Origin of the sequence: Streptomyces sp. col6 (genome assembly GCF_008042035.1) — a bacterium.
Classification (GTDB): Bacteria; Actinomycetota; Actinomycetes; order Streptomycetales; family Streptomycetaceae; genus Streptomyces.
On record NZ_RDBL01000009.1, the window covers coordinates 335,179 to 392,849 of the forward strand.

44 protein-coding genes and 4 pseudogenes are annotated in these 57,671 nt (G+C 70.9%); 18 read left to right on the top strand and 30 right to left on the bottom strand.

Going from position 1 to position 57,671, the window contains the following annotated elements:
* Positions 1–230: hypothetical protein (locus EAO73_RS35945; protein ID WP_191134064.1), on the top strand; the 230-nt coding region annotated here is incomplete at its 5' end.
* Positions 231–293: 63 nt separating this feature from the next.
* On the opposite strand, the pseudogene EAO73_RS14605 reads toward EAO73_RS35945, so the two are convergent.
* From EAO73_RS14605 to EAO73_RS14615, 3 genes and pseudogenes are all read right to left on the bottom strand, one after another.
* Positions 294–869: pseudogene (locus EAO73_RS14605) on the bottom strand (SAM-dependent methyltransferase); the annotation flags it as partial.
* Positions 870–1,559: 690 nt separating this feature from the next.
* On the bottom strand, positions 1,560–1,832 hold the full coding sequence (locus tag EAO73_RS14610) for a DUF3253 domain-containing protein (RefSeq protein ID WP_147971946.1): 273 nt from the start codon (positions 1,830–1,832) through the stop codon (positions 1,560–1,562).
* Between the two features lie 594 nt (positions 1,833–2,426).
* Complete coding sequence (locus EAO73_RS14615; RefSeq protein ID WP_224756302.1) at positions 2,427–2,783, bottom strand: hypothetical protein; 357 nt, start codon at positions 2,781–2,783, stop codon at positions 2,427–2,429.
* Positions 2,784–3,062: 279 nt separating this feature from the next.
* Between EAO73_RS14615 and EAO73_RS14620 the strand changes: the two genes are divergently transcribed.
* The 3 genes from EAO73_RS14620 to EAO73_RS37320 are packed head-to-tail and all read left to right on the top strand — an operon-like array spanning position 3,063 to position 5,803.
* Positions 3,063–4,214: a sensor histidine kinase gene (locus EAO73_RS14620; RefSeq protein WP_147971947.1), complete on the top strand. Its 1,152-nt coding sequence runs from the start codon at positions 3,063–3,065 to the stop codon at positions 4,212–4,214.
* Entirely contained in the window at positions 4,211–4,867 is a 657-nt protein-coding gene (locus tag EAO73_RS14625; RefSeq protein ID WP_147971948.1) for a response regulator, read from the top strand. Before EAO73_RS14620 ends, EAO73_RS14625 begins: the two co-directional genes overlap by 4 nt.
* Before the next feature lie 6 nt (positions 4,868–4,873).
* A complete protein-coding gene (locus EAO73_RS37320) occupies positions 4,874–5,803 on the top strand; it encodes a transposase (protein WP_191134065.1) in 930 nt (309 codons plus the stop codon).
* On the opposite strand, the gene EAO73_RS14635 is transcribed toward EAO73_RS37320, so the two are convergent.
* Positions 5,746–6,084 carry an STAS domain-containing protein gene (locus EAO73_RS14635; RefSeq protein ID WP_147971949.1) on the bottom strand — a complete coding sequence of 113 codons (339 nt, stop codon included), beginning with the start codon at positions 6,082–6,084 and terminating at the stop codon, positions 5,746–5,748. The genes EAO73_RS37320 and EAO73_RS14635 overlap by 58 nt on opposite strands.
* Positions 6,085–6,383: 299 nt before the next feature.
* Between EAO73_RS14635 and EAO73_RS35950 the strand changes: the two genes are divergently transcribed.
* On the top strand, positions 6,384–6,917 hold the full coding sequence (locus EAO73_RS35950; protein WP_191134066.1) for a hypothetical protein: 534 nt from the start codon (positions 6,384–6,386) through the stop codon (positions 6,915–6,917).
* Here the strand turns inward: EAO73_RS35950 and EAO73_RS14645 are convergent.
* From EAO73_RS14645 to EAO73_RS14660, 4 genes are read right to left on the bottom strand one after another with little or no spacing between them, the layout of a single operon-like run.
* Positions 6,860–7,330, bottom strand: coding sequence for a GNAT family N-acetyltransferase (locus EAO73_RS14645; protein WP_147971950.1), 471 nt, complete (start codon positions 7,328–7,330; stop codon positions 6,860–6,862). The genes EAO73_RS35950 and EAO73_RS14645 overlap by 58 nt on opposite strands.
* 29 nt (positions 7,331–7,359) lie before the next feature.
* Positions 7,360–7,779, bottom strand: coding sequence for an arsenate reductase ArsC (locus tag EAO73_RS14650; RefSeq protein WP_147971951.1), 420 nt, complete (start codon positions 7,777–7,779; stop codon positions 7,360–7,362).
* Complete coding sequence (arsB, locus tag EAO73_RS14655) at positions 7,772–8,863, bottom strand: ACR3 family arsenite efflux transporter (RefSeq protein WP_147971952.1); 1,092 nt, start codon at positions 8,861–8,863, stop codon at positions 7,772–7,774. Before arsB ends, EAO73_RS14650 begins: the two co-directional genes overlap by 8 nt.
* Positions 8,860–9,258 (bottom strand): ArsR/SmtB family transcription factor, encoded by a 399-nt coding sequence (locus EAO73_RS14660; protein WP_147971953.1) that lies wholly within the window; start codon positions 9,256–9,258, stop codon positions 8,860–8,862. The genes arsB and EAO73_RS14660 overlap by 4 nt, the downstream gene beginning before the upstream one ends.
* Positions 9,259–9,335: 77 nt before the next feature.
* Here EAO73_RS14660 and EAO73_RS14665 point away from each other — a divergent pair, with 77 nt between their 5' ends.
* Complete coding sequence (locus EAO73_RS14665) at positions 9,336–9,809, top strand: ArsI/CadI family heavy metal resistance metalloenzyme (RefSeq protein ID WP_147971954.1); 474 nt, start codon at positions 9,336–9,338, stop codon at positions 9,807–9,809.
* A 582-nt stretch (positions 9,810–10,391) separates the two neighbouring features.
* Here EAO73_RS14665 and EAO73_RS14670 read toward each other — a convergent pair.
* Together EAO73_RS14670 and EAO73_RS14675 are read right to left on the bottom strand one after the other, a co-directional pair.
* Positions 10,392–10,733: a PRC-barrel domain-containing protein gene (locus EAO73_RS14670; protein WP_224756303.1), complete on the bottom strand. Its 342-nt coding sequence runs from the start codon at positions 10,731–10,733 to the stop codon at positions 10,392–10,394.
* Positions 10,734–11,111: 378 nt separating this feature from the next.
* A complete protein-coding gene (locus EAO73_RS14675; RefSeq protein ID WP_147971956.1) occupies positions 11,112–11,279 on the bottom strand; it encodes a hydrophobic protein in 168 nt (55 codons plus the stop codon).
* 205 nt (positions 11,280–11,484) lie between these two features.
* Here EAO73_RS14675 and EAO73_RS14680 point away from each other — a divergent pair, with 205 nt between their 5' ends.
* Entirely contained in the window at positions 11,485–11,880 is a 396-nt protein-coding gene (locus EAO73_RS14680; protein ID WP_147971957.1) for a hypothetical protein, read from the top strand.
* A 118-nt stretch (positions 11,881–11,998) separates the two neighbouring features.
* On the opposite strand, the gene EAO73_RS14685 is transcribed toward EAO73_RS14680, so the two are convergent.
* Positions 11,999–14,284: a SpoIIE family protein phosphatase gene (locus EAO73_RS14685; RefSeq protein WP_147971958.1), complete on the bottom strand. Its 2,286-nt coding sequence runs from the start codon at positions 14,282–14,284 to the stop codon at positions 11,999–12,001.
* A 249-nt stretch (positions 14,285–14,533) separates the two neighbouring features.
* On the opposite strand from EAO73_RS14685, the gene EAO73_RS35955 reads away from it, so the two are divergent.
* On the top strand, positions 14,534–14,803 hold the full coding sequence (locus EAO73_RS35955; RefSeq protein WP_191134067.1) for a hypothetical protein: 270 nt from the start codon (positions 14,534–14,536) through the stop codon (positions 14,801–14,803).
* Positions 14,804–15,296: 493 nt separating this feature from the next.
* A complete protein-coding gene (locus EAO73_RS14695) occupies positions 15,297–15,827 on the top strand; it encodes an EF-hand domain-containing protein (protein WP_147971959.1) in 531 nt (176 codons plus the stop codon).
* A 178-nt stretch (positions 15,828–16,005) separates the two neighbouring features.
* Here EAO73_RS14695 and EAO73_RS14700 read toward each other — a convergent pair whose 3' ends face one another.
* The gene (locus tag EAO73_RS14700) at positions 16,006–16,926 is read right to left on the bottom strand and encodes a Ku protein (RefSeq protein ID WP_147971960.1); all 921 of its coding nucleotides are present in this window, start codon (positions 16,924–16,926) and stop codon (positions 16,006–16,008) included.
* A 289-nt stretch (positions 16,927–17,215) separates the two neighbouring features.
* Between EAO73_RS14700 and EAO73_RS14705 the strand changes: the two genes are divergently transcribed.
* From EAO73_RS14705 to EAO73_RS14715, 3 genes are all read left to right on the top strand, one after another.
* The gene (locus EAO73_RS14705; RefSeq protein WP_147971961.1) at positions 17,216–17,560 is read left to right on the top strand and encodes a hypothetical protein; all 345 of its coding nucleotides are present in this window, start codon (positions 17,216–17,218) and stop codon (positions 17,558–17,560) included.
* A 103-nt stretch (positions 17,561–17,663) separates the two neighbouring features.
* A complete protein-coding gene (locus tag EAO73_RS14710) occupies positions 17,664–18,389 on the top strand; it encodes an IclR family transcriptional regulator (protein WP_147971962.1) in 726 nt (241 codons plus the stop codon).
* A 155-nt stretch (positions 18,390–18,544) separates the two neighbouring features.
* Complete coding sequence (locus tag EAO73_RS14715) at positions 18,545–19,012, top strand: hypothetical protein (protein ID WP_147971963.1); 468 nt, start codon at positions 18,545–18,547, stop codon at positions 19,010–19,012.
* A 295-nt stretch (positions 19,013–19,307) separates the two neighbouring features.
* Here EAO73_RS14715 and EAO73_RS35960 read toward each other — a convergent pair whose 3' ends face one another.
* From EAO73_RS35960 to EAO73_RS14740, 5 genes and pseudogenes are all read right to left on the bottom strand, one after another.
* Positions 19,308–19,694 (bottom strand): hypothetical protein, encoded by a 387-nt coding sequence (locus tag EAO73_RS35960; RefSeq protein ID WP_224756304.1) that lies wholly within the window; start codon positions 19,692–19,694, stop codon positions 19,308–19,310.
* A gap of 571 nt (positions 19,695–20,265) precedes the next feature.
* Positions 20,266–20,439, bottom strand: a complete 174-nt coding sequence (locus tag EAO73_RS35965; RefSeq protein WP_191134080.1) for a hypothetical protein — start codon at positions 20,437–20,439, stop codon at positions 20,266–20,268.
* Between the two features lie 262 nt (positions 20,440–20,701).
* Positions 20,702–20,949: pseudogene (locus EAO73_RS37325) on the bottom strand (transposase); the annotation flags it as partial.
* Positions 20,950–21,138: 189 nt separating this feature from the next.
* Positions 21,139–21,771, bottom strand: coding sequence for a hypothetical protein (locus EAO73_RS14730; protein WP_191134068.1), 633 nt, complete (start codon positions 21,769–21,771; stop codon positions 21,139–21,141).
* Between the two features lie 380 nt (positions 21,772–22,151).
* Complete coding sequence (locus EAO73_RS14740; RefSeq protein WP_147971966.1) at positions 22,152–22,697, bottom strand: hypothetical protein; 546 nt, start codon at positions 22,695–22,697, stop codon at positions 22,152–22,154.
* 150 nt (positions 22,698–22,847) lie between these two features.
* Between EAO73_RS14740 and EAO73_RS14745 the strand changes: the two genes are divergently transcribed.
* A complete protein-coding gene (locus EAO73_RS14745) occupies positions 22,848–23,270 on the top strand; it encodes a hypothetical protein (protein WP_147971967.1) in 423 nt (140 codons plus the stop codon).
* A gap of 114 nt (positions 23,271–23,384) precedes the next feature.
* Here the strand turns inward: EAO73_RS14745 and EAO73_RS35975 are convergent, their stop codons facing one another.
* The 4 genes from EAO73_RS35975 to EAO73_RS14765 form a co-directional block, all read right to left on the bottom strand.
* Positions 23,385–23,873: a hypothetical protein gene (locus tag EAO73_RS35975; RefSeq protein WP_191134069.1), complete on the bottom strand. Its 489-nt coding sequence runs from the start codon at positions 23,871–23,873 to the stop codon at positions 23,385–23,387.
* A gap of 39 nt (positions 23,874–23,912) precedes the next feature.
* Positions 23,913–24,065: a hypothetical protein gene (locus EAO73_RS35980; RefSeq protein ID WP_191134070.1), complete on the bottom strand. Its 153-nt coding sequence runs from the start codon at positions 24,063–24,065 to the stop codon at positions 23,913–23,915.
* Between the two features lie 49 nt (positions 24,066–24,114).
* Complete coding sequence (locus EAO73_RS14755) at positions 24,115–24,924, bottom strand: ArsR/SmtB family transcription factor (protein ID WP_147971968.1); 810 nt, start codon at positions 24,922–24,924, stop codon at positions 24,115–24,117.
* 312 nt (positions 24,925–25,236) lie between these two features.
* Entirely contained in the window at positions 25,237–25,722 is a 486-nt protein-coding gene (locus EAO73_RS14765; RefSeq protein WP_263576303.1) for an SDR family oxidoreductase, read from the bottom strand.
* Between EAO73_RS14765 and EAO73_RS14770 the strand changes: the two genes are divergently transcribed.
* On the top strand, positions 25,655–26,326 hold the full coding sequence (locus EAO73_RS14770; protein ID WP_224756324.1) for a hypothetical protein: 672 nt from the start codon (positions 25,655–25,657) through the stop codon (positions 26,324–26,326). The two genes, EAO73_RS14765 and EAO73_RS14770, sit on opposite strands and share 68 nt — an antisense overlap.
* Before the next feature lie 419 nt (positions 26,327–26,745).
* Here EAO73_RS14770 and EAO73_RS14775 read toward each other — a convergent pair whose 3' ends face one another.
* Positions 26,746–27,387: a TetR/AcrR family transcriptional regulator gene (locus tag EAO73_RS14775; RefSeq protein ID WP_224756305.1), complete on the bottom strand. Its 642-nt coding sequence runs from the start codon at positions 27,385–27,387 to the stop codon at positions 26,746–26,748.
* A gap of 117 nt (positions 27,388–27,504) precedes the next feature.
* Here EAO73_RS14775 and EAO73_RS14780 point away from each other — a divergent pair, with 117 nt between their 5' ends.
* Together EAO73_RS14780 and EAO73_RS14785 are read left to right on the top strand one after the other, a co-directional pair.
* Positions 27,505–28,137, top strand: a complete 633-nt coding sequence (locus EAO73_RS14780; RefSeq protein WP_147971970.1) for an FMN-dependent NADH-azoreductase — start codon at positions 27,505–27,507, stop codon at positions 28,135–28,137.
* Between the two features lie 148 nt (positions 28,138–28,285).
* Positions 28,286–28,600: a glycosyltransferase gene (locus EAO73_RS14785; RefSeq protein WP_147971971.1), complete on the top strand. Its 315-nt coding sequence runs from the start codon at positions 28,286–28,288 to the stop codon at positions 28,598–28,600.
* Between the two features lie 44 nt (positions 28,601–28,644).
* Here EAO73_RS14785 and EAO73_RS14790 read toward each other — a convergent pair whose 3' ends face one another.
* The 5 genes and pseudogenes from EAO73_RS14790 to ccrA form a co-directional block, all read right to left on the bottom strand.
* The gene (locus EAO73_RS14790; RefSeq protein WP_147971972.1) at positions 28,645–30,111 is read right to left on the bottom strand and encodes an FAD-dependent monooxygenase; all 1,467 of its coding nucleotides are present in this window, start codon (positions 30,109–30,111) and stop codon (positions 28,645–28,647) included.
* Positions 30,108–34,121 (bottom strand): annotated as a pseudogene (locus tag EAO73_RS14795) (type I polyketide synthase); the annotation flags it as partial. The gene EAO73_RS14790 and the pseudogene EAO73_RS14795, both read right to left, overlap by 4 nt.
* Before the next feature lie 289 nt (positions 34,122–34,410).
* Positions 34,411–42,598, bottom strand: a pseudogene (locus EAO73_RS35985) (type I polyketide synthase); the annotation flags it as partial.
* A gap of 53 nt (positions 42,599–42,651) precedes the next feature.
* Positions 42,652–50,853 (bottom strand): type I polyketide synthase, encoded by an 8,202-nt coding sequence (locus EAO73_RS14835; RefSeq protein WP_147971974.1) that lies wholly within the window; start codon positions 50,851–50,853, stop codon positions 42,652–42,654.
* Between the two features lie 55 nt (positions 50,854–50,908).
* A complete protein-coding gene (gene ccrA / locus EAO73_RS14840) occupies positions 50,909–52,252 on the bottom strand; it encodes a crotonyl-CoA carboxylase/reductase (RefSeq protein ID WP_147971975.1) in 1,344 nt (447 codons plus the stop codon).
* A 319-nt stretch (positions 52,253–52,571) separates the two neighbouring features.
* On the opposite strand from ccrA, the gene EAO73_RS14845 reads away from it, so the two are divergent.
* Positions 52,572–53,537 (top strand): aminoglycoside phosphotransferase family protein, encoded by a 966-nt coding sequence (locus EAO73_RS14845; RefSeq protein WP_412074595.1) that lies wholly within the window; start codon positions 52,572–52,574, stop codon positions 53,535–53,537.
* Positions 53,538–53,779: 242 nt separating this feature from the next.
* Here the strand turns inward: EAO73_RS14845 and EAO73_RS14850 are convergent, their stop codons facing one another.
* Both EAO73_RS14850 and EAO73_RS14855 read right to left on the bottom strand, forming a co-directional pair.
* Positions 53,780–54,175 carry a cupin gene (locus EAO73_RS14850; protein ID WP_147971976.1) on the bottom strand — a complete coding sequence of 132 codons (396 nt, stop codon included), beginning with the start codon at positions 54,173–54,175 and terminating at the stop codon, positions 53,780–53,782.
* On the bottom strand, positions 54,172–55,620 hold the full coding sequence (locus EAO73_RS14855) for an MFS transporter (protein ID WP_191134072.1): 1,449 nt from the start codon (positions 55,618–55,620) through the stop codon (positions 54,172–54,174). Before EAO73_RS14855 ends, EAO73_RS14850 begins: the two co-directional genes overlap by 4 nt.
* Positions 55,621–55,677: 57 nt before the next feature.
* Between EAO73_RS14855 and EAO73_RS14860 the strand changes: the two genes are divergently transcribed.
* The gene (locus tag EAO73_RS14860; protein ID WP_147971977.1) at positions 55,678–56,346 is read left to right on the top strand and encodes a TetR/AcrR family transcriptional regulator; all 669 of its coding nucleotides are present in this window, start codon (positions 55,678–55,680) and stop codon (positions 56,344–56,346) included.
* 351 nt (positions 56,347–56,697) lie between these two features.
* Here EAO73_RS14860 and EAO73_RS14865 read toward each other — a convergent pair whose 3' ends face one another.
* On the bottom strand, positions 56,698–57,045 hold the full coding sequence (locus EAO73_RS14865) for a hypothetical protein (RefSeq protein WP_147972036.1): 348 nt from the start codon (positions 57,043–57,045) through the stop codon (positions 56,698–56,700).
* Between the last annotated feature and the right edge of the window lie 626 nt (positions 57,046–57,671).

Genomic DNA, 57,671 nt, shown 5'->3' on the forward strand with positions numbered 1-57,671 from the left:
GCCTGCGGGAGGAGGCGGTCCGCGAACTCAGGGACGCCCCGGAGCGGTTCGACGAGGTCTACGACCGGGCATGGCGGGAGCTGCCCGGACAACCGCTGTTGCACCTCGCGACCTTCAACATGGAGTCGCTCCAGTACGACTGGATGGACGGCGACATCAGCTGGTTGATCAGCCGCGACGACCTTCACGCCAGACGGTTCGACAAGGTCGAGCACTACTGGTTGGGCTGACCCCTGCGGTTCGGCCGGTCCCGGGGGCCTCACGAGCACCGCGTGATCACGACATCACACAGCCCCTAGCCAACTGCCCGCCGTCGACAGCGCGCCCATCCGAGCCATCAGCAGCTCCACCGCGTCCTGGGGCAGATAGATCAGCAGTCCTTCGGCGATCCACACGGTCCGCGCCGCCGGGTCGTGCCCTGCGGCGGCCAGCGCGGCCGCCCAGTCCTCACGCAGATCCACCGCGACGGTGATCCGCTCGCACCGTGCGACCGCCCGCTCCTGGCGCAGCACCGATGCCTTGAAGTCCAGTGGCGCGGCGGTGTCGACCTCGAACAGGCGGGTGCCCTCGGGCCAACTCATCCGAAAGGCCCGGCTGTCCATGCCTGCGCCGAGCAGGACGACCTGCCGGACCCCGGACGCGGAAGCCTGCTGCAACAGCTCGTCGAGGAACTTCGTCCTGATGACGATGGAGAACGACACCGCGAGCCGACGGCGGCGCGCGGCCTCGTCACCAGCCAGGGGCGGCGGGGAGGGCCACAGGCCGCCGGCGGTGGCGAAAGCCCGTGCCAGCGGGTCGCGGAACAGCGGGTTCTCCCGCCCGGACTCCAGCGCCCGTACCCTGGCCACCCCCACTGCCGTTGCCCACACCCCCGACGGCTGCACCCGCTCCTGCTCATCAGTCACCACACCAGCCTAGAAGAAGACAGTTGCGCCTCCCGTGCAGGTATGACATTTGCCAGCAGCTCCGTGAGCACGTCCGGCGTTGCCGCAGGCCCCGGCCTCCTGTCTCCGACCCACGGTGCAAAGTGGTCCGCTACAGCCCGAAGTTCCGCGTCGCCCGGGTGACCCGTGGTCCGGGAAACACCGGGCCGTCCCCATCAGTCAGGCATGCCCAATCTCAGCCACAAGGTCCTGGTGGCGGCGTAACGCTTTCCGTGGGCCGTGGCCGCGTCGGTGCGTGCCGGGGCGCTCCAGTGGCCGGACGCATCGGACTTCCCGGACGCTGCACTGAGCGCGGTGGGCAACGAGAAACGCACGGAGTGCATCGAGCGCCTGGAGGCGTGTACCGAGGAGCACCACGCCGGGCCGGAGGAGCTGCTGCGCGTACCGGCCGGGCGGCATGGCCCTCCTCGGCCGGTTACGCCACCCCGGTCCAGCTCCTGAGCGACCGGCGCGGCTCCCCGGGCTGGAAGTGCAGGGCCCGAAGGGGGCGGTCTCTGCAGGGCGTACACCTGATACGGCACGGTGGTTCCGCCCGCGGCGAAGGCCAATGGCACCCGGCGGCTACAACGCCCACGAGAAGGCCGGAGAGATGGCCCAGGAGGAGGACGAGATAGGTCAGCGGGCGCGCCGGATGCGGATCGGACCATGGGCTTCTGCCGGTTTGACGGGGTGGCCGCCCTGAGTGATCTCCACCTGGCCTGCTTCGGCCAGCCGCTGAGCCGCGCGGCGGGCTGGTTCCATCAGGGAACGCCAGCCGTCATCGTCACCCTGGTGCACTTTGCGTGCGGCTTCGGAAGGGCAGATGCTGGCAGTCGGGCTGCGGTGCTCGAGGAGGGCCAGGATGGCCTGCTCCAAGCGCCTGTCGGTCTGCTGCTCGCTTTTAGTCACGTCGTCAGCATGGCATCGGCGGTCGGCGTACGGACCCGGGCCGATACCGGCCCCGGAGCGGTCTGATCGGACGGGTTCTGACTCAGGGCGCTGGTCACACGGTCCGGTGAGGGCGTGGTGGGAGACAAAGGCGCGTGGCGGTCGAAGGAGAGGCCCTGACCCTTCGCCACCGACCATGCCCCCGAGATTCGCCGAGCGATTGCTGAGAACCCCGCCGTCCCGCTCGACCTGCTCACCGCCCTCGTTGCCAACGAACGGATGCCCGGCGAACCCGTACCTCGCGTCGAGTCCGCCGCCGAGCTCGAACTCCACACACTGGCCTCGAGTCGAGGGGCGCAGGCGAGGCGCTCGCTGTGCTGGGCACGCCCTTATCGTGGCCGCAGCACATGGGCGGTCTGTTGGAAACGTCGAGAGCACAAAAGGCCCTCCGCCGCCGCGTCTGCGGCAGCGGAAGGCAGATCGTCAACGCGGCTTCTCGATTCCGATCTGCACTCCGGGCGGTCCGCAGGTCGGAGGGCGGACCTGATCCGAGTGCGCCCGGTCACGTGGGCGTCGCTGGGGGCGGGCCACCACGGCCCACCCCCAGCGAGGCACTCAGCACTGGTAGAAGGTGATCTGTCCGTCGCCGTTCTCGTCCACCGAGTTTCCCAGGAGATTGGCGTCCGACGTCCAGCCCTCCAGCTGGGTTTCCGCATACCGGACGTGCCACCACACGTTGCCGTACGAGTTGACTGTCCAGCAGTGGAGGTAGACCGTGCCGCCAGCAGGCACCCACCCCCAGGTACCGCACCCGGACTGGTACGGGCCGTCGGTGAGGTAAACCCCCCGCTTCAGCGTCGCACGCCCCTCGCCGTTGGCGGTGGGGGTCCAGCACTCCACCTGCGCGGTGGCGTGCGCGGCCGGCGCGATCGCGACGCCGGCACCGAACAGCATGACGGCCGCCAGAAGCACGTTCGCAAGGGACCGAATCGGGCCACGATTCAAAACAGCTCTCGACACAGCACAGCTCCTTCTCTCCGGGCAGGACAGGGGTCCTGAAGACCGCGAAAGCGGTCGATGGACGCCCCTACTCAGTGATCCCAGAACGTATGGTCTGCGGTGAACTGCCGCATCCCACACAGGGTTCAGATCCTGCCCAGACCGCTGCGGTAGCTGACCGGCCTACGTAAACTTCCGTGGTACCGCGGAAGGTTGACGCACATCAGGCATGGCAGGCCTTACGCTGCGGCGATGCGGATCCGCCCCATCACTGTCGACACGCTGATCGTGACGGCGTTGACTGCCGTGGCCCTGCTGCTGGGGCCGGAAGCTTCGCGCCAGGGACAGGATCCGCTTGACGGCACCGCCTACGCGTTGGTTGTCCTGGTCCATCTGCCGCTCATCTTCCGTAACCGGGCGCCCGTCGTGGTCTGCTGCGTCGTACACGCCACCTGGCTGGTGTACATCACCGCCGGTCATTGGCCCGTGGTGTGCAGCTTCGGCCCCATGCTCGCCGTCTACACCGCCGCCTCGCTGCAAGCGCCGCGCGTCTCCATCCCCTGCGCCGCACTGTTGGGCGGAGTATGGATCTACGCGGGTGCGGTGAGCCACCCCGCTTCCTGGGCATCCATTGCTGGACAGGCCGTGGTCTACCCGGCGATCCTGTGGCGGTTCGGCGTTCTCGCCCGTCGCTCGACCGAGTTGGCACGACAACTCCACCGGGAGCAGGCCGATCGGGCCCAGCGTGAGGTGGCCGAAGAGCGGGGCCGGATCGCCCGCGAGCTGCACGACGTGGTCGCACACCACATGTCCGTGATCTCCGTGCAGACCGGTCTCGCTCGCTTCGTCTTCGACACCGACCCCCGGACCACGCGCACCGCGCTCGACACGATAGAAGTCACCGGCAAGGAGGCCCTGCAGGAACTGCGCCGCATGCTCATGCTGCTGCGCTCCTCGGACAACGGCGCCCCCACCGGCCCGATGCCGAGCCTGGCGCGCCTCGGCGAGATGACCGAACGCGTCCGGGCCGGCGGGACCCAGGTGGCCCTGACGGTCGAGGGCGTGGAGCGCCCTCTGGCCCCCGGCCTGGAGCTTTGCGCCTACCGAGTGGCGCAGGAAGCGCTCACCAACGTCCTCAAGCACGCACCTGGAGCAAGTGCCCAGGTGCGGCTGACGTATGAGCCGCACCAGGTGACGGTTTCGGTCACGGACGACGGTGAGGGGGTGATTTCAGACAGAGTCCATGCCTCCGGCGGACACGGCTTGCTTGGCATGCGGGAGCGGGCCAAGCTCTACGGCGGGCAGATCAGCATCGGCCCGCAGGGCCGAGGCGGCTTCGCTGTGCGGTTGATCCTGCCGACGCCCGCGAGGGCCGCACAGCAGGGGGACGACGCCACCACATGACCACAGTGCTCGTCGTTGACGACCAGTTCCTCATCCGGGCCGGCCTGGTCGGGCTTTTGCGTGCCGCGCCCGGCATCGAAGTGGTCGGGGAGGCCAGCGACGGTGCGGAGGGCGTGTTCCTGGCCGCCCGAACCGCCCCCGAGGTGATCCTCATGGATGTCCGCATGCCCAACATGAACGGCATCGAGGCCACCGAACGCATACTCGCCGGGGCCGGCGACCCCCCGCCCCGGATCCTGATGCTGACCACATTCGACCTCGATGAGTACGTGCACGGGGCGCTGCGCGCCGGAGCCTGTGGGTTCCTCCTCAAGGACTCCGGACCGGAACGGCTACTCGCCGCCGTGGCAGCGATCGCCGGCGGCGACGCACTGTTCGCGCCAAGTGTCACCCGCCGTCTGGTGGAGGCGTACGCCCGACAGACCGCTTGCGAACAGCCTCCCGATCTGGCCGCGCTGACGTCCCGCGAAGTGGAGGTCCTGAAACTGGTCGCACGCGGCCTGTCGAACCCGGAGATCGCCGAGCGTCTGTACATCAGCGAGGCTACGGTGAAGACCCACCTCAACCGCACGATGACCAAACTTGACCTGGGCAGCAGGGCACAGGCCGTGGTGGTGGCGTACGAATCGGGCCTGGTGATCCCGGGCGGCTGAAGCATCGTGTGCGCATGCACGAGCTCGTCGGCAGCGGCCGGGTGGGTAGCAGACATTTCCCGGCGAGGCCGGTGCGCGGCGTTCACGTCCTGGCCGGTCTGCGACCGCTCCTGCCGCCGGCATCGGAAAGGAGCAGCTGAACTCCAGGGGATCGACGCGATCGCCTTCACGTTCCGGACCGGCATCCAGTGCGTCCGCCTGCCGGAGGAGTACGGCGACTGGCGAAGCATCTGTCGTCGGCTACGGATGTGGGGCCTTGACGGTACCTGGGAGCGGGTGTTCACCGAGCTGATGGCAAAGGCCGGTGCCGAGGAGGACCTGACCTGGGTCATGTCGGTGGACTCACAATCGACATGCGGCCGGGGCCCGCGAAAGGGGGCCCCGGCCGACGAACCGGCAGACCACGCCATCGGCCGCTCCGGCGGCGGACTGACTACCAGGAGTCATCTCGCAGCCGACGACCGCCGCCGGCCCCTTGTCTTCGTTCTGACCGCCGGCAAGGCGGGTGTGGCGCACCCGCCTTCGCGGACGTCATGGCCCGTCTGCGCGTACCCGACCGCGCGGACGACCGCGCACCCGACCGGACGTAGTCCTCGCCGACAAGGCCCATTCCTCATGCGCCGTCCGCGAGCGCCTACGCAGAAGCGACATCCGAGCGGTGATCCCCGTCCCTGCGGACCAGCAGGGCCGTCGGCTCCAGCGAGGCCGCCGGGGACCGAGCCGGGACCGTCGAGCCGGCGGGGGCCGAAGCCGTCGAGGGCCCGGCCGTCCTGTACACCCACGCCTACGTCTCCGGACCGGTCGGCCATGGGCTCCCTCAAGGGAGGTACGGCCCTGGCACCGCAGGCAAACCGCCTGCGGTGCCAGGGCCGCTCTGATCATGAGGCGGCTGCCTGCGGTCGCCCGTTCGGAAGCAGGGAAGAGAGCTCGAGGTAGGGAAAGAGTTCCTCGGCTGTGCGGAACAGTTCCTGCGGCTGCGGTCCCAGGCCGGTGACCCTGGTGCGTCGCTGCGGGGTGCCTGCTGGCGACGGGTCGGTGAGGAGGTGAAGGCCGGCGGAGTCGAGGAAGGGGGTGTCGTTGAGGTCCCAGACGAGCTCGGTCACGTCCCGGGGCAGTGCGTCGATCACGGCACGGAGCTTGGGCATGGCGGTGTGGTCGATGTCGCCGTGCGGGATGATCCGGGCGGTTGTCGCATCGATCATCGTGGTGACGTCCATGGCGGGCACGCCCCCTTCCGGGGGTTGTGAGCCCAAAGGCGCAGCCCCTCGTGGGGAGGGGTGACGACGATGGCGGGAACTGGGAGCCCGTGGAGGGGGCAACACCCGGAACCCGAAAGTCCGGTGCCCCAAGAGGGCGCCGGACGGTCTCGCGTCCCCTCACCGTGACACATCCCCACCCCACCTGGCCACCCCCACCCACGCGGATCGGCTCAGTGGAACCCCGGGAGCCATCGACGGCCGCCCGGGAAAAGTCCGAGGAACTCCCGCACGAGTCGCGGACCCGGGCTATGTCACCCATGACCACCTCGCACGAGGCGCTGTCCCGCATGACAACGGTGTCGAGCCCCGCCGAGGAAGACCTCGCCAGCCACGAACCCGACGTCTCCCCGCACATCCTCCTGGACCACTGCGGACGCGACCCCGGACGGTGGGAGGCACTCGCCGCCGCCATGACGTTCATCTACACCGACGAGCGGTTTACCTCTGGCCAACTCCTGGACTCCCTGAACCCCGTCCCGGCCCCGGCCCCGGCCCCGGCCCGACGCAACCGGCCCTGGGACGCTGACCGCACCACCGCTCAGGAGGCAGGGCGCTTCTTCGCCGTCGCCCTGAGCGCTGCGGTGTTCTTCCAGGCCGACGGCTTCTTCGCGAGGCTCTTATTGCAGGGGCGGCGTGACGGCCGGGCCCGCATTCGGCAAACGCTTCCAGGTGTCTCATCTCTTTGGGGCGGCCTGCGCCTGACCGGGCGGATGACAGTCGGCTCGGGCTTCAGTCACAGTTCGGTGCTGCGGTGCTCGATGAGGATGACATCGCGCCATCGGCCGCGGTGACGGCCAATACGTTCGCGGGTGCCGACGACGCGGAATCCGGCTCGGAGGTGAAGCGCGAGACTGGCAGTGTTCTCCGGGAAGATGCCGGACTGCACCGTCCAGATCCCGGCGGCCTCGGTGGAAGCGAGCAACACGCGCAGAAGCGCCGCGCCGATGCCTTGGCCGCGGGCATCGGGGTGGACGTACACCGAGTGCTCGACGACGCCGGCATACGCGCAACGGTCCGACACAGTCACGGCCGCGACCCACCCAAGCACCCTGCCCCTGCCGTCGACGGCGGCCGAGCGGTGCGCGGGCAGCTTGGCGGCGTCGAACTGCTCCCACGTCGGTGCCGCGGTCTCGAACGTCGCGTTCCCCTCGTCGATGCCGAGCTGGTGGATCGCGAGGACCTGCTCGGCGTGCTCGGCCCTCATGGGCACGATGCGAACGGCCTCGTCCCCGCTCACGGCTGGCTCGCGGGGGCGATCTCGCCGATCAGTATCCGGACGCGCTGCTCGATCTCGTCACGGATGGGGCGCACGGCCTCGAGGCCCTGCCCGGCCGGGTCGGTCAACTGCCAGTCGAGGTAACGCCTTCCGGGGAAGACGAGGCACGTGTCGCCGCAGCCCATCGTGACCACTACGTCGGATGCCTGTACGGCGTCGGTGGTGAGCAGCCGGGGCACCTCGGCCGAGACGTCGATGCCTACCTCGGCCATCGCGGCGACGACGGAGGGGTTCACGGTGTGGGCGGGAGCAGAGCCTGCGGAGCGGACCTGCACGCGGTCGCCCGCCAGGTGAGTGAGGAAAGCGGCGGCCATCTGGGAGCGGCCGGCGTTGTGGACGCAGACGAACAGCACGGACGGCAGGGCCGTGTCAGACATGGGCTGGGTCTTCCTCGGTGAAGTGCGCGGGAGTGTTGAAGAAGCGGCGGGTATACAGGGCGACGTAGACGAGACCGATCAGTACTGGCACCTCGATGAGCGGTCCGACCACCCCCGCGAGGGCCTGTCCGGATGTGGCGCCGAACGTCGCGATGGCGACCGCGATGGCCAACTCGAAGTTGTTGCCCGCGGCGGTGAACGCGAGCGTCGTCGCCCGCGGGTAGCCGAGGCCCACTGCGCGGCCGACGGCCATGGAGCCGGCCCACATGAGCGCGAAGTACACGAGCAGCGGCAGCGCGATACGGACGACGTCGAGCGGCTGTGAAGTGATTGCGTCGCCCTGCAGCGCGAAGAGCACCACGATCGTGAACAGCAGTCCGTACAGGGCGAACGGGCCGATCCGTGGGATCAGCTTCGCCTCGTACCACGTGCGGCCCTTGGCCCCCTCGCAGATCCGGCGAGTGAGGTAGCCGGCGACGAGCGGGATGCCGAGGAACGTCAGCACGCTGCGGGCGATCTCCCACACGGACACGTCCAGGCCTGCCTGCTCCAGGCCGAGCCGGCCGGGCAGTAGCGACAGGTAGAACCAGCCGAGGGCCGAGAACGCGATCACCTGGAAACCCGAGTTCAGGGCGACCAGGACTGTGGCGGCTTCGCGGTCGCCACAGGCCAAGTCGTTCCAGATGACCACCATGGCAATGCAGCGCGCCAGACCCACGATGATCAGGCCCGTGCGGTACTCGGGCAGGTCGGGCAGGAACAGCCACGCCAGCGCGAACATGAGCGCCGGGCCGACAATCCAGTTCAGCAGCAGCGAGGGCAGGAGTAGGCGGCGGTCGCGGGTGACGGCATCGAGCCGGTCGTAACGCACCTTGGCAAGGACCGGGTACATCATCACGAGCAGGCCGAGCGCGATCGGCAGCGATACGCCGGTCACGGTGACCTTGGCGAGTGCGTCCCCCAGGCCGGGGACGATGCGGCCGAGGCCGAGGCCGACCGCCATCGCGGCGAGAATCCACACGGCGAGATATCGGTCGAGGAACGACAAGCTGCCGGCGACTTCCTGCTCGGACGTGGCGCTCACGCGGTCACTTCGGCGGGGACGGGCACGGGCTCGCCCGCGGGGCGGGTCAGGATTCCGGCGAGGCGGTCCGTCATCTCGGGCAGCAGCCAGTAATAGACCCACGTACCGCGCCGCTCGCAGTCGATCAGGCCGGCCTGCCGGAGCAGCTTGAGGTGATGCGAGATCGTCGGCTGAGACAGGTCAAAGGCGGGGGTCAGGTCGCAGACGCAGACCTCGCCGCCGGCGCGCGAGGCGATGATCGAGAGCAGGCGCAGACGTACCGGGTCGCCCAGCGCCTTGAACACCTTGGCCAGATCTTCGGCCTGCCCCTCGTCGAGAGGGGCGGTCAGCAGTCCGGGGCAGCAGGCGCCGGTTTCCTCAGCCCGACCGAGCACCATACGCTCTTGTTTCGACATACTTCTATATTGACAGTCATCTATAAAAGATGCAACCTTGAATCGACGGACATCGATACAACGATCGGAACACCGCCATGTCTCGTGCACAGCTCGCCCTGCGCGTCAGCGACCTTGAAGCGTCGGTCACCTTCTACTCGAAGCTGTTCGGCGCTGAACCGGCCAAGCGACGCGAGGGGTACGCCAATTTCGCCATCTCCGAGCCGCCGCTCAAGCTCGTGCTGATCGAGGGCGAGCCTGGACAGGAAACCCGCCTGGACCACCTCGGCATAGAGGTGGAAGCCACCGAGCAGGTGACCGCCGCGACCACGCGACTCAAGGACGCCGGCCTCGCCACCTTCGAGGAGAACGACACCTCGTGCTGCTACGCCCTCCAGGACAAGGTCTGGGTGCACGGCCCCGGCAAGGAGCCGTGGGAGGTCTACGTCGTCAAGGCCGACGCCGACACCCTCGGTAAGAGCGCGGAGCCCAGCCCGGGCGGTGACGCCTGCTGCACCGGCCAGGTCACCGAGGCGGCGCCGGGAACGGCCGGCTGCGAGTGCGGCAGCTGACTCGCCGCGCCGCACAACGAATGCGCGGCGTCCCATGAACGACGCGAAGTATGGAGAACGGCCTTTACCGGGCTTGCTGTTCGGGGAACAGCTCGTGGTGCAGTCGCATCACGGCACGATGCTGCAGTCCCACTTCTCACGCTCGTTGCCACGGCCGACCAGCTGCCCCCCGGCGTGATTCTCGACGGCGGGCCCGCTTCTGCCGTGACGCGCTATCAGAACCTGGCAACGCCTCTCAGGCATGGGGGTGGCGGTCGTCGTGCGGAGCGCATGGAGGGCGTGCAGTCGAGACGGACACGCAAGGCCGTCTCCGCGATGCGCCGCGACCTCGGCCGCTTCCGCCAAAAGGCCTGCGGGTGCGCCGTCGCACTCGACGAGCATGCGCGGACCCGCCATCCCGACGTCACCGTGGCTTTTGCCTGCCGTCGCGACGGGCGCGTTCAGGGCGGCCATCGGGTCCATAGCCGGGCTCCCCCGCCCCGTCGCCCGCGGCCGGCCCCAGCCGCGCCGGTCGCGGAGTGGCACAAGGCGGTGGGGGCGCCCAATGCTGGGCGCCCCCACCGCCGGGAGATTGCTCCGTCGTTACGGACGTCGGTGGCTGTGGTAGTAGCCGCCGATCTGCTCGTGGTAGGCGGCGTCGCCGACGTGCTTGCCCTTGTCGAACTCCGGGGAGCCCTTGATCTGGTCCTTGGTGAGGTCGACGAAGATCTTCCGCTCTGTGGCGTCAATGCTGCGTACGGTGCCGGCGGGCAGCAGCATGTGCTTGCCGAAGTTCCAGACACCCGTGTCGACGACCAGGTAGGAGGAGTCGACGTCGTCCGAGTGCTTGTCGACCTTGCCGATGCTGCCGTCGGTGGCTTCGACCTTGTATCCGATCAGGACGTTTCCGGTGGTGTGTCCGGCGGTCGGCTGGTAGTCCGACATGTTGTCACTCGTAAACGACTCCCTCATTCGACAGCTGTCGCTCCCCCGGCTTCAACGGCGAACGGGGGCGACATCTCCGGAAAACCGAGAAGATCTCTCAGGGCCTCCTGGGCCCGGGATCATGATCCTCATTCATATCCATCTCCTGCGATCACAGAATGCAGGAGGGACCGGGGATCCCATCACTGGAGGTCATGGTTCCTGATGGAATCCCCGGCCGAACTCTCCGGGTGCCCGGCAACGTGTCGCCCATGCCGGACATCTCGTCAGACTCATCCGTCCCTCGGGGCCGGGTATACGTCTGACGTGCGGGTGGGCCACAACGCTTTCGTCGTTGTGGCCCACCCGCACGTCGAGGGTCTGCTCATTCGGTGGTTGTCACCAGCGGTACCAGCGACCACGCTTGCCATTTGCTGTCGGCCGCACCACGAACCCCAGCAGCCAGACCACCAGCACGATAATGGCGATCCACCACAGCGCCTTCAGCGCGAAACCCGCGCCGAAGAGGATCAGGGCGAGCAGAAGAACGAGAAGAATGGGAACCATGATTATCAACCTCCGAGACAACCAGTGCCCCCAAAGCCTTCCCGCACTCCCCCGGCCTTACATAAATCTTACTGGAAGTCGCTCCGGCGTGCCGCCGTCGAGAAACGGTCAGCACCGGCGCCCGAGTACGCCGGTCGCTCTGTCCTTGCGAGACTCCCCGCCAGGTGTCCATGCCGAAGGTGCCCTTGATGTCGGAGGCGATCGTGTGCGCGTTGACGTTGGCTACGAGCCGGAAGACGGTGGCCTTGCTCGGCCCTCTGACGGACAGGCGTACGGGGTTCTCGCCGGGGTGAGCCTGCATGATCCGTTTCAGTTCGGTGATCAGTTGTTGTTGGATGCGGTGGTACGGCAGCCACAGGAGGACGGGCGCTGCTCCGGGACTTTCGGCCGAAGCGACGTCGAGGACCTGGGCCCCCTGACCGAAGGTGCTGATCGCGCCGTCGCGGTCGGCGAGCTTGATCAGAGCCCAGGCATTCCCCTGTTTGGTGATCTTGTTCTGGACGCCGGTGATGAGTCCGGACAGACGGACGACACCTTCGGCGCGGCCGCACAACAGGTTGCCGTGGGCGTCCGCGTCGCTCTTGTGGGCGTAGCTCCGTAACTGTCGGCTGCATCCGGCATGCATATGCGGCGGGCGCGGCCCTGACATTGACCTGCGGTGCCGCGCACCACGATGTTGATGGGGGACATATCTTTCAGCAGTCGTCGAGCCGCCGAATTCACGGTGGTGGGACGGAGGCATGGCGTGGGCTGAGAGTGATGAGTGCGATGTCGTCGGTGAGGCGGTGGGTCCATTGGGTCGCATCGGATACGAGATGGCGGACCAAGCGTGCGGGGTCGGCCGGAGCATGGCGGAGGCGCTCGTCGAGGGGGTAGAAGGCGCCGGAGGCGTCTCGGGCTTCGCTCAGACCGTCGGTGTACAGCAGAAGGACAGTTCCAGGAGCTAGAGGGACGGTCGAGGGCGCGGGATCGTGCGCCGGATCGAGCACCCCGAAACCGAGCGGCAGGAGAGCCGGCAGGGCAAGAGTTTCAGCCCGCCCCGGACCCAGCAGTAACGGAGGAAGGTGCCCGCAGTTGAGGATGCGAACTTCGCCGCTGCCGTCCTCGTGCTCGATGAGGATCGCTGTAGCGAACAGTTCGGTGTCCTCATGGGCTGAGGCAGTTCGGGCCAGGTGCTGGTCGAGGTGAGTGGCAAGATCGGCAAGGCCTTGCGTGTCGTGTGTTCTGCTGCGGAAGCATCCCAGGACGTCATTGACGATCTGCAGGGCCTCCAGCCCTTTACCGCGGACGTCACCGAGCAGGATGCGGCTCCTTCCCGCGGTGTGCGAGACGTCGTAGAAGTCACCGCCGATGCCGCTCTCAGTTGCGGCCGGCCGGTACAGCCCCTCCAGGTCGAGAGTTCCGAGGTGCCGAGGGATGGGGCGAAGTACGGCTCGCTGGAGAGCGGTGGCACCCGCTTGAGTACGGGCGAGCCGCGCGCTCTGGCGACCGCTGATCCATACGGCGATCCCGACGATGACTCCAGTCAGGACGAATACGACCATCGCAAGTGGGCGCTGCGCGTACCGGATCGAACTCAAGGTTGTCACCAGGACGTATTGCACCGCGGCAGCGCCGGCGACGGCGAGAGACACGGCTGACCGGCTCAGAACGACGGCGGCCAGAGCCAGACCGGTGACGGTGATCCACAAGAGTTGGCTGATCGTGTCGGTACGCGCTTCCTGCGCCAGCACAGTCTCGTAGGGGGTGGCGCTGACAGCCGCTCCGCCCAGGATCACGGCAGCCGGGTACACCGAGGCTGCGACCCCGCGTTGAGACACGGGCAGATCGCTCAGATACTCGGTGACCCAGGCGATCTGCGCCAGGATGATGCCGAAACCGATCGCCACCGAAAGGCCGGTGGCCATAGCAGTAGCCGCAACAGGCCGCTGCTGCGAAAGCGTCGAAAGCAGGGCCACGCTGACGGCTGCGAGGGTCAGCCCCAGCGCTGACGCCGCCCGAGGAGACACCCGCTGACGCAGGCAGGTGAAGCCGGCAACCGCACTTCCCACACCGAATCCGGTCCAGGCGACCAGGCTCGCGGCCTGGCCGGCGCCTACGCCGCTGAGTGACACGAGGAGAATGGTGGCCAGCGCCGACTGCCCGAAACCCCAAATGCCTCCGGCTACAACAGTTGCCGCCCTGTGCCGGCCTCCCCTGCCGAGACGTTCTCTGTTGCGCCGGCGTCTCATGAGCTGCCCCGGCCGCTCTCCGCCCGCGACCGCGTGCAACGCGATCAACGACAGGGCCAGCAAGGTCATGACCTCGGCGTCGAGCCAGTTGCGGAGCGGTGCCGCCTGCAGCCCTGCCCCCAGCACCACGACCAGCGCGGCACGCGAAGCGAAGCCCTCCACGGAAGCCTGGCGTACTGCCGGAGGGCCCTTCAGCACTCGCAGTCTGCGTGCGCCGGGATACAGGATCAGACACATCAGCGCGGGCACCGCCTCCACAGCGCGCCAGCCTCCCAGACGACCGGCTGCCAGCGCCAGCATGACCCCGGCGATCAGAGCCAGGGCGAAGGCGGCAAAAGCTGCCGCGACCGCATGCCTGATCCGGCCGGTGAGATGTGCCGTGGGCACCGCGGCGACACAGCCGAGAACCACGCCCATAATGGCGGCGCTCTCTACCGCCAGCCCTGCCCAGTACATCCACGCACAGGGGGCCGCCAACAGGACGGCACCGCCCGCCCCGCCGACGGGAAGGCACCACAGAACCACTCTGCGGGTCCCCCACATGTCAACGGCCCGCCCCGCCAGCAGCACGCCGGCCAGTGACGCGGCAACCACGAGGACCTGCGTCGCCGCCCGGGCCGTGAACCCCATATCCAGCGACGAGCCCGCGCGTACCAGCGTGGCACTGTGCAGAGTCGGAGCAAGCAGGCCCAGCGCCGCCCCCGCCACGAGCAGCGCCCGTCCAAAGAACCCGAACTCTCCCGTGCTATGCCGCTCACGCAGGGAAGGAACCACAGTCACCCCCTTGATCGACTTGGAGAAATTACGTCATGAAGCTGACATAAGGTATCTTCCGCCCGGCTTCCTTGACGGCATGTCAGCCCCATGGCACGACTCGGCCCTGCCAATTACCTGAATTCGAGCCTCCGGCAGGACATCCAGGGCGAGGGCCGGGCCGATCTCGACGCGCACGGAAGGAGCAGCTGATGTCCTGTCCTCCAAAAGCCATCGCTGCACGACGGTGGGAATGTTCCGGACGCTGACGTGACCGAGGCGAACGGAGCGGAAGCGGAACGTCGTTCCTTCCTGGCGTACGTACGGGACGTGGCTCGTCTTCCGGGATTCGAAGGCATCGCGTCGGGGTTCGGCGCAGCGCACGTCGCGCATGCGGTGCGCAGGCCGCTGCTCGAACGTGCGTATCTGCCCGAGGAGCTGTTCGCCCCGTTGACGGCTGCAGCCGTACGCGACCCTGATCCGAGCTTCTGCCGCTGGTTCGCCGAGCCTGCGGTCTGGCGTTCGGACGCCGCCGGGTGACGGCCGCGTGGGTCGACTGTCTCCGCCATGGCATGGATGAAGAGCGGGCCGGTGCGGTGCAGGCCTGTTGCTGCCTCTGTACGCGGATGGGTCTCCAGCGCATGGGCCCGGCGGCGTTCGTGATTTCGCTCCGGACGAGTCCTCAGACATCGGGGAGGCTTGGCTGACGGCGGGGCGGCGCCTTACCGCCATAAGCATCACTGAACGTGACGGATGGCCTTGCGCAGCGTTCGGCCGCGCCAGCCGCGCCGAGGTGCTCACACACCGGAGAGGATGGCGCCGGGATCCAAAAGCGCGCCCACGCACCCCTTCCCAAGGGCGGCCGGCCTTCGCGACAACCCGCACGTCGAGCGATGCAGAGCGGTAGGTCTGACGCCCGCAAAGCCGGTGCGGGCCACTCCTTCGCATGAACGCCTTCCATTACACCCAGGGCGGGAGATACCCCTCCTAGAGTGCACAGTGCAACATTTGAACCGGAAGAAGTGAGATGTCCATGCGGGAAGAAGCGATCGCACGGGTCCAACTGGTGTTCACGTTGTTCGATGCCGATGGGAACGGAGTGATCGAGGCAGACGACTTCGAGCTCATGGCGCAAAGGGTCGTAGCGGCAGTCCCGGACGCAGGCGCAGACAGGCACGAAACAATGGTGAATGCCTTCCGGGCCTACTGGCAGACCCTGGCCGAAGAACTCGACACCAACCGCGACGGCCGCGTCGACTACGCGGAGTTCCAGGACATCGTCCTCACGCCGGAGCGGTTCTCCGAAGCGGTTACCGGATTCGCCGACGCCCTCACTGCGATCGCGGACCCGGACGGGGACGGAATGGTCGAACGACCCACGTTCGTAGCTGTCATGAGGGCCATCGGCTTCGCTCCGCACAATATCCACGCCCTCTTCGACGCCCTGGAACCAGCCGGCGCGAAGCAGGCTTCGGTCCCGGCTTGGACCGAGGCCATCAAGGACTACTACAGGCCGGACGCGACAGGCATCGCGGACCACCTGGTCACAGCACCCGCCGGCTGACCCACCCACGCCGGCGCGCCCGCTGCCTCCCCCGGAGAAGACCTACGGGTCACCACTGCACAGATGCTTGAATGGATGGTAAGGAGCTCAGGAAAGCACTGCCCTGCCGTCGGCCCCGCTCTGCACGGACGGCGGCAGGGCTTTCCGGAGCCCGGCTCCGCCGCCCGCCGGTGACCGTTCAGGACGCAGAGCGCTTCTTCGCGGGTTTCGACGCCCTGGACTTCTTCGTCGCGGTCTTCTTGGCCGCCGGCTTCTTCGCGGTGCTCTTCTTGCGGGGCCGGATGTCATGGACGGTGGCGTCCTCGCCGCTCTCGCCGCGCTTCTCCTTCGCCGCGGTGACGGAGGCGTTCAGGGCGGCCATCAGGTCCATGACCTGACCGCCCTCCCCCGCACCGCCCCTCTCGGCCGGCTCGGGCCGCTCCTTGCCCTCGGACTTCGCCTCGATCAGCTCTTCCAGGGCGTCGCGGTAGTGGTCCCGGAACTGGGTGATGTCGTCGGTGGTCATGGACTCGGCAAGCTGGACGGCCTGCTCGATCTCCGACTCCTCCAGCTCCACCGGCCGCGGCGCCAGGGACTCGGGGCTGCGGACCTCGTCGGGCCAGTGCATCGCGTGCAGCACGATCGCACCCTCGCGCACCTGCAAGAGCCCCAGCCGCTCACGGCCGTGCCACGCCCATTTCGCGATGGCGACCTTGTCGGAGCGTTCCAGGGCCTTGCGCAGAAGGGTGTAGGGCTTGGCGGCGACCTGGCCGTCGGCCCCGAGGTAATAGCTCTCGCCGATCCGGACCGGGTCGATGCTGCCGGCGTCGACGAACGCGACGATCTCAATCGCCTTCGCCGTCGGCAGCGGCATCTCCTGCAGCTCCCGGTCGGTCACCGGGACGACCTCGCCCTTGGAGACCTCGTAGCCCTTGCCGATCTCCTCCTGCGACAGCTCCTTCTCATCGAGCTCGCAGACCTTCCGCGTACGGACGCGGCCCATGTCCTCCAGATGCACCCGCCGGAAGTGGATCGAGTGGTCCTCCGTCGCACTGATGATCTTGGTGGGGATCGTGACGAGCCCGAAGCTGATCGCCCCTGACCACAGCGGCCGCGGCATACGCACACACCTCCAGACCCCCCTGAGGACAGAGACGGAGGCAAGCCGCGCCGGGCGGCTCATCGCCGCGGCCCGGCCGCCGCCCCATCTCGATCCTCGCGCCTCGCACGGACCACCGCACCCCGAGTCCGAGCATCCCCATGAGCGCGCAGGCTCACCGCCAGAGCTTCCGCAGGCGCCGCCTCAGGCAGTGCCCTTCCGCTCCTCCTCCAGCTTTTTGAGGGCATCGTCCAAGGTGTGGCGCCGTGCCCCGCGCCACACATGCCACGCCCGCCTCGTACACCTCGCGATGTTCCGCGACTACGCGCCGCAGAGGCATCGGCCGGCTCAGGGTCTCCCGGCCGTTGGTCAGCGTCACACGCAGCTGGAACGCCGTCACGGCGGTGCACCAATCCTGCGGATTCGGTTCTCGACTGATCAGGTCCGCCAGAATCCGCCTGGCCCCGCCATGAGCGGGTACGCCTATGTGATCTTCTCCCTCAAGGAAGGTGACATCGAAGAACTGCGCGACCACCGGGTCGTCCGCAGTCCGTCCAGTGACGCCGAGCAACTGCCCGTCCAGCGGCTAGCCATCTCTTCATCCAACGCCCACAAGGCCCCCCACACACAAGCAGCTGCCGCCGGTGTGCTGTGAGTCACGTTCGCGCGCGGCGGGGTACACCCCTGGTACGCAAGTTGGGCATTCTCTCTGGCGGCCGTGCAACGGGGTACGGCGCGCCGACCGACTGGGGGGACCAATGTCGCGATACACGGGCGGGGAGCAGGAGCGAAGAACGGGCCGCGGGCGAGGGGTGATCGAGGGGGCGTTCGCGCTCCTGGATGCGTTGCGCAGGTGCGGCGGGGAGGCAGGGCTCACCGAGATCGCTGCGGCCTGCTCCCTGCCCAAGGGGAGCGCTCACCGGCTGCTGGAGCAGTTGCTGCTGGTGGGCGCCGTGGAGCGGCGAGGCAGCCGCTACCGCGTCGGATCGCAGCTCTACCGTCTCGGACAGGTCTGGGAGCCGCACCCGGGCTTACGGGTGGCGGCTCGTCATCCGCTGCACCGGCTGCGGGCGGTCACCGGGGCGAGTGCCCTGCTGACCGTCCTGCACGAGGGCCGGGCCCTGACTGTGGCGTCCGTGCCGGGCGAGGCGGAGCCTCTGGTGCCGGTACAGAACGGGATGAGCTTCCTGTTGGACACGGCGGCCGGCCAGGTACTGAGCGGTGGGGGCAGGGCCGGTTCCGGGGGTCGACCGGCGGGGACGGTGATGGAGTGCGAGGAGGTGATGAACGGGGTGTGCTGCGCGGCGCTTCCGGTGCGCGGGCGCGACGGGCGGGCCGTCGCCGCGATCGCCGTCATGACGTTGTCCGCGCAAGGACTGCAGCGGGCGGCCCACGAAGCGGCGCTGGCGGCCACGGCCGTCACAGCGGCCCTCGCCCGTACAGACGTGCCCCTGCCCTGTCTGCCCCCGGTAATGCACTACTGACTCACCGTCAGGTATGGGCTCGTGAGGTGACTGCTTGTCCTCCGCGCCCCGGTTCCGCTCAGTGGAACGCGCGTAGAACGACGGGCCGCGGCTCAGGCAGTCTGTTCATCGAGCCGGTCGGGGGACCGGCGAAGACCTGAAACCAGGGGGACAACATGAGCATCCGACGACTGACCACCTTCGCCCTCGCAGGCGCACTGGGCCTCGGTTCGCTGGTGGGCGCCGCCGGCGCCGCGCAGGCCGATCCGGTCGACTACGTGCAGATCCGTCTCGTCGACCTGTACTGCGGCGACGAGAGCGAAGGCGACCACGACGAGGCCTACCTCAACATCGCAGCGAACGGCGGCAAGGCCGTGAAGCTCTGGCCCGCCAAGGCGTCGTACCAGACCATGGGAACCGGCTACCGCCGCGCCCTGGACGAGAGCAACGGCAACGCGCTGCTGGTCCTGGGCAAGACCGAGTCACGCACGCTTTCGCTGTGGGACTACGACAGCACCAGCAGCGACGACCGGCTCGGCTCGGTGACCGTCACCGGCAACGAGGCAGGCGCGGAGACGCAGTACCGAGTCCTGGAAGGCTCCGGTGGCGTCTACACCATCGCCTACCAGGTCATCGACATCTGATCCGCCCCTTCCGGCCGGACCCAACCGGTCCGGCCGGACCGCGGCAGAGCACAAAACGCGAGAGCGACCGGCACAGAACCACACGCCGTCGACTGCGCGTCGGGCCACAGCAAACCTCCGCCCGCGCCCGGCACCGCCACCCGTCGGGAGACCATCTACCGCAGCCGGCCGGCCCCGGTGCCCCCGGAGGGACGAGTGACCGCGCCGCACGACAGTTCACCAGCATGAGCGCTCGAGGCAATGCCAGGACCTGGGTCTGCCCATCCCGCAGTCCAGACGCGGAGGTGGTTGTGGTTCAGAGGTCGATGACGGCCCAGAGGCGACGCCCGTCCGGGCCTGTGTCCATGCCGCACTCCGTAACCGGACGGTGCGCCGTGATCCGGTGCAGCACATCCGAGCCGGCCTCGTCGTCCAGGTCAGCGAGCCCAGAGTGGTGGGACAGAGCAAGGATGCAGGCCTGCCCGTCCTGGTCGGACAGATGGACGGACACCCGATTCCCCTGGTCCGCGACCGTTGTCTCGACGAGGAGCACCGTGACCGCCTCGACCGCGTCCAACACGGTCTGACCGGGCCAAAGATCCCACGCCCCGAGCTGGGCAAGGACCGCGTTCTTGGCTTTGCCGGCCGCCCACCGGTTCGCCGCATACACCCAGTTCCCGCCACGCCGGTTCCGCATCACCACGCCGCACCGTGCCGACCTGGCAAGCCCGCCTGGGCCACCGTCCGCAGTCTCGGGGCGGGGCGGAGAGACCGGCCTCTTCGGCGGCGGAGGCGTCTTCGGTGGGTACGACGGCGGGGTCGGCTGCTCGATCGGCGCTGCTGGCATGGGACCTCCCGGCATGGACAGGCGCAGAGAAATACGCCCTGTGATCAGAGTAGGGCGGACAGCCATGCGGCCGGGGGGATTGCCCGGAAGACCCCCCATCGCCGGGGAGCCGAGCGACGGCCCGTTCGGCAGCCTCGCTCACGTGATGCCAGAGGCGCCAGCGGTCCGCGACCTGGACCGCCTGTGGAGTACCGACGGTCCCGCCTTCGGCGAAGGACGGCGCCCGGCCACGACAGATTCACCTCAACGCCCGGCCGGCGCGGCGAGCCCGGCCGCAGGGCTGGAGGCCTCCCGGTCGGGCAGCACGTCGAACAGCGCATGGTCGGCGAACAGGACAGCGTGGGGACGGGTTGACGGGGCATTGCGACGGTGGGCGGCGCAGCGCGAGAGCAGCCGACGAGGCCCCGGCAGGTGCCATGGCCGGGTGCTACGGCCCGCGCCGGTCCACGGGGTGACCCAGGACTTCCGACATGGCGCGGGTCGAGCGCAGGAGCTCGGCCGAGAGGCGTGTCAGATCGTGCTCCGTGATGCCCCGCGCGGGCATCACCAGCGTGACGACGAGCGGGAAGGACTCGCCCGCCGTGAAGACGGGGGCCGCCACCGAAGTGATGCCGGGGATGCCCCCCCGACGGTGGAGGCCACGCCGTCCCGTAGTGCCTCGGCCTTGATCCGGTCGACGCGGTCCAGGGTGGCCGTGTCCAGGGTCTCCAGTTCCATCCCCTTTTGAGGAGCCGCGACCGCCGGCGCTTTCCGCGCGCCGGCGGCGTGCTGGTGGGCCCGCGCAGCTGTCGAGTCCACCGAGACGTCCCAGTCGATCCGGCCCACGGCGTCCTCGGCCGCCTGGATCCGCGACAGCAGCATCGTCCATGTTCCATCCGCTGACCAGCGGCGATGACGTTTGTAAACGGTCTCCCACGACCCGAACCGCTCCGGCAGGTCCCTCCACTGCACGCCCGTCCGGACCCGTTAGAGCACCCCATTGACCACCCGACGGTGGTCACTCCACCGGCCCCGCGCGCCCCACCAGGAGGCAAGAACGACTCCAGCGGTCCCACTCCGCATTCGTCAGATCACCACGACCCTTACAAACAGCCCGACCCCAACACCCCACGTTCGTCAGGAGATCCGAGAAACAGTGCCCAGGAAGCTGACGCCGGTTCCCGCGAGCCCGGCAAGGGCAGACGATGGACACTGCACTGACTGAAGTAGGTCAACACCCCGTCTAGCGGCCAAAGACGACGGGTGCCAGAGAGAATCAGTTCATGGCGGTCGAGACCGGCTCCGTGGCAGCCCGTCATAGTCAGCCATCCCGGTTCATCGCCCTGCGTGCGCCGGCGCGGACGAGCCGCGGGAGATTCGAGGCCAGGGCCAGGCCGCCGAAAAAGATATAGGCGAGCACGGGGTGACCGTGGGGCGTGATGCCACCCATACCCACGCCACCGACGAAATAGATCGCGCCCTCAACGGAGTTCACCGCGAGCGATACGAGACTCAACCCTGTCGTGGTAGGGCTCTTCATCCCTCGATACAGGGCAGGAAGGGAGTAGCAGGCCGAGGCGATGACGAGAGCGGACCCGAGCGCAGGCTCCATGTACCCGGCGCCGAGGCCAACGATCGTGACCAGGCCGATGGCCGCGAAGCTGAAGAGAGTCGCCGCCACGATGGTCTTGTTCATCGCATGTTCGGCTTTGGCCACTTCGCGCCAGAGCAAACCGTGGAACACCAGCCACACCATGCCAGCCACGGCAGCAGCCACCGACTGCGCGAGAACGGCTACGGCTATCCACCCCGGACCCGTGCCGGCCAGCACACCCATACTCACCGGGCTGATGCCGTGCCCGGACCTCGTCCGCTTCACGCGCAGCCACGCCGGCACCGACCGCGCGACCTCGATCGCCACGAGCGCGGTGCCCGATACCAGCGCGCCATTCACATGCATCGAAGACCGATCGCGGCGAGCCTGCCAGCGCCAAAACTGATGCTCTTGATCACAGTCCTCTGTCCCTTGTCTCCGCGGTCACCTTGCATGATGCACAGAGGGAACGGTAGCGGCCGCAGCGCTTGGGACAGCGGCTAGGCACCGTCGTCAAATGTCACGCCCACATCGGGAAGGATGCGGGGGTGACGGCGGCTTCGTAGGACTCGGCTCCTGCGGGCTGCCGAAGCGGCCGGGGTGAACGATCCGGCACCCGACGACTACGGCGTTCCCACCTCGGCGGTCGATCCTCTGCCCCTGTGACCACTCGGCATCGTGGCGGGAACGGGATGGCCGTGCGCCCGGGAAGCGGCACCGGTGCGTGTCCGGGTTCGAGGTCAGGAACGCCGGCCGCTGCGCCGGGGGCGTCGCAGCGGAGCCGCATCCACGGTCCCCAGTGCGGCAGGCGAGGAGAAACCGCCCGCAACGACCGGGCGCACAGGGGCTGCTAGCTGCGCAGTGGTGCGGTCGGGGTTGCGGCGCGGGCGCTCGGCGCGGGCCAGGACCGTGACGTTCGGGATCAGTGGCGCGCAGGCTTCGCAGACTTCTTCGACGCTCCAGACACGGCGCATGACCGGGTCGTGGCGCAGGATCAGCAACACGGCACCCGTGCACGGGGTCTTGGAGTCGGGGTGGGCTTCGCAACTCTGCACGCCGCAGCGGCATCGGGCGTTGGGACGGAGGGTTGCCGCTTTCGCGTGGGCGGCGGCGTGCCGGGCGGCGAACGCCCGTAGCGCGGGAAGGTCTTCGGAGCGGGGCGGCATCCGGCAGGCTGTCGTGCTGCAGGTGACGGACGCGGATGTTCGGCCGTGGCCGATGATCCGGACGGTCCAGGCCCGGCCGGGAACCCGCTCGGTGGATGTTTCGGTGTGCACGGTCGTCACGGCCGCATGCTCCAGAGTGCTCAGCAGATCGAATTGAGATGGCTCCACTATGTGCTACCCCCTATGGCAGGGGGCAACAGCTTCGGCCGGGCAGTTCTCTCCGCCTGGCCCCCGGGCCCGACTGCAGGGCGCCGCGCTTCCTGGTCGCGCGTGCCGGTCCCGTACGACGGGATCAACGGCGAACTCATCGACCTGGAGGCCCGCGGCGCCCACAACATCTGGGCAGCAGGCCGCAAGCTGAACGACGACGCGGACACCGGACACGCGCTGCTGGCGCACTGGAACGGCCACACCTGGCAGCAGGTCCCCGCGCCCGCAGGCACCGGCCGGGTGAACGACCTGACACTCGCACCCCAGGGAATCGCGATCACAGGTGAACAGACGGACGGCACGCCGTATGTCATGCGCCTTCGGGACGGCCGGTGGTCGAAGCTGTCCGTACCCTCGAACAGCGCGGACACAGGCAGCCACCTGACCGGAGCGGCCTGGACCCCTCATGGTGTTACCGCCGTCGGATACGAAGAGGGGGCCACAGGCCTGCCCAGCCCTCCGCTGCTGACCGGCGGCAACTGACACCAGGGTCGACGATCCGGTAACGAGCGGTCGAACTGTGCATGCTGGTACTGGAGTTGACCACGCACGTGATCGCCGGCACGGCCTTGTTCGGCCCCGTGATCGCCTCTGCCCCTACGGAAAGCCGCCGGACAGCTCGGGGACAGCCTGGTGATGGTCGCGGCAACCGACGGCTTCTTCGAGCTCAAGCGGAGTCGCAGCGCCAGGCCGTCCTTCGACTGAGCCCATCATGTCCGGGCCGGGTGCCAGGAGCCGCCCGTCCCGGCCCGAGCGAATCCAGTCCCGTACGCGTCTGCCATGTGCGATACCCGACCAGGAGAACGAGGTGAACCCGTTGGAGTGCGACGCCGTCACCGGCTGGGACAACGACGCCACCGCCGAGGCCCCGGCCGTCTTCACCCGCGCCCACCCGATGTACAGCGCCTCCAGCCGCGACCTGGCCGCGCATGCCGGTCTCGCCGACAGCCGCAGAATCGTCGAACTGTGCGGCGTCACCGGCACGACCACCGAGGCAATTCTCGCCCTGGCCCCGCCGGACGCCACCGTCATATCCCCCGACAGCTCCGCCCGCCATGCGATGGATGCCGCCATCCAGTTGGCCAACGGGCCGACAGTGCACTGCGCCGTACTCGGTGTCGGCGCTCAGGCAGAGGCCACTGTCTCCAACCGGCCCTCCTTCGCCTCGGTGACGAGGTCGGCGAACTGCGTCGCGCTCATCTGTACGTGCTGGCCGAGGTCGTCGGTGATGACGACACGGCGGTCCTCGCTCGCGGAGGGATCGACGGTGTATTGCACCTGTCTGTGCGGCGTATGCGAAAGGAACCAGAGGGCTGAGAGGCGCGGCTCAGGTGTCGGCGCGGGACATCTCCCAGGGCGCCTGCGGCAGAACCTCGCCGGTCTCCAGCATCGACTTGAGGTTGGCAAGCACGGCCGGCCAACCGGCCGAGATGCCGCCCAGCATCTCCTGGTTGGGGAGCTTCTCGTGGGTCACGGTGAGGCGAACGATGTCCTGATGTGGTTCGACGAGGAAGGTGACGACCGATGGCTCTCTCGGCGATTGGGCGTCGGGGGCGTCGTCGAAGGTGATGACCAGCCGGGTGGGGGGCACGGTGTCCAGGACGCGGCCCACCACGTCGACCTTGCCTGAGCCGTCGGCTCGCCGGTGCTCCCAGGCCGATCCGGGTTGCCAGTCGGAGACGTTCGCGTGTCCCCAGTAGCGCGCCGTCAGGTCGGCATCGGTCAGGGCTTGCCACACCTGCTCCGCACTGGCGCGGATGTAGGTGACGTATACGTAGTCCGGCACTGGTGTGGGTGCGTTGGTCATGGCGTACTCCTCTGCCTGGTGCTTGATGACGCTGATCGCTTGCAGGCGGGGTTTGTCGAAGCCGGAGATCCAGCGCTGTTCGATCTCGTGGATCGGGGCCGGGTTCAGGTAGTGCAGCCGCTCCCGGCCGCGTCGTACGACGGTGACGAGGTTGGCCCGCACGAGGATGTCCAGGTGCTGCGTCGCCGACTGGCGCGCCATGTCAAGGCGCTCGCACAGTGCGCGCAGTGTCTGTCCGTTGTGCTCGCGTAGCCGATCGAGCAGGAGTCGCCGAGTGGGATCGGCCAGTGCCTTGAACACCGAGTCGGTCGCTGTTGCTTCGAGGCTCACACAGAAATTATGCAGGCATTCACCTGCCTATTGTCAAGGGCAATGATCGGCCCTGCGTAAATGTCGCGCTGCGGGAACTCGAGCCGGCCAAGATCGTCAGGAAGGTCAGCAACGGCGTCTACCGCATCAACCCGATGCCGGCCGGCTACGACTCCCCCGAAGACGCACGACCTGGAACACGCCTTCCGCCTGTTCAAGGCGACCACCTCGGGAGCCTCGGTTCGTGCGGTGTCTTCGCTGGTCGAGGCGTTCGGGGATCGTGTGTGGGATGCCGCGTCGGCGGTGGCCGCGCCGCAGGTCTCATCTGTGCCGTCACGCCCGGTCCTTTCGGCAGGTAGAGCAGCAGCGAGGGAAGCCACGGCGCAGCGGAGCCGAAACCCGGCGAGGAGCCGCACGCCGAGGTCGGACGATGACGGCCCTGTCGGACCCATCCCCGAGGCGACCGAGAGGTGTCATGCGGGCGACCGCCTTGAGCGCTCCGGAGGAATTGACGCCACGGAGAATTTCCGTGTCCGTCGCGCCCGGAGAGTCTGTGTAGACGGTGATGCCCCGTGGTCCGAGCTCCCGGGCTGCCCAACCGCGGTCAGTTGCTCGATCGCACCTTGCTCGCAGCGTACGGCCCGATGCCCGGCACGGGCGCACGGTGTTCATGGTGGAGATGTTCACGATGCGTCTGCCGTCACGCATCTTCCTGGCTGCGTAGCGCATGGTCAGGATGACGGTCCTGGCGTTGACCGCCATCACGCTGTCGAATACCTCCACCTCGGTCTGGGCGAGTGGCACCCGGCTGCGGACCATCGCCACGTTTTTGACCAGAACGTCCAGGCTCCGTGCAGGGTGGTCGCGACGTGTCCGGCCCATCCCCGCCGCCCACAGGCCCTGGCAGACCAGCCGGGTCCCCGGGCAGCCCGCGGCCGGCCATGACCGCCTGACAGCCGGCCCCGCACTCCGTAACCGGGCGATGCGCCGAGACCTGGTGCAGCACATCCGCGCCGGCCTCGTCGTCCAGGTCAGCGAGCCCAGGATGGTGGGACAGAGCAAGGATGCAGGCCTGCCCGTCCTGGTCGGACAGGTGCACGGACATCCGATTCCCCTGGCCCTCAACCGTTGTCTCGACGAGGAGCACCATGACCGCCTCGACCGCGTCCAAGACGACCTGACCGGGACGGAAGTCCCACGCCCCGAGCTGGGTGAGGACCGCGTCCTTGGCCTTGACGGACGCCCACCGGTTCGCCACGTGCACCCAGTTCGCGCCACGCCGTTCCGCATCACCACCCCGCACCGTGCCGACCTGGCAAGCACGCCCGAGCCGCCGTCCGCTGTCTCGGGGCGAGGCGGAGAGACCGGCTTCTTCGGCGGCGGAGGCGTCGTCGGTGGATTCGACGGCGACGTCAGCTGCTAGATTGGCCCTGCTGGCATGCGCCCTCCCGACATGGACAGGCGCGGAGTGCGCCCCCTCAACCGCTCCTCGTACACCGAGGGCTGACACCCCCGTACGCGACCGCATGCTCCCGCCCACGCAGTCGCGCCTTGGACGTCGCCAGACCCCGGCCAACCGCATGGACGCGGTCGAACCGCGGCATGCATGGCGGAACGCGCGCACGGCGGTGGCAGCGTGAGGTGTCGCCGCTGCAACGAATCGCTGGAGCCGAAGGAGGACGTGCCGTATGACATCCCTGGCTCGACCGGGCGCGCGCAACGCCGGCGACCCAGCGTCGGCGGCCGACTGACTGACTGCCGGCCTGTGCACCGACGGTCTCCGCGCCCCGGTGAAACGTTCCTACGCCATCATCACCCTGCCCGTGGGGCCCGCGCTTCCGGTCAGCCGGTCTCGCGGTCGGGTTCGGATGGGGCGCTCAGCAGGCGGCGGACAAGGACGCTCCAGCTGTCGGACAGCGGGCGGCCTTCGGCGGAGGAGAGGGGCCTGTCGGTCTCGGGCATGGCCAGGAACAGCAGGAGCGGGCCTTCGAGTGCGCCGGTCAACTGGACGGCCAGGCTGTCCAGGTCGGGGAGAGCGACTGCGGCCTGCCCCAGCAGGACGCGCAGGTGCACACGCGTGATCGACGCCGGGCCGGCGGGGACGGGCTGGTTCCGGTCGAGGGCGGCGCGGGCGATGCCGTGATGGTCCAGCAGGAAGGCAATCCTGGCCTGCCCGTAGGCGACCATGCGGTCGAGTGCCGGCGCACCCGGACCCAGTGGAGGGGGGCCGTAGAGCACCTGTTCCTGGAAGGCGCGGTCTTCGGCGTCGAGCAGGGCGCGGAAGATTCCGGCGCGGGTGCCGAAGCGCCGGAAGACAGTGCCCTTGCCCAGGCCGGCGCGTTCGGCGAGGGCGTCCATCGTGACGCTGCAGGGGCCCCCGTCGGCCAGCATCTCCCGGACGGTCGCCAGGAGCAGCTCGCGGTTGCGCACGGCATCGGCGCGTTCGGGGCGGGGCCGGCCCAGAGGGATGAGGGATCCGTTCACCTGTCCAACCTACCGCCCCCCATATTAAGCGGGGTATAGTCCGTTTATGGCGGTGAAGTCCCCATCCCGGGTCCTCCGCCGCGTGCCCTCTACCACTGCCCCTTGAGGAGTTCCGCGATGAACCTGTTCCGTCTGGACGCGAGCATCTTCCCGGCCACTTCGGCCAGCACCGAACTGGCCTCCTTGGTCGAGGCCGAGTGGACTGCCGCACACCCCGGCGCCACCGTGACGCGACGGCACATTGCCACGGATCCCCTCCCCTCCGAGGCCTGGGCCCTGGCGACCACGGCCGGCTTCACCCCCGAGGCGGACCGGAGCCCGGCCCAGCGCGACGCGGCGGCCCTCGCGGCCACACTCGTAGAAGAGCTGCGCGACGCGGACGCGGTCGTCCTCGCGGTGCCGTTCTACAACTTCGGGGTCTCCCAGCACTTCAAGGCCTGGGTCGACCTCGTGATCGCCGGATGCGGCCCCACCGACCCGGTGCTCAAGGGCAAGCCCACCGCCTTGATCACCACCATCGGCGGCGGATACGGCCCCGGCACGCCGCGCGAAGGCTGGGACCACTCCACTTCCTACCTCGAGCGCATTGTCCGCGACCTGTGGCAGGCCGACCTCACCCTGGTCAAGCGCGAGCTGACCCTGGCCGCCACCACACCGGCCATGGAGCAGCTGCGGGATCTCGCGGACCGGCACCACACCGCCGCCAAGGAACTGGCGCGCGAGGCCGGACTCGCCCTGGCCGGCAACTGAGGTGACTTGACCGCACGGGGCCGGGGGCCGCTTCCCGCCAAGCGGCCCCCGGCGCCCCGGAGTGACGGCGTGAGGTTGCCCCCGCCCCGCGGCCGCACGCCTGCCATCATGTACGCGACATACTCACTCTCGGGAAGAGCAGCCCCTCATGCGTACCAAGCGTCCCGCTTCCGCCGTCCTGATCACCGCTCTCAGCTTCGGCTTCTCGCTCACCGCCACCTCGGCCGTCGAGGCCTCGCCCCGGTCCGGATGCCAGTACAAGGTCGTCTGGCCGACGGCCGGGGTCTACGAGGACCCGAACCCGGGCAGTGCCGTCGTGAAGACCAAGTACGCCGGTGACATCGTCGGCGCGGCAACGTGCGAGGGCGCGTCCTACAACGAGTACGGCTATGTACTCGTCACCACCGACGCGGCCGCGGACGGGCGGGGCTGGATGCGCGAGGGCGCGGTCGTCGCTCTCTGACCGCCACGCCGCAGGTCTCGCCCGGAGGCACCGGACAGCCACTCCTAAGGACACGCGGCGCCATGCATGCCACGGTCCCCTTCCGCGTCGCCCGTCCCCGTCCCCGTCCCGTCGAGCACATCGAGCAAGCGCGTCACGGCGTCCCGGTCGGCCCTGCCGGTGCCGCTTGCCGCGATGTGGCCGTCCGGGCGGATCAGCAGGAAGCCGCGGTGGGGTGCCGTGCGGTGGGTCAGCAGATGTGGACGGCGGGCCGCCAGGGCGCGGGCCCAGTCCGCGGACGCGTCGCCCGTGACCAGGGTCAGGCGGTGGTCCGGCGCTCGGGTCAGGGCCCATCGTGGGGCGCGGGCGCCCGCCCGGCGACCGGGGCCGGAGCGTTCGTAGCGCACACGTCTCCCCGCCAGCAGGGGTACGAACCACCGGCGCAGCACACCGGCGGATTCCAGCGCCTGCCACACCAGGTCCCGCACCTTCGCGGCGAGCGGGGGGAGCATGAAGACGCGGAGCATGGTGTGCGTGGCCCGGACGGTCTGCTCAGCCGCCTGTCGGCGCTCCTGCTCGTACGTGTCGAGCACATCCGGGTGGAGCGCGCCGCGCGCCACACCCGCCAGCTTCCAGGCCAGGTTGCGTACGTCCTGAAGGCCCAGGTTGAGGCCCTGACCGCCGAGCGGGGCGTGGGTGTGCGCGGCGTCCCCGGCCAGGAAGCACCGGCCCACCCGGAGCCGCGACGCGATCCGCTCCGCGCTCGTGAACTCGCGTACCACGTCCAGGCTCGCCAGGCGCATGCCGTGCGGACCGCGCTCCGACAGCAGCCGTTGGACGGTCTCCTCGGTCAGCGGCGTGCCCGGCGGGACAGCCGTGTAGATGCGGACCACCCCGTCCCGCATCGGGGCGTACACCAGGGACCCCTTCTCGGACATCGAGTAGTGCACGGCACCCTGCTCGATGTCCTCGGTGAGCCTGCCCTCGGCGAGCAGGAGCGGCATCGGTACCTGTTCGCCCAGGAATTCGATGCCCAGTGCGTCGCGGACGGTGCTGCGCACCCCGTCGGCGGCTATCAGCCAGTCCGCCTCGATCGTTCCCGGCCCGTCCGGGCTCACGGTGCTCGCGCGGACGCCTGACGCGTCCTGCTCGATCCCGGTCACCCGGATACCTCGTTCGACGCAGCCCCCCAGTCGTCGCAAGGCCCGGTCCAGCAGTTCCTCCGTTCGGTGCTGGGGCAGCAGCAGAGGCTGGTCGGCGGGGCCGAGGGAGAGGTCGAAGCGACGACGGCGGGCCAGTGTGAAACGCATCGCGCGCACCGGCTGCCCCAGTCGCCCTGCCTCCTCCAGCACGTCCAGGTCGTCCAGTACGGCGAGCCCGCTCGGCCACAGTTGCATCGCCCGGGGACCCGTCGCGGGGCGGGGCGCGGCGTCCACCACGCGCACAAGGACACCGAAGCGGCGGAGTTCGGCCGCTGCCGCGAGTCCGACCGGGCCGGCGCCGACCACCAGCACGGTGGTCCGGGCGCTCATGCCGACCACCCCAGCTCGTGCGCACCGGTGACGTCGTCCAGCCAGTCGGCCAGGGCGGTCGCCGTGTCGGCCGCGTGCTCCTGCATGAGCGTGAAGTGGTCGCCGGGCACCTCCCTCACCTCCTGGCTGCCGGGCCAGGGCGCCCGCCACGGCGGCACACGCCACGGCGCCGGCCCCGGCAGCGCGGAGGCCGCCCGTACCAGCAGGGACGGAGCGGCCGGATCGGCCGGCTGCCACTGGCCGAGGAGCGGGAGGTAGCCGCCCATCGCGGCGATCCGGCGGTCGTCGGCCTCCAGCACGTCCAGTCCGCGTGCCACGCCCGACAGGAGCGCCGGCGGCAGCCCGTCCGGGGTGAGCGGCCCCGGCGGGTAGGTGTCGAGCAGGACCAGCGCTTGGGCAGGGGTGCCGCGCGCGGCCAGCCTCGCCGCCACCGCGTGGGCGAGGAGGCCGCCCGAGGAGTAGCCGGCCAGGGCGACGGTCCGGCCCTCCGCCCGTGCCGTCACCGCCGTGGCCGCCGCATCGACCAGCGACGCCCATGAGGCGGGCAACCGCTCGTCGCCGGCGAAGCCCGGCAGTCCGAACGCGCAGACCGCGCGTCGGTCTGCCAGCTCCGCGGCCAGTCGGACGAACTGGTGTGCGCCGGAAGTGGCCAACACCGTGGGAAAGCACATGAGCACCGGTCCGGCCGGGCCGGTGGCGAGGTTGTGGGCCCTGGGCAGGTCCCGCGCCTCGGGCACGTCGAAGCGGGGCAGCCGGGCGGCTGCCGCGACGACCTGTACGCCGAATCGGGCGATCCGGGCCGGGTCACCGGAGAAGGCCGCGTCCGCCGCCACGTGGCGCAGATCGCCGGGGACGGAGGGCTCAGTGCGGTCGGTGCCACCGTGCGCGGCACCGTCAGCCGTGCTGCCGTCGCTGGGGCCGTCGGCGGAATCGAGCGTGCCGGCCCCGACGGCCCGCGTACGAACCGCCGTGCCCGACAGTTCTTGTCGCAGATGCCGGGCCAGCGCGTCCGCCGTGCGCAGGTCGAAGAGCCGGCGCACAGTCAGCCTCTTGCCGGTGGCCGACGCCAGGCGGTTGCGCAGGGCCACCGTCACGACGGAGTCCATGCCCAGCTCCAGGAAAGAGCGGTCCGGGGCAATGGCCTCCGGGGTCTCGTGTCCGAGGAGCGAGGCGGCTTCCGTACGAACCAGGTCCAGCAGCCGTTCGTACTGTTCGGCCGGTGCCAGGCCGGCGAGGAGTCCCGCGTCGGCCAGTTCCGCGATCTCCGGTGTCGCGGGCCGGTGTTCGCGGGCCCGGCCCGATGCGGTGTCCTCGATCCAGAAGCGGCGCGACTGGAACGCGTAGGTCGGCAGGTCGACCGCCTCCGAGGTGTCCGGCAGGGACGACGACCAGTCGGCTCCGATGCCCTGTACGTACGCCTCGGCGACCGCCGTCGCCATCCGCTCCGGGCTCCCCTCGCCGCGCCGCAGCGTGCCGATGACCACCGCGTCCGTCTCCGCGTCGTACGCCAGATCCTCGATACCGGCGGCCAGCACCGGCTGCCCGCTCACCTCGATGAAGGCGCGGTGGCCCTCCTCGAGGGCGGTCCGGACAGCTCGGTCGAAGCGGACCGGTTCGCGCAGGTTCCGGTACCAGTAGGCGGCGTCCGGGGCGGAGGTCAGCCTGCCGCCGGTGACGGTGGAGTAGAGCGGCACCGCAGGGGCTGCGGGGCTGAGCCCGGCCAGTTCCGTCAGGATGGTGTCGCGTACCGGCTCGACCTGGCCCGAGTGACCGGCACCGGGTGCGTCCAGGAGGCGTACGCGGACGCCCTCGGCCTTGAAGCGCGCGTGCAGCTCACGGCATGCGTCGGTGTCGCCCGACACGACGACAGCCTCCGGCCCGTTCACGGTGGCCACCGACAACCGGTGCCCGTACGGTGCCAGTTGCGCCTCGATGTCCTCGACCGGCAGTGCCACGGCGAGCATCGCGCCGGTGGCCCGTAGACCGGCCAGGGCCCTGCTGCGCACCGCGACCACGTGCGCACCCTGGGCGAGGGTCAGTGCTCCCGCGACGCACGCCGCGGCCACCTCGCCCTGGGAGTGGCCGATCACCGCCGCCGGGTGGACTCCGTAGGACTGCCACATCCGGGCGAGCGACACCATGACCGCCCACAGCACGGGCTGCTGCACATCGAGTCGCTTCATCGCCTCCTCGTCGCACAGTGCCTTCGGCAGTTCGGTCTCGACGGTCCAGTCCAGATGCGGAGCCAGTGCCCTCGCGCACTCCCCCATCGACTCGGCGAACACCGCCGACCGGGAGAGGAGTTCCGACGCCATGCCGGGCCACTGGGAGCCGTGGCCGGCGAACACGAAGACCGGTGCCCCGCGTTCCTTGGCCGTGCCGCGGACGAGACCGGCGGCGGGCCGGCCCTCCGCGAGCGCCGTGAGGCCGGCCAGGACGCCGGCCCGGTCGTCACCGAGGAGCACCGCGCGGCTGGGCAGCGCGGCGCGGGCGGCGAGGGCCGCTCCCACCGCGCCGAGGGACACCTCCGGCCGTTCGGCCAGGAAGGACGCCAGCCGGCCGGCCTGCGCGGCGAGCGCCGCGTCCCCGCGTGCGGAGACGAGCAGCGGGACGGGGCCGGTGTGCGGAGCAGCGGTGCCGGGCTCCTGCGGCGGCGCCTGTTCGAGGATGACGTGGGCGTTGGTGCCGCTCATGCCGAAGGCCGACACCCCGGCACGGCGCGGACGCCCCGTTTCCGGCCACGGGGTCTCCTCCGTGACCAGCCGGATCGCGCCGGACGACCAGTCGACGATTGGGGTCGGCCGGTCCGCGTGCAGGGTCTTCGGGACGGTGCCGGCCCGCATGGCGAGGACGGTCTTGATGACCCCTGCCATGCCCGCAGCGGCCAAGGTGTGACCGATGTTGGACTTCACCGAGCCGAGCAGCAGTGGTTCCTCGCGGTCCTGGCCGTACGTCGCGAGCAACGCGCGCGCCTCCACCGGGTCACCGAGACGGGTCCCGGTGCCATGGGCCTCCACCACGTCGATGTCCCTGGGGGCCAGACCCGCGGAGCGCAGGGCCTCGCGGACCACGCGCTGCTGCGAGCCGCCACTGGGCGCGGTCAGTCCGTTGCTTCCGCCGTCCTGGTTGACCGCGGTGGAACGGACCAGGGCGAGCACCCGATGACCGTTGGCGCGGGCGTCCGAGAGCCGCTCCAGCAGAACGAGACCCACGCCCTCGGCGAAGCCGGTGCCGTCCGCCGACTCGGCGAACGACTTGCACCGTCCGTCCGGTGCGCAGGCATGCTGGCGGCTGAAGTCCACGAACCCCGTCGGGGTGGACATCACGGTCACGCCGCCGGCGACCGCCAGCGAGCAGGTGCCACCGCGCAGCGCCGACACGGCCAGGTCGAGTGCGACGAGCGAGGACGAGCACGCCGAGTCCACGGTGACGGCCGGCCCCTCCAGGCCGAAGGTGTACGCCACTCGGCCCGACACCACGCTGGTCGCGGAGCCGGTCATCCGGTACGCCTCGATGTCCTCCGGGGCCTCGGTGAGCAGCACCTGGTAGTCGCTGGTGACGCAGCCCGCGTAGACACCCGTGCTGCTGCCGCGCAGGGCCGCCGGGTCGACGCCGGCCCGCTCGAACAGCTCCCAGGTCGTCTCCAGGAAGAGCCGTTGCTGCGGGTCCATCGCCAGGGCCTCGCGCGGCGAGACACCGAAGAAGTCCGCGTCGAAGTCGAGGGCCCCGTCCAGGAATCCCCCGGAGCGGGTGTACGTACGCCCAGGGACATCCGGCTCCGCGTCGTAGAGGCCGTCCACGTCCCAGCCCCGGTCATCCGGGAACCCGCCAACCGCATCGGTGCCCGACGAGACAAGGTCCCAGAGCTGTTCCGGGGAGCGGACGCCGCCCGGGAGGCGGCAGGCCATGGCGACGATCGCGATCGGTTCGGTGCTCCGTCGGCGCAGCGCTTCCAGCCGGGACCGGGTCTCGTGCAGTTCGGCGGCCACCCGCTTGAGGTAGTCCCGCAGCTTCTGTTCGTCAGACATGGAGTTCCTCAGACATAGTGATCCTCGTTGCCGATGCCCAGTTCGTTGTCGATGAAGGCGAAGACGTCCTCGTCGTCCGCGTCCGCCAGTGCGGCGGCCACGGATGAGCCGCCGGTCAGTTCGGCGGTGAGCTGCCGCAGCAGGCCCGTGATCCGGTCCCGTTCACCGTCGTCGGCCGTGAGCGCGGCCTCCCTGAGCCGCCCGAGGTCGGCGTCGATGCCGGTGGGTGGCGGCGGGGCCGACGCGAGCTGGTCCGAGAGGTACGCGGCGATGGCCGCGGGCGTCGGGTACTCGAAGGCGAGGGTCTCGGGGAGCGGCAGCCCCGTCGCGACCGCCAGCGTGGTCCGCAGGGTGACGGCGGCGAGCGAGTCGAAGCCGAGGTCCCGCATCGCAACGTCCGGCCCCACCGCCTCCGGTGTCGCATGGCCGAGGACCGTCGCGGCCTTGCTCCGCACCAGATCGAGCAGCAGCCGTTCCCGGTCCGCCGCGCCGAGTCCGGTCAGCCGGTCCGCCCAGGCCCCCGGCTGGTCCTCATGGGGTTCGCCGTCCGCAGGGGTGCCGGCCTCCGTGGTCCTCGCGCTCGTCCGGGGGCCGGCGGGGGGTGCGTCGAGCCAGTACCGCCGGTGCTCGAACGGGTAGCCGGGCAAGGCGGTCCGGCGGGCGCCGGTGCCGTCGAACACGGCGTCCCACACCACGGGCGCGCCCGCGGTCCACAGGGCGCCGAGCGCGCCGAGGCCGGTGCGGACCTCGTCCCTGTCGCGGCGCTGGAACGGCACGGCCGGCACCTCGGCGGCGTCGTCGTCCGTCTGTGCCGCGCGTACGAGTGCGGTGAGCACCGCGTCGGGGCCGATCTCCAGGAACGCTCCGGCCCCGGCCTCCCTGAGCGCGCACACGCCGTCGTGGAAGCGCACGGCCTCCCGTACCTGCCGCACCCAGTAGCCCGGATCGCACAGTTCGTCCGCGCTCGCGACACGCCCGGTCACGTTCGACACCACCGGCAGGCCCGGCGGTCGGAACCGTGTCCGTTCGGCGACCGTGCGGAACGCATCGAGCATGGGGTCCATCAGCGGCGAGTGGAAGGCGTGGCTCACCCTGAGCCGCCGTGTCCGGTACCCGGCCGAGGCCAGTGCGCCGGCGGCTTGCAGCACGTCGCCGTCGGCGCCCGACACCACGACGGAGCGTGGGCCGTTCACCGCGGCCACGGCCACGGTGCCGCCCTTGGCCGCGAGGACGTCGCGCACCGTCGCCTCGTCGGCGGCCACGGACACCATCGTGCCGCCGTCGGGCAGCGCCCGCATCAGCCTGCCGCGTGCGGCGACCAGGGCGGCTGCGGAGGGGAGGTCCAGGACGCCGGCGACATGGGCGGCGGTGAGTTCGCCGATGGAGTGCCCGGCGACGAAGTCCGGCCGGACGCCCCAGGATTCGACGAGGCGAAACGCCGCGGCTTCGAAGGCGAACAGCGCTGCCTGGGCGTAGTCGGTCCTTTCGAGCGCGTCCGTGTCCGTGCCGAACAGGACGGTACGCAGGGGCCGTTCGAGGTGGGCGTCCAGCAGGTCGATCGCCGAGTCGAACGCCTCGGCGAAGACCGGGAACCGCGCGGCGAGGTCGCGGCCCATGCCGAGCCGCTGGCTGCCCTGCCCGGTGAACAGCACGGCGATACGGGGGTCGGTGACTCGCCCTCGGGAAACGCCGGGAGCGGTCCGGTCCGCGGAGATCGCGTCGAGGGCCGCGCGCAGTTCATCGCCGTCCGCGACCACGGCGACCGCCCGCTCGGCGAGTGCGGCGCGCCCCGCGCCCGAGGTGAACCCGATGTCGGCCACCGCGGCCTGTACGGAAGCCAGACCCGCGGCTCGTCCGCGCAACGCGGCGGCGGTCACCGCCGACAGCGGGACGGGGACCGCTCCGCCGGGGTCCCTCCGGCGGGGTGGCCGTGCCGGAGGCTGTTCGAGGATGACGTGGGCGTTCGTCCCGCTGATCCCGAAGGACGAAACCCCGGCGCGCCTCGGCCGCCCGGTGTCGGGCCAGTCGACCGGCCCCGACGACACCACCTGCACGCCGCCCGAGGACCAGTCCACGTGCTCCGACAGTCGCTCGGCGTACAGCGATCCGGGCACCACCCCGGCGTCCAGCGCCGACACCATCTTCATCACGCCCGCCACACCGGCGGCGGCCTGGGCGTGACCGATGTTGGACTTCAGCGAGCCCAGCAGCAGCGGGCCGCCGGTCCGGTCGCGGCCGTAGGTGTCCAGCAGCGCCTGCACCTCGATCGGGTCGCCCAGCGCGGTGCCCGTCCCGTGTCCCTCGACGACGTCGACGTCCGCCGTGGTCAGGCCCGCGTCGGCGAGCGCTGCCCGGATCACCCGTTGCTGGGCGGGGCCGTTGGGTGCTGTCAGACCATTGCTGGCGCCGTCCTGGTTCACGGCTGTCCCGCGTACCACCGCGAGCACCCGGTGCCCGTCACGACGGGCCGTGGACAGCCGTTCCACGACGAGCATGCCGACGCCCTCCGCCCATCCGGTCCCGTCCGCGCCTTCCCCGTAGGCCCGGCAGCGGCCGTCGGCGGACAGACCGCCCTGACGGCTGAACTCCACGAACGTGAACGGCGAGGACATGACCGTGACCCCGCCCGCCAGAGCGAGTTCGCACTCCCCGGTGCGCACCGATCGCACCGCGAGGTGCAGGGCCACCAGCGAGGAGGAGCACGCGGTGTCGACGGTGATCGCCGGGCCTTCCAGACCCAGCGTGTACGCGATGCGGCCGGAGGCGACACTGCCGGTCGTGCCGGTTCCGAGATAGCCCTCGGCCTCGGCCGGCACGGACGCCAGTCGGCTGCCGTAGTCGTGGTACATCAGACCGGCGAAGACACCGGCCTGCGCCCCGCGCAGTCCGGCCGGGTCGATACCGGCCTGTTCCAGTGCCTCCCACGCGACCTCGAGGAGCAGCCGCTGTTGCGGGTCCATCGCGACGGCCTCGCGCGGCGACACGCCGAAGAACCCGGCGTCGAAGCCGGCGGCATCGTCCAGGAAGCCGCCGGAGTGGGTCGCCGAGGTGCCGGGCCGGCTCTTGTCGGGGTCGGACAGCGTCTCCAGGTCCCACCCGCGGTCGGTGGGGAACGGTGTGATCGCGTCGACGCCGTCCCGCGCGAGCCGCCACAGGTCGTCCGCCGAGCGCACTCCGCCGGGATAGCGGCCGGCCATGCCGACGATCACCACCGGGTCGTCCTCGGCAAGGCCTTCGGCCGGCGGTGCTTCGCGCCGGACGTCCGCTTCTGTGGGCCGCAGGCCGGACGACAGGTGGGCCGCGAGTGCGTCCGTGGTCGGGTGGTCGAAGAGCAGGGTGGCCGGCAGGCGAAGACCCGTCGCCGCGGAGAGGCGGCCGCGGAGTTCCAGCGCGGTGAGTGAGTCGAGGCCGAGGTCGCTGAAGTTGCTCCGCCCCGACACGGCGGCCGTGACCGGCAGGCCCAGCACAGCTGCCGCCTCGGTGCGGATCAGCTCGGACAGCAGTGGCAGCCTCTCGCTCTCCGTGGCCCTGGCCAGCCGCTGTGCCGTTCCCGTGCCGGTGCGAGGGCTCGGGCGGGTGGCCGGTGCCAGGCCGTGCAGGATCGCCGGGAGGTCCGCCTGGGAGCGCAGGGCCCGCCGGTCGAGACTCACCGGTACCAGAGCGGTCCCGGGGTGGCCGAGGGCGGCGTCGAAGAGGGCGAGGCCCAGTTCCGGTGAGAGCGGGATCATGCCGGTGCGGGCCAGCCTGGCCCGGTCGGCGGTGGTGAGCGAGGCGGCCATGCCATCCTCCCAGGGCCCCCAGGCCAGGGAGAGCGCGGTCAGGCCCTCGGTGCCGCGCCGCCGGGCCAGCGCGTCCAGGAACGCGTTGCCGGCCGCGTAGGCCGCCTGGCCCGCGGTGCCGAACGTGCCCGCGATCGAGGAGAACAGCACGAACGCGGCGAGGTCCACGCCCTCCGTGGCCTTGTGCAGGTTCCAGGCGCCGTCCACCTTGGGGCGCAGTACGGCATCGAGCCGTCGGGCGGTGAGACCGCCCACCGTCGCGTCGTCGAGCACACCCGCCGCATGCACCACGGCGGTCAGCGGGCAGGCGGCCGGGACCTGTGCGACCAGGGCCCGCACCTGCACGGCGTCCGTCATGTCGCAGGCCGCCACCCGCACGGCCGCCCCGGTCTCCCGCAGTTCGGCGGTCAGCTCGGTCATACCCGGGGCTTCGGCGCCGCGCCGTCCGGCGAGCAGCAGGGACCGTATGCCGTGCCGGTGGACGAGGTGGCGGGCGAGCAGTGAGCCCAGCGCCCCTGTGGCGCCGGTGATCAGCACGGTGCCCTGCGGGTCCAGCGCGAGAGGCGGTGTGCCGTCGGCGGGGGCGAGACGGGGCACCAGCATCCGGCCGGCTCGTACGGCCAGTTGGGGCTCCTCGGTGCGAAGTGCCTCCCTGGGCGGAATCCCGGGACCGGTCGCGTCGAGGTCGACCAGGGTGATCCGGCCGGGGTGCTCGGCCTGCGCGGACCGCACCAGCCCCCATACCGCCGCGTGGGCCAGGTCCGTGGCGCCCGGACCGTCTCCGGCGTCGACTGCCCCCGTGGTCAGCAGCGCGAGGTGTCCGGACGCGTACCGTTCGTCGGTCAGCCAGGCGGTGATCAGGTCGAGCGCGGCGGCCGTGGTGGCCCTGACCCGCTCGGGCGTCGTCTCCCCGTTCGCGCCCGGCACGCGCAGCACCACGATGTCGTCCGGTCCGATGGGTACGACGAGGTCGGCGAGCGTGTCCACGTGCCGGACGGTGGGTGCGGGTGCGGTGTCCGGGGCGGCGGGCAGCGGGACCCAGTCCACGGCGAACAGGGCGTCGGCGGCGGGGTCGCCGCCGACGAGCGAGGCGAACCGGCTCCGGGTCGCGCCGCGTACGGACAGCGCACCGATCGAAAGGACCGGGCGGCCGTCCTCGTCGACGACGTCCACGGCGACGGTGTCCTCGCCGACGGGTGCGATACGCGCCCGGACCGCGCCGGCGCCGGTGGTGTGGAGCCGCACGTCGCGGAACTCGAAGGGCAGCTTCACCTCGGGGCCGGCCGGTGTCACGAGACCGACCGCGTGCAGCACGCCGTCCAGCACCGCGGGGTGCAGTCCATAGCCGTCCTGCCCGAGTCCTTCGGGCCTGACCGACACGTACACCGCGCCACCGCGGCGCCGGGCCGAGCGCAGGCCGCGGAAGGCGGGGCCGTAGCCAAGACCGCGCTCGTCGAGCTCGTCGTACCAGGCGGCCACGTCCACGACGTCGTCTTCGTGGCCGGATGCTCCGGCGGCGGGCTCGTCGTCGAGGAGGACGGCGTCCGGCCCCGCAGCGCGACGGCCGACCGCGCCCGTGGCGTGCCGCGTCCAGGGCCGCGTCTCCTCGTCCTCCGGCCGTGAGTGGACCGACAGCGGACGCAGCCCCGACTCGTCCGGTGCGCCGACGACGACCTGGACCTGCCGCGCGGGGGCGGCGGGCATCGGCGCCTCGATCACCAGCTCGTCCAGCACCGGGTGACCGCACTGGTCGCCGGCGCGCACCGCGAGGTCGACCAGTGCCGAGCCGGGCACCACCGCGGTCCCGAACACCGTGTGGTCGGTGAGCCAGGGGTGGGTGTCCGGGCCGATCCGCCCCGTCAGGACGTACCCGTCGGCGTCCGCGCGGGCGATCGCGCTGGTCAGCAGCGGGTGCCCGGTCCCGCCCTGCCCGTGCCCGCGCGGATCGGTGGGTGGCCGCACGGCGTCCAGCCAGTACCGGGTCCGCTGGAAGGCAGAGGTGGGCAGGGCGGCGGGGCGGGCACCGGTGCCGTCCAGCAGTGCGGACATCCTGACCGGTGTGCCCCGTACCCACAGCCTGGCCAGGGCGTGCGCCAGCTCCAGCGGCTCGGAACGGTCCCGGCGCATCAGAGGTACGAAGCCGGCCCCGTCCACCACGCCGGCCTCCTCCGCCGTTTCCCTTGCGAGGGTGGAGAGGACGGCGTCCGGGCCCAGTTCCACGAACGTGCGCGCACCGTCGTCCGTCAGGTGTCGCACCGCGTCACCGAAGCGGACCGTGGACCGTATCTGACCCACCCAGTAGTCGGGGGTGCACAGTTCGGCGGCGCTCGCCGGGCCTCCGGTCACCGTGGACACGAGAGGGACGGCCGGGGGACGGTAGTCGACGCGGGCGGCGACGGCCCGGAACTCCGCCAGCATCGGTTCCATGAGCGGGGAGTGGAACGCATGACTCACCCTCAGCCGCCGGGTCGCACGGCCCGCCTCCTCGCACTGCCGGGCCACCGCCAGCACCTCGTCCTCGGCGCCGGAGAGCACCACCCGGCCGGGCCCGTTCACTGCGGCGACGGCGATGCCGGGCCGCCCCGCCAGGAGTTCCGCGGCCTCCGCCTCGCTCATGCGTACCGCGACCATGGCTCCGCCCTCCGGCAGGGCTGCCATCAACCGGCCTCGGGCGGCGACCAGTTCGGCGGCGTCCGGGAGGGACAGCACCCCGGCGGCGTGTGCAGCGGCGAGCTCGCCGACCGAGTGGCCGGCCAGGGCGTCCGGCCGCACCCCGAGCGAGACGACGAGCCGGTACAGGGCGACCTCGACGGCGAACAGCGCGGCCTGCGCGTAGTCCGTACGGTCGAGCAGGCGGGCGCCCGCGTCGCCGTTCCCGCCCGCCGGCCCCGCCGTGTCCTCCCCCGCGAACAGCACTGTCCGCAGCGGTCGGTCCATGTGACGGTCGAGTTCGGCGCAGACCTCGTCCAGCGCGGCGGCGAACGCCGGCTGATGGGCGTACAGTTCGCGCCCCATGTCCAGACGCTGGCTGCCCTGTCCGGTGAAGAGGAACGCGACACCGCCGCCGACGACCTGTCCCGTGACCACGGACCCGTGGGCCCGGCTCTCGGCGAGCGCGGTCAGGCCCTCGGTCAGCTCCGCCCGGCCGGCGGCGAGCACGACGGCGCGCGCGTCACCGGCAGCGCGTGCGGTGAAGGTGGAGAGCCCGATGTCGGTGGGCTCGGCGCTGTCCAGCGCGGCAAGCAGCCTCGCGTTCGCCGCGCGGACCGCTTCGTCACGGCCGGAGACGGCGACCGGGACCACAGGTGGTGTCGCGCGCACCGGCGTGCCGTCGGCTTCGACGGGCGCGGCCTCCACGATGAGGTGGGCGTTGGTGCCCCCGATCCCGAACGAGGAGACCCCTGCCCGGCGTGGCCGCGGCGACTCGGGCCACGGGGTCGCCTCCGTCACGAGCTCCACCGCGCCGGATGTCCAGTCCACGTGCGGCGAGGGCTCGTCCACGTGCAGGGTGCGCGGCACCGTGCCGGCCCGCATGGCCATCACCATTTTGATCACGGCGCCCACTCCGGCGGCGGCCTGGGTGTGGCCGATGTTCGACTTCGCCGATCCGAGGAGGAGCGGGGCCGCGTCGCCGCGCCCCTGTCCGTAGGTGGCGAGCACCGCTTGCGCCTCGATGGGATCACCGAGCGGTGTGCCCGTGCCGTGCGCCTCCACCACGTCCACGTCGGCCGGCCGCAGCCCGGCATGGGCGAGGGCGGCGCGGATGACGCGCTGCTGGGAAGGTCCGTTGGGGGCGGTGAGGCCGTTGCTGGCACCGTCCTGGTTGACCGCGCTGCCGCGCAGCACGGCGAGCACGGGATGACCGTTGCGGCGGGCGTCGGACAGCCGCTCCAGCACCAGCATGCCCGCGCCCTCGCCCCAGCAGGTGCCGTCGGCGGAGGCGGCGAACGACTTGCAGCGACCGTCGACGGCCAGGGCCCGCTGGCGGCTGAACTCCACGAACGGAAACGGTGTGGACAACACCGTCGCGCCGCCGGCCAGGGCCATCTCGCACTCCCCCTGTCGCAGCGCCTGCGCGGCCAGATGCAGAGCGACCAACGACGAGGAACAGGCAGTGTCCACCGACACGGCGGGGCCTTCCAGACCGAGTACGTACGACACCCGGCCCGAAGCGACGCTGCCGTAGCTGCCGGTCCCGAGGTATCCCTCCAGCTCGGGAGGGGAGGCGGGGAGCCGGGTCGCGTAGTCGTAGTACATGACACCGGCGAACACGCCGGTGCGGCTGCCGCGCAGAGTGGTGGGGTCGATGCCGGCCCGCTCGACCGCCTCCCACGAGGTCTCCAGAAGCAGCCGCTGCTGCGGGTCCATGGCCAGCGCCTCGCGTGGCGAGATGCCGAAGAACTCGGCATCGAAGCCGAGCGGATCGGTGAGGAACCCACCGTGCCGGGTGTACGAGGTTCCGGGGCGGGCCGGGTCGGGGTCGTGGAGCGCGTCCAGGTCCCAGCCCCGGTCGGCGGGGAACTCCGAGATGGCGTCGACCTCCTGCGCGAACAGGTCCCAGAACCGCTCGGGTGTGTCGGCGCCTCCCGGGTAGCGGCAGCCCATGCCGATGACCGCGATCGGTTCGCGGGCGGCCTCCGTGAGCCGATGGTTCTCCTTGCGCAGCCGGCCGGTCTCCCGGAGGGACGCGCGCAATGCCTCGACGACCGCCTCGGGTGTGGGGGTTGGGCTGCTCATGCCGTCGTCTCCTGACTCGTCGTTCCCACGTCGCGTCCCGCCCCGGCGAGCCGCACCAGTTCGGCCAGGTCCAGGCCGTCGAGATCGATTTCCTCGTCGCCCCACTCCGTGCCGGGAGGCCCGCTCACGGGCTCCTCTTCCGGCTCCGGGGCGGGTGTGTCGCGGGCCAGCGCCTCGGTGATGTGCGCAGCGAGCGAGGTGGGGCTCGGGTAGTCGAAGACGACGGTGGCGGCGAGCTGAAGGCCCGTTGCCGCGATGAGGCGGTTGCGCAGTTCCAGCGCGATGAGGGAGTCGACCCCGAGATCGCGGAAGCCACGCCGCGTGTCGACGGCCCCGCCGCCCAGCGCCGTGGAGAGCTCGGTACGGAGCAGCGCGGCCACCGCCTGTTCCCGCTCCGGCAGGGACAGGCTGGGCAGACGCTGCGCGAGAGCCGGTCCGGCCGTGGCGCCGGAGGCGGCGGCGGGCACAGCGTCCACGTGTACCGGGGTGCGGAGCAGGGAGGGCAGGTCACGTGGCCGTTCGGCAAGCGCGGCCCGGTCGATCCGCAGCGGTACGACGGCGGCGTCCGGTGCGGACAGCGCGGCGTCGAACAGGTCGAGACCCTGCTCGTTCGAGAGGGCCGCCATGCCGAGGCGGGCAAGCCTCGCCAGGTCGCCGGCAGTGAGCGAACCGGCCATGCCCGCCTCGCGCCAGGGTGCCCACGCCATCGCGGTCGCCGGCAGCCCGGCCTCGGCGCGCTGTGCTGCCAGCGCGTCCAGGAACGCGTTGGCAGCGGCGTAGTTGGCCTGCCCGGCCGCCCCGAACACCCCGGAGGCGGACGAGAAGAGCACGAAGTGGTCGAGGTGGAGGCCCGCCGTGAGCGTGTGCAGATGCCACGCCCCGTCGACCTTGGGCCGCAGGACCCGGGCCAGCCGCTCCGGTGTGAGCGCCTGGGTCACACCGTCGTCCAGGACGCCCGCCGCGTGCACCACGCCGGTGAGGGGCCGGTCCGCCGGGACGGCGGCCAGCAGGTCCGCGACGGCGCCCCGGTCCGCGACGTCGCACGCGGCGAAGACCACCTCGGCCCCGGCCTCGGTGAGCCAGGCCCCGAGCGTGTCCGCGTTCGGGGCGGCCGCTCCCCGTCGGCTCGCCAGCACCAGCCTGCGCACGCCGTGCGCGGTCACCAGGTGCCGTGCGATCAGGCCGCCCAGCGCGCCGCCGGCGCCGGTGACCAGGACGGTGCCGTCCGGACGCCACGCCGTGGCCGTGCCTGTGCCGGCGGGACCGAGCCGGGGCACCCGGATCCGTCCGTCCCGGAGGGAGGACTGGGGTTCGTCGACGGTGAGCAGGGCGGGCAGGGCGGCGAGCGAAGCGGGTATGCCGTCCGTCTCGACGAGAAGTATCCGGCCGGGGTTCTCGCGTTGCGCCGACCGGACCAGCCCGCACACCGCGGCGACGTCCGGGGCCGACCGGTCGCCGGTCAGCAGCATCAGCCGCGCCGTTCCTCTGTCGCGGCCCAGCCAGTCCTGGAGCAGCGCGAGGGCTCGCCGGGTCGCGGAGTGGACCCGCGTGGGCATGTCGTCCTCGGGGCCGGTGGGCCAGGGCACGATGGCCAGGTCCGGCAGGTCGTCCCTCGTGCCGAGCGCGGCGAGCCGTGTGACGGTCAGCCCGCTGCGGACGAGCGCCTCGGGCAGCGCGGGGAAGAGCTCGGTGGCGGGATCCTCCACGATCGCGACGACTCGGCCCGGTGCGCCGGCCTGCGCGTCGACAGGCACCCACTCGACGCGCAGGGGCCGTTCGGCGGACCGGCCGCCGGAAGGAATCGTGCGCACCGTCATCCCGTCCACCGTCACGACCGGGTTCCCGGCCCCGTCGGCGAGCTCGACGCGGATGGTGTCCTCCCGCATGCGGGTGATCCGAACCGCCGCGACCCTGGTGCCGGGTGCGTGGACGCGGACCCCGGTCCAGGAGAAGGGCAGCCGGGGGCCCTCCTCTCCGGTGAAGAATCCGAACGCCCCGGCGCCGTGCAGGGCGGCGTCGAGCAGGACCGGGTGGACGAGGTATCCGGCGATCTCCTCGGCGAACCCGATGTGGGCGAGAGCGGTGTCACGGCCGGCCGCCAGCGCGGTCACACGGCGGAACGCGGGGCCGTAGACCAGGCCGGTGGCCGTGAGCCCGCCGTACAGCTCGTCCACCGACAGTTCCACGGCGTCCTCGACCGGGCCGGCGGCGGGTTGGGCCGCTGTGTTCGCTCGCACGAGCGTGCCGGAGGCGTGCCGGGTCCATGCCTCCGCGTCCTCCTCGCGCGACAGCACCGTGACGGCGCGTTGCCCTGCGCCGTCCTCGGCTGCCACCTCGATCTGGACGGCCACCGGTTCACGGCCTGTGAGGAAGAGCGGTGCGGCCAGCACCAGCTCCGCCAGCTCCCCCGCCCCGACGTCGGCGCCCGCGGCAAGCACCAGTTCGACGAGCGCGGCACCGGGCACCACGACCGCCCCGCCGACGACGTGATCGGCCAGCCATGGAACGGCGGCCGTCGAAAGGGTGGCGGTGAAGACCTCGGTCCCCCCGGTCACGCTCACCCGCGCGCCGAGGAGCGGATGCGCCGGGGCCCGCAGGCCGAGTGACGCGGGTGTGGTGGTGGGGCGTGGGTCGAGCCAGAACCGATGGTGCCGGAAGGGGTACGTGGGCAGGGGCACCCGACGCGCCTCCGGCAGGACCGCCGTCCAGTCCACCTCGACCCCGGAGACGTGCAGTCCCGCGAGGCCGGCCAACAGCCCCGCCGTCTCCGGCAGATTGCGCTGCTGGGCCGGCACGCACCGGACCGGCTCGTCCGCGAGGACCCGCTCGGCCAGCGCGGTGAGCACCGGGGCGGGCCCGACCTCGAATGTCGTGGTGACCGCGTCGGCCATCAGCGTCCGCACCCCGTCGTGGAAGCGCACCGGTGCGCTCACGTGCCCGACCCAGTAGTCCGGCGACGACATCAGCCCGTCCTCGGCGTACCGCCCGGTCACGTGGGAAACCAGCGGGAGCGTGGGCGGCCGGAAGGTGAGGGTGTCCAGCACCGCGCGGAATTCCGCGAGCATGGGCTCCATCAGCGGCGAGTGGAACGCGTGGCTGACGTCGAGCCAGGTGGTCCTGCGCCCCGCCGCGGCGAACGCCTCGGCGGCCCGGACGACGGCCTCCCGTGTGCCCGAGAGCACCACGGAGTCCGGCCCGTTCACGGCTGCGACGGCGATGTCCGGTGCTCCGGCCGGGATGAGGGCCGTCACCTGCCGCTCGTCGGCTTCCACCGCGAGCATCGCACCGCCGGAGGGCAGTGCCTGCATCAGCCGGCCACGGGCGGCGACCAGAGCGCAGGCGTCCGCCACATCCAGCACACCGGCGACGTGCGCCGCCGTCACCTCGCCGATGGAGTGCCCCGCCACCACGTCCGGCCGGACGCCCCAGCTCTCCACCAGCCGGTACAGCCCGACCTCGTACGCGAACAGCGCGGCCTGCGTGTAAACAGTCCGGCCGAGCAGACCCGCGCCGGGCGACCCCTCGGGGGCGTACATCACTTCCTTGAGGGGGCGATAGCCGTACGGTGCCAGCGTACGGTCCAGCGCTCCGCAGACTTCATCGAGTGCCCGCGCGAACTCCGGGTAGCGGGACGCCAGTTCGCGGCCCATCGTGGCCCGCTGGCTGCCCTGCCCGGTGAACAGCACGGCGAGTCGGGCACTCGTACGGGACCGCCCGCGCAGCACGCCCGGGGCGAGGTGCCCCGCGGCCACGGCTGCCAGTCCGGCTCGTAACGCGTCATCATCCGCACCGACCACGACGGCGCGTTCGCCGAACGACGGGGTACCGGCGAGGGAGTGGGCGAGATCGGCCGGCGCCTCGGTCCCGATCAGCGGGAGGAGCTGCCGGGCCCGCGCACCCAGTGCCTCGGGGTCGTGCGCGCTGAGGAGAAGCGGTACGAGGGCCGCAGCGGGAGGCGCGGGGGGAGGAAGGACAGAGGGTTCGGCCTGTTCGAGCACCACATGGGCGTTCGTCCCGCTGATGCCGAACGACGACACGCCGGCCCGCCTCGGCCGGTTGCTCTCGGGCCAGGGCACCGCGCCCGAAGCCACCACCTCCACGCCGCCGGCCGCACGTCGGACGTGCGGCGACACCGGATCGGCGTGCAGTGAACCGGGGACCACCCCGGCGTTCAGGGCGAGCACCGTCTTCACCAGACCCGCCACGCCCGCCGCCGCCTGGGCGTGACCGATGTTCGACTTCAAGGAGCCGAGCAGCAGTGGTGCGGCGCTTCGCCCGCGGCCGTATGTCTCGGCCAGGGCCCGCACCTCGATCGGGTCGCCCAGTGCGGTGCCGGTGCCGTGGCCCTCCACCACGTCGACGTCCGAGGGAGACAGGCCGGCGTCGGCGAGGGCGGCCCGGATCACCCGCTGCTGTGCCAGGCCGTTGGGTGCGGTCAGGCCGTTGCTGGCGCCGTCCTGATTGACGGCGGTCCCCCGCACCACGGCCAGCACCCGGTGGCCGTGCTCCCGGGCCCTCGACATCCGTTCGACGACGACGACCCCGACGCCCTCGGCCCATCCCGTGCCGTCCGCGCCTTCGCCGTACGACCTGCACCGGCCGTCCCCGGACAGCCCGCCCTGGCGGCTGAACTCAACGAACGTGAAAGGCGAGGAGAGCACGGTGGCACCGCCGGCCAGGGCGACGTCGCACTCCCCGCCGCGCACCGAACGCACGGCGAGATGGAGCGCCACCAGGGACGAGGAGCACGCCGTGTCCACGGTGATGGCGGGCCCCTCGAAGCCGAACCGGTACGCGACCCGGCCGGAGGCGACACTGCCCGCGCCGCCGGTCATGCGGTGGCCGCGCACCGTCGGCGGCACGCTCTCGTAGGCGGCCGCGTAGTCGTGGTACATCAGGCCGGTGAAGACGCCGGTCCGGCTCCCCCGCATCCCGCCGATGTCACAACCGGCCCGCTCCAGCGCCTCCCACGACACCTCCAGCAGCAAGCGCTGCTGCGGGTCCATCGCCAGCGCCTCGCGCCGCGACACCCCGAAGAACCCCGCGTCGAACCCGGCGACATCGTCCAGGAAACCGCCGCGCAGGGTCCGGGAGCCGCCTGGCCCCTCCGCGTCGGCGAGCGCGGCGAGGTCCCAGCCCCGGTCGTCGGGGAACGGCGAGATCGCGTCGACGCCGTCGGACACCAGCCGCCACAGGTCATCCGGTGAGGCAATGCCCCCGGGCAGCCGGCAGGCCATCCCCACGATGACCACCGGGTCGTCGTCGGCGGAGTCGTTTCGTGCTGCCGGGGCGGGTTCCTCGTCGATGCGTGCGCACAGGTGGTCGATGACGGCGGCCGGAGTGGGGTGGTCGAACACAAGGCCGGCCGGGAGGGGCCGACCAGTGCGCCGGGCTATCCGGTTGCGCAGTTCGACCGCGCCCAGCGAGTCCAGGCCCAGGTCCTGGAACGTGGCGTCGGTGTCCAGATCTGCGGCGGACGACAGCGCGAGGACTCCGGCCAGCTCCGTCAGCACCAGAGCTGCGGTCTGTGGGGCGGTGAGCGCCGGGACTGCGGTGTTCTTGTGCACCGGCGACGTCACCGTGTCTCCCGTCGGCACCGCCTCGTCGCCGATCCAGTGCCGCTCGCGCTGGAACGCGTACGTGGGCAGCACGGTCCGCTCCTCCGCGCGCACCCCCAGGTCCGCGAAGACCATCGGCCAGTCGACCGAGGCCCCACGGGCGTGGAGCGCAATCAGGGCGGTGAGCAGTGTGTCCGTCTGCGGCCGGCCCGCTCGGCCCGCGCACGCGAAAAGCGCGGCGTCGTCGCTCTCCCGGACGGCGCCGGTCAGCACCGCGTCCGGGCCGACTTCCAGAAAGCGGGTGACGCCCCGGGCCCTCGCGGTGCGGACGGCGTCGACGAAGCGCACAGTGCCCCGAGCCTGCCGGACCCAGTAGTCGTGCGTGCGGATCTCCTCGGACTCGATCACCTCACCGGTCAGCGTCGACACGACCGGTACCTGTGGCGGGTGGTGCGTGAGGGAATCGGCGACGGCGCGGAATTCGTCAAGCATCGGATCCAGGTGCGCCGAGTGGAAGGCGTGCCCGGTCCGCAGCCGGTGAGTGCGCCGCCCGGCGGTCTCCCAGGTACGCGCGATCTCCAGCACGGCGTCACGGTCACCGGACAGCACAGTGGCGGCCGGTCCATTGACGGCGGCGACGGACACGCCCTCGGGAAGCGGGCCCAGTTCGGCCTCGGCCGCCTCCACGGCCACCATCGCCCCCGTCGACGGGAGCGCCTGCATCAGGTGGCCACGCGCGGCCACCAGCCTCGCGGCGTCCTCGGCCGACAGCACGCCGGCCACTCGCGCCGCCGCCAGCTCACCGATCGAGTGACCGATGAGGACATCCGGTCGGACGCCCCACCGTTCCAACGTCACGGTGAGCGCCACCTCGTACGCGAAGAGCGCGGGCTGCGTGTACTCCGTACGGTCGAGCAGCGTCGCATCCGTGCCGTCGAGCACCTCTCGCAACGGCCGCGGGGCAAGCGGATCCAGGTGCGCGAGGACGGCGTCGAAGGCATCCGCGAACGCCGGTACGGTGCGGCGCAGTTCGGCGCCCATGCCGAGGTACTGGCTGCCCTGTCCGGTGAAGAGGAACGCGCACGTCCCCTCGTCCACCGTGTCGGTGCCGGCCCGGCCGTCGGCCAGGTCCTGGAGGCCGCTGCGCAGAGAAAGGAGGTCATGGGCCAGGAAACCGGCGCGGTGCGCGAAGTGGGTGCGCGTGGCCGCCAGTGCGTACGCGACGGAGGCGGGCCGGGCGTCCGGTCGGGTGTCCAGGTGGCGGAGCAGCCGGGTCGCCTGGTTCCGGACGGCCTGTTCGGTGCGGCCCGAGAGCAGCACCGGGAACGACCCGGACACGCCGTCGGACCGAGCGGCCGACGCGGGAGGGCGCTCCACGCCCTCCCCCAGCACCAGGTGGCAGTTGGTTCCGCCCATGCCGAACGAACTGACGCCGGCGACCAGTTGGCCGCCCCTCGGTGCCAAGGGCCGGAGGGCTGTGTTCACGGTGAGCCGGGTGGCGGTGAGGTCGATGCCGGGGTGCGGGGTGCGGTAGTTGAGGCTCGGGGTGAGCGTCCGGTAATGCAGGCACAGCACGGCCTTCAGCAGACCGGCGATGCCCGCCGCGCCCTCCGCGTGACCGAGCACCGTCTTGACCGAGCCGACCGGCAGGGGCGCGTCCGCCGTGCGCACGCTTCCCAGAACCGCGCCGAGCGAGGCGGCTTCGACCGGGTCGCCCGTGGGGGTGCCCGTGCCGTGGAGCTCGACGAAGTCCACCTCGGAAGCCGCTACGCGGGCATGGGCGTAGGCGGCGTGGAGCAGCTCCGCCTGGGCGTCGGCGCTGGGTGACGTGAGCGTCGCACCGCCGCCGTCGTTGTTGAGCGCGCCGCCGCGGATGACCCCGAAAACGTTGTCACGGTCAGCGAGGGCCTGCCCCAGCGGCTTGAGCACCACCATGCCGCCGCCCTCACCGCGCACATATCCGGTGGCGCGTGCGTCGAAGGTGTAGGCGCGACCGTCCGGCGACAGCGCTCCGAAGCGGTCCGCGAGCAGGAACCCCGTGTCGGTCAGGTTCAGCTGCACCCCGCCGGCCAGTGCTGTGGTCGCAGCCCCCGACCACAGGCTCTCGCAGGCCTGCAGCACCGATACGAGCGACGACGACTGGCCCGTGTCGACGGTCGTACTCGGTCCACGGAGCCCGAGTACGTACGAGATCCGGTTGGCAAGCATGGTCCGGTTGAGCCCCGTCAGAGTGGTGGCAGCGGCCTCGTCCGCGCCACGGCCCCGGGACAGCTCCGCGTAGTCGTCCGCCATCGCGCCGAGGAACACGCCGGTTCGGCTGTGGCGCAGCCTGCCCGGCACGATGCCGGCGTGTTCGAGTGCCTCCCAGGCGAGCTCGATCGCCAGCCGCTGCTGCGGGTCCATGAGCGCGGCCTCCTGCGGCGGGATGCCGAAGAACGCGGGGTCGAACCGGTCCACCTCGTCCAGGAACCCGCCCACCCTGCCGGGCAGCCCCCGCCCGGCCGGTGCCCGGCCGACGGCGCTGCGGCCGGACCGGAGCAGTTCCCACAGCTCCTCGACCGTGGAGGCACCCGGCAGCCGGCAGGCCAAGCCGATCACAGCGATCGGTTCGGGTGCCCTGGGGTCGCTCGCCCTCGTCATCGTGATCCTTCGGGAATGGTGCGGTCGTGGTCCTGGTCCCGTGCCTCGGAAGGCGTCAGCGCTCGTCGGGCTTCGTGTGCAGCACCGGGGTCAGCGCGTTACCGCCGAGGCGCTCCCGCAGCGCGGGGTCCGACACGCCGAGACCCGGCGCCGGGGCCATGCAGAGGATGCCGATCTTGCCGACGTGTTCGTTCAGCTGGAGCTGCCGGCACGCGTCGGCGGCGTCGTCGAGCCCGTAGACCTCGGACATCACCGGTTTGACGCGGCCTTCCGCGATCAGCCGGGTGCACTCGACGGCTTCCTGCAGGTTGGCACCATGGCTGCCGATGATGGTCTTCAGCTTCATCCACAGGTAGCGGTTGTCGTACGTGTGCTGGTAGCCGGAGCTGGAGCCGCAGGTGATGATCACTCCCCCACGCCGGGCGACGAACACCGAGACGCCGAAGGTGGCGCGGCCGGTGTGCTCGAACACGATGTCCGGGTCGCGTCCCACCAGTTCCCGGATCTTCTTGCCGAGCCTCTTGCCGGCGCCGATCACCGCGTCCGGTGTGGCGTCGAAGGCGCCGTCGAGCCCGATCTCGTTGCGGTCGATGACGTGGTCGCAGCCCAGTTCCCGTACGGCTTCGGCCTTGCGGGCGGAGCTGACCACGCCGATAGGTATGCCGCCGCCGTTCTTCACCATCTGCACCGCATAGGCGCCGAGGCCACCCGCCGCGCCCCAGATCAGGACGACGTCCCCCTGCTTGAGCCGCGCGCCGTGCTTGCCGACCAGCATGCGGTAGACCGTGGTGGCGCACAGGGTGTTCGACGCCGCCTCTTCCCACGTGAGGTGTGCGGGTTTGGGGATCAGCTGGCTGGCCCGTACGACCGTGTACTCGGCCATGGAACCGAAGTTGGTCTCGAAGCCCCAGGCCCGCTGGTTCTCACCCATCATTCCGTCGTCGTGGGTACCGGCTTCCTGGTCGTCCACCTGGGACGGGTGCATGACGACCTCGTCGCCGACCTTCCACCGGCGCACGCCGGAACCGACGCGCACGACGACACCGGAGCCGTCGGAGCCGATGACGTGGTGCGGCAGGTCGTGGCGCGCGGCCCAGCCGCCCTGCCGGGCGAACTGCTTGAGGAAATTGAACGTCGGAACGGGCGAGAACATCGCCGACCAGACGGAGTTGTAGTTGACCGCGCTCGCCATCACGGCGACGAGCACCTCGTCGGGCGCGATCTCAGGCATGGGCACCTGACCCACCACCAGGGATTTCCGCACATCCTTGTCGCTGACGCCACGGAACATGTCGATGTCCTCGGCCCGGAGATGAGCCGCCTTGTACGTGGTGGGCAGGGTGGCCCGCTCCAGCTCCTCGGGGCCGCCACCGCGGTGCAGAGCCTCGCTCAGTTCCATGCCATTTCTCTTTCTCCTCTTGGCGATCTCCCGGATCTTGCTTGCCAACGCGACTGGCCCAGGCTGCGGCCGCCGCATCGGGCGCTGGCGGAGCAGCGGTGGAGGCGGCGCACAAAGAGGCGGACGGGCGGCCTCGCTGGTGGGCGACCGTCGAAGAAGTCGCAGTGCCCTGGGCGGGGCCTCCAGGACGGTGGCCATCGGTGACAGAGATCGGGTTCTACCTGCGGCGGTTTCACCGGGTCACGGCCTCTCTCCGCAACCGCACCGGCTGCGAGATGGCTGGTGCGTCACGATGGCAGGCCGTCCGTCGGCCTCCGGTATGTTGCGGCGCGAACCCGGTTCTCTGCGGAGGGGGCGCGACGTGAACACCTTGGAAGCCGGCGAGGTACCGCACCACCTGGCGGCGTCGTACGCCACCGGCTTCGGCCAGGAGGGGGCAGCCTGGATCGCCGGTCTGCCGGCCCTCGCAGCGAGCATGCTGGAACGCTGGGATCTTGAACGGGACGGCCCCGCACGTGCCGGAGAAGCCTCACTGGTACTGCCGGTGCTGCGACCCGATGGCACGCCGGCGGCCCTGAGACTCCAGATGCCCCGGCAGGAGACCACCGCCGCACTGATCGGCCTCCGCACCTGGAACGGCAACGGAACAGTGCGCCTACTCGATCACGATCCCCTGAGCAGCAGCATGATCCTGGAGCGCCTCGACGGAGCCCGCACGCTGGCCTCGATCAACGATGACGACCTGGCGATGAGCACCCTCGCCGAACTTCACGCGCGGCTGGTCGCAGTTCCCGCTCCGCGGGGACTGCGCCATCTCGGCGACATCGCCTCCGAGATGCTGGATCAGGCCCCCCGGGCGATCACGAGGCTGGCCGACCCGACCGATCGCGCACTCCTGCGCGACTGGGCATCGGCGGTGGCCGAATTGGCCGGGGAGCCCGGGGACCGGATGCTGCACTGGGACCTGCACTACGACAACGTTCTCGCCGCACAGCGCGAGCCCTGGATCGCCATCGATCCCGAGCCACTCGCCGGCGACCCGGGATTCGATCTGTGGCCCGCCCTGAACAGCAGGTGGGGCGACGTCGTGGCGAAGGGCAGCATCCTGCGCATCGTGCGGCGTCGCTTCGACCTGCTCACCGATGTCCTCGGTCTGGACCGCGCACGCGCGACGGGCTGGACCCTCGGACGGCTGCTGCAGAACGCGCTCTGGGACATCGACGACGGTGAAACACGGATCGCTCCGTCCTCCGTCGTGATTGCGGACTCGCTGCTCACTCGGTAGCTCCCGCCATCGGCGGGCCGGTGACGGTGACAGCAAAGCTGCCTCTGTCCGGATCGAGGGATGTCCTGTGGGTCGTTGATCGAGCCGCTGCCGCCGACCTGCCCCTGACAGTCGCCGGGGCCGACGCCGGTGCCGGACCTCGGCGCCTTGAGCGGTGGCAGAGGGCCGCTGGGCCCGGCGTCGCCAAGGCTTCGGGCGAAGTGCGTGGTGGCCCGGCAGCCCTCTGCCGGGCCACCCGTCGGTCAGTGGGTGGCGGTGCGCTTTTCGAGGCGGGTGCCGTCGCGAAGGGTGATCGACATCAGGTCGCTGGGGGCGTCCAGCTCCAGGCGGTGCCAGCGGCCGCGGGGGACGACCACGGCGGCGCCGGCCTGCAACCGCACCATGTCCTCGGCCCCGTCGGGGGCCTCGGGGCGGAAGTAGAGGCGGATGCCGCCGGTCAGGCAGCACACCGCTTCCTCGGCCTCCGGGTGCATCTCCCAGTGGTCGGCGTGAACGTCGGCGTTGGTCTCGACGTGGAACGTGGCGATCTGCCAGGCGCCGGAGCTGCTGCTTGTCATCTGCCGTTCGACGGCACGGACATGGCCGTCGGGGTGGAACTGCAGAGCCGAGGCGAACAGGTCGACGGTGGTGGTTGTCATGACGGTGTTCCTTCCAACTGGTTTTCGAAGGAGTCGGTGGATCGCGGGACCGGAGGGGCGGCTCGGCGGCGCGGCAGTACGCCGACGGCGACGACTGCCGCGAGTACGAAGACGGCGGCGGCGATGGCCAGGCCCAGGGCGTAGCCGTCGTTGAGGGCGGCGGGGCCGGTGGCCGTGCCGGTGCGGTGCGCGGCGATCGTGGCCAGGGCCGCCAGGCCGATGGAGCCGCCGAGTTGGCGCGAGCTGTTCATGAGGCCGGAGGCCATTCCGGCCTCCCCCGCGGCAACGCCGGTGGTCGCAGCGGCGGCGACCGGGGCCAGCACCAGTCCGGCTCCGACGCTGGTGACGAGGGAGGGGCCGAGCACGTCGCCGACGAAGCTGCCGTCGGGGCTGATGAGGGCGAACCAGGCCAGGCCCGCTGCGGCCAGCAGGGCGCCGGGCACCAGGGACGCGCGGGGAGTACGTGTTGCGGTGATGCGGGTCGCGACGACGGTTCCCGCGATCAGGCCGAAGGAGAAGGGCAGGAAGGCGATACCGGTCGCCGCGGGACCCATGCCCAGGACCTGCTGCATGTACAGGGACACGAAGTAGAACGCCGTGAACTGCCCGGCCGCGGCCAGGAACACCAGAACGTTCGCCCCGGCGACCCAGCGGCTGCGCAGGAGGCCGAGGCGCAGCAGCGGTGCGTCGGCCCTCGACTCCACGAGCACGAAGGCCGCCAGCAGCACGGCCGCGGTGGCGAGGGTCGCCCAGATGGACGGGGAGTCCCAGCCCAGGGTGTCGGTGCGGACGACTCCGAGCACGAGCAGCCCGACTCCGCCGGTCGCCAGGACGGCGCCCAGCGAGTCCAGCTTTTCGCGCCGGGCGGGTGCGGTTCCGGCAGGCACCCCTGCGGGGATGAGGGCGAGAGCCATCCCGACGATGGGCAGGTTGATCAGCATGACCCAGCGCCAGCCCGCGTACTCGGTGAGCAGCCCGCCTGCCAGCACACCCAGTGCGCCACCTGCGGCGTTCACCGCGCTCCACACGCCGAGCGCACGTACGCGCCGGGGGCCTTCGGGGAAGGTCGTGGTGAGCATCGCCAGCGCGGCCGGCGCGGCCGCGGCGGCGCCCACACCCTGCCCGGCGCGTGCGGCGATCAGTTGCCAGGGTGTCTGGGCCAGCCCGCCTGCCAGCGAGCACAGTCCGAAGACGGCCAGCCCGAGCGCGAACATCCGGCGTCGGCCGTACAGGTCGCAGGCACGGCCTCCCAGCAGCAGTAACCCGCCGAATGTCAGCGCGTACACGTGCACGACCCATGACAGACCGAGTGGCGCGAACCCCAGCATGCTGCGGATCGCGGGCAACGCGACGTTGACGACCGACATGTCCAGGGCGACGACGAATTGGGCAATGGCTGCGGCGGCCAGCACCACGCCCGGCTTCTCCCGTGAGTTTTTGTACATGTAAGAAAACTAGCTGCAGGGAGGGCCGTTGTCGACACCTGAGGGATGATGGCGGGCATGCAGCAACCGTCCGCACCCCGCAGAACCCCGGGCCGGCCTCCCCGCATCTCCCGCGAGGAGATCATCGGGACGGCCCGCCGGATCGTGACCGAGGGAGGCGTGAACCGACTGACCATGCGGCGGCTGGCCGCAGAGGTCGGCAGTACGCCGATGGCGCTCTACCACCACGTCCGCGACAAGGAGGAACTGCTCGTCCTCCTGCTGGACGACTACGCCTCCCGGACGCTGCGCCGCCCCGAACTGCCGGACGACCCCCGGGAGCGGGTCATGGCCGCCGCCACCGCGATCCACGAGGCGCTCGCCGCCTGTCCCTGGATCGTGGAGGTGCTGACCGCCGACGATCTGATGTCCACGTCCGCGCTGTGGTTCGTCGAGCAGATCGTCGACGGCCTGATGGAGTGCGGCCTCCCCCTGGACCGGGCCGTACACGGCTACCGCTCTCTCTGGTACTACACCGCCGGAGAGATCGTGGTCAGAACGACAGCGGCCCGGCGGCGTACGGACGACGACCGTGCGACGTACCGGGAACAGGTCTTCGCCGATCTCGACCCGAGCGAACTCCCCCGCTTGGCGCAGGCCGCCGACCGCTGGGCGCCACTGACCGCCGAAGACACCTACCGGGACGGACTCGAAGCCCTGGTGGACGGCCTTCTCATCAGGCGCTGACAGCATCACCGCCGGTGATGCGCCTGGCCGGCTCCGCCCACGGGGACGGGTTCTGGTCCACCTTCCGAGGAGTCCTCATGCTCTGCAACCCGCCAGGTCATTGCCCCGGGCTCACGGCTGAGCTTCTGGCGTCCGTTCGCAGCCGACGATGAGCCGGAGGAAGAACAGGGCTGCAGCTCGGGCCTGCTCACACGGCCTGGCTACAACGACACCCTTGCTCTCAGGCTGCGAAGACTCCAGCAGAGCTCGTGACCGTCCCGTCAGGACGCCGGCAGGGCTCGTTCTCGCGGACCGGGGCCCCCGCCCTGGCGACAGGCGCGGGCGCCCCAGCGCACCGGATGGCTGCGTTTGTCAGCTGAAGATGACGGACCGCACCTTCAGCCGCTCTCCGGCGCCACCAGTGAGCGGGCGCAGGCGGAAGGAGTCACCGGAGCAGTCCGGCTCACTGAAGACCGTGGCCCACTTGTCGGTCCGGTTCTTCGGGGAATGCCCTGCCTCCGGGTTCTCCCGGCCGACGCCGGGAAGGTTCACGCACACGTCGTCGGCGGGGTTGTTCAGGAAGCCCGATGCTTCATAGCCCTCGACGGTCAGATAGTCGTAGCGGAACTGCCCCGTGGCGGCGGAAGCCGGGGCGGCTGAGACGGAGACGGCGAGCAGAGCGGCACCAAGAACGCTGGTGAGGCTGGAACGCAGGCGCATGACCATGTCTTTCTGCTGACGGAAGGTTACGGCGACGATCATTGCCTCACGGCCGCGCCCATAGCCCCGGACTCACTCGCTCGCATGAGGGAGAAACGACCCTGCACCGGCCGGATGCAGTCAACCGGCCCGAACCCGACCACCCGGAATCCGCCGGGCAACGCCCACCGAGCGCGACCGCTCCAAGCGATGCGCGCCGAGGATGTCGCCGGCCTCTCCCGTACGAACGCCGGGCCACTGCTCGCTTTCGCCTTGTCCGGAGACGCCCGGCGCACTGCGGTCTCCGGCGGCCCCGGAGTGGCCCAGGGCGATTCGATTGGATCACTGCTTGCGGAAGGCCTCGATGCCCGCCCGGCAGGTGGCCGCACTGTCGGTGCGGCCTCGCTTGCTGCGCGAGCAGAAAGCCCGTGGCCTGATGCCTCTCCTGTGCCGGTCTGATGCCCGGGGAAGGCCGCATGTCTTGGACCCAGTCGATGGCGTCCCCATGGAGGAGGTGCAGGCCACGGACTTCGCCGAGTACCGGCGCAGGAGGCTGCACCCGACACCGGTTCCGACACCCTAAGGAGTCGAACCATGGCCGCACGACCCGAGGCCGCCTCGAGCCGCTGCTCCCGGACCGGACACCG

Excerpts from the sequence above, each read along its gene's own strand:
- EAO73_RS14705 (WP_147971961.1), top strand. The coding sequence starts at position 17,216 with ATGTTCCGCGACTACGCGCCGCAGAGGCATCGGCCGGCTCAGGGTCTC.
- EAO73_RS14700 (WP_147971960.1), bottom strand. The coding sequence starts at position 16,926 with ATGCCGCGGCCGCTGTGGTCAGGGGCGATCAGCTTCGGGCTCGTCACG.
- EAO73_RS14855 (WP_191134072.1), bottom strand. The coding sequence starts at position 55,620 with ATGTACAAAAACTCACGGGAGAAGCCGGGCGTGGTGCTGGCCGCCGCA.
- EAO73_RS35950 (WP_191134066.1), top strand. The coding sequence starts at position 6,384 with ATGACCACCTCGCACGAGGCGCTGTCCCGCATGACAACGGTGTCGAGC.
- ccrA (WP_147971975.1), bottom strand. The coding sequence starts at position 52,252 with ATGGAACTGAGCGAGGCTCTGCACCGCGGTGGCGGCCCCGAGGAGCTG.
- EAO73_RS14780 (WP_147971970.1), top strand. The coding sequence starts at position 27,505 with ATGAACCTGTTCCGTCTGGACGCGAGCATCTTCCCGGCCACTTCGGCC.
- EAO73_RS14695 (WP_147971959.1), top strand. The coding sequence starts at position 15,297 with ATGCGGGAAGAAGCGATCGCACGGGTCCAACTGGTGTTCACGTTGTTC.
- EAO73_RS14665 (WP_147971954.1), top strand. The coding sequence starts at position 9,336 with ATGTCTCGTGCACAGCTCGCCCTGCGCGTCAGCGACCTTGAAGCGTCG.
- EAO73_RS14715 (WP_147971963.1), top strand. The coding sequence starts at position 18,545 with ATGAGCATCCGACGACTGACCACCTTCGCCCTCGCAGGCGCACTGGGC.
- EAO73_RS14865 (WP_147972036.1), bottom strand. The coding sequence starts at position 57,045 with ATGCGCCTGCGTTCCAGCCTCACCAGCGTTCTTGGTGCCGCTCTGCTC.
- EAO73_RS14850 (WP_147971976.1), bottom strand. The coding sequence starts at position 54,175 with ATGACAACCACCACCGTCGACCTGTTCGCCTCGGCTCTGCAGTTCCAC.
- EAO73_RS14710 (WP_147971962.1), top strand. The coding sequence starts at position 17,664 with ATGTCGCGATACACGGGCGGGGAGCAGGAGCGAAGAACGGGCCGCGGG.
- EAO73_RS14835 (WP_147971974.1), bottom strand. The coding sequence starts at position 50,853 with ATGACGAGGGCGAGCGACCCCAGGGCACCCGAACCGATCGCTGTGATC.
- EAO73_RS14675 (WP_147971956.1), bottom strand. The coding sequence starts at position 11,279 with ATGGTTCCCATTCTTCTCGTTCTTCTGCTCGCCCTGATCCTCTTCGGC.
- EAO73_RS14625 (WP_147971948.1), top strand. The coding sequence starts at position 4,211 with ATGACCACAGTGCTCGTCGTTGACGACCAGTTCCTCATCCGGGCCGGC.
- EAO73_RS14765 (WP_263576303.1), bottom strand. The coding sequence starts at position 25,722 with ATGGTCCGCAGCCGGGTGCCACTCGCCCAGACCGAGGTGGAGGTATTC.
- EAO73_RS14845 (WP_412074595.1), top strand. The coding sequence starts at position 52,572 with ATGTTGCGGCGCGAACCCGGTTCTCTGCGGAGGGGGCGCGACGTGAAC.
- EAO73_RS14645 (WP_147971950.1), bottom strand. The coding sequence starts at position 7,330 with ATGAGGGCCGAGCACGCCGAGCAGGTCCTCGCGATCCACCAGCTCGGC.
- EAO73_RS14860 (WP_147971977.1), top strand. The coding sequence starts at position 55,678 with ATGCAGCAACCGTCCGCACCCCGCAGAACCCCGGGCCGGCCTCCCCGC.
- EAO73_RS14650 (WP_147971951.1), bottom strand. The coding sequence starts at position 7,779 with ATGTCTGACACGGCCCTGCCGTCCGTGCTGTTCGTCTGCGTCCACAAC.
- EAO73_RS14660 (WP_147971953.1), bottom strand. The coding sequence starts at position 9,258 with ATGTCGAAACAAGAGCGTATGGTGCTCGGTCGGGCTGAGGAAACCGGC.
- EAO73_RS14620 (WP_147971947.1), top strand. The coding sequence starts at position 3,063 with ATGCGGATCCGCCCCATCACTGTCGACACGCTGATCGTGACGGCGTTG.
- EAO73_RS14670 (WP_224756303.1), bottom strand. The coding sequence starts at position 10,733 with ATGTCGGACTACCAGCCGACCGCCGGACACACCACCGGAAACGTCCTG.
- EAO73_RS14635 (WP_147971949.1), bottom strand. The coding sequence starts at position 6,084 with ATGGACGTCACCACGATGATCGATGCGACAACCGCCCGGATCATCCCG.
- EAO73_RS14790 (WP_147971972.1), bottom strand. The coding sequence starts at position 30,111 with ATGAGCGCCCGGACCACCGTGCTGGTGGTCGGCGCCGGCCCGGTCGGA.
- EAO73_RS14785 (WP_147971971.1), top strand. The coding sequence starts at position 28,286 with ATGCGTACCAAGCGTCCCGCTTCCGCCGTCCTGATCACCGCTCTCAGC.